The 57,671-nt window shown below is 69.9% G+C and carries 49 protein-coding genes, 1 tRNA gene and 3 pseudogenes (2 of these 53 cut by a window edge); 28 read left to right on the forward strand and 25 right to left on the reverse strand.

Going from position 1 to position 57,671, the window contains the following annotated elements; translation table 11 throughout:
• Window positions 1-966 carry the 3' end of a transglycosylase domain-containing protein gene (locus O7595_RS16705; RefSeq protein ID WP_269729472.1) on the forward strand. The gene continues 1,761 nt to the left of window position 1, outside the view, so 966 of the gene's 2,727 nt are visible here — the last part of the coding sequence; its start codon lies off the left edge, out of view; its stop codon occupies window positions 964-966.
• Between the two features lie 135 nt (window positions 967-1,101).
• On the forward strand, window positions 1,102-2,595 hold the full coding sequence (locus tag O7595_RS16710) for a glycosyltransferase family 87 protein (RefSeq protein WP_269729473.1): 1,494 nt from the start codon (window positions 1,102-1,104) through the stop codon (window positions 2,593-2,595).
• Between the two features lie 65 nt (window positions 2,596-2,660).
• Here the strand turns inward: O7595_RS16710 and O7595_RS16715 are convergent, their stop codons facing one another.
• From O7595_RS16715 to O7595_RS16725, 3 genes are all read right to left on the reverse strand, one after another.
• Complete coding sequence (locus O7595_RS16715) at window positions 2,661-3,692, reverse strand: alanine racemase (RefSeq protein ID WP_269729474.1); 1,032 nt, start codon at window positions 3,690-3,692, stop codon at window positions 2,661-2,663.
• 64 nt (window positions 3,693-3,756) lie between these two features.
• Window positions 3,757-4,875 (reverse strand): lipid II:glycine glycyltransferase FemX, encoded by a 1,119-nt coding sequence (locus tag O7595_RS16720; RefSeq protein WP_269729475.1) that lies wholly within the window; start codon window positions 4,873-4,875, stop codon window positions 3,757-3,759.
• A 106-nt stretch (window positions 4,876-4,981) separates the two neighbouring features.
• On the reverse strand, window positions 4,982-5,296 hold the full coding sequence (locus O7595_RS16725; RefSeq protein WP_269729476.1) for a hypothetical protein: 315 nt from the start codon (window positions 5,294-5,296) through the stop codon (window positions 4,982-4,984).
• A gap of 297 nt (window positions 5,297-5,593) precedes the next feature.
• Between O7595_RS16725 and rpsF the strand changes: the two genes are divergently transcribed.
• From rpsF to rplI, 4 genes are all read left to right on the forward strand, one after another.
• Window positions 5,594-5,884, forward strand: a complete 291-nt coding sequence (rpsF, locus tag O7595_RS16730) for a 30S ribosomal protein S6 (protein ID WP_004950685.1) — start codon at window positions 5,594-5,596, stop codon at window positions 5,882-5,884.
• A 73-nt stretch (window positions 5,885-5,957) separates the two neighbouring features.
• On the forward strand, window positions 5,958-6,536 hold the full coding sequence (locus O7595_RS16735) for a single-stranded DNA-binding protein (RefSeq protein WP_269729477.1): 579 nt from the start codon (window positions 5,958-5,960) through the stop codon (window positions 6,534-6,536).
• Window positions 6,537-6,608: 72 nt separating this feature from the next.
• Window positions 6,609-6,845: a 30S ribosomal protein S18 gene (gene rpsR / locus O7595_RS16740; protein WP_003949403.1), complete on the forward strand. Its 237-nt coding sequence runs from the start codon at window positions 6,609-6,611 to the stop codon at window positions 6,843-6,845.
• Between the two features lie 18 nt (window positions 6,846-6,863).
• A complete protein-coding gene (gene rplI, locus O7595_RS16745) occupies window positions 6,864-7,310 on the forward strand; it encodes a 50S ribosomal protein L9 (RefSeq protein ID WP_138054220.1) in 447 nt (148 codons plus the stop codon).
• Between the two features lie 169 nt (window positions 7,311-7,479).
• Here rplI and O7595_RS16750 read toward each other — a convergent pair.
• Window positions 7,480-8,818 (reverse strand): annotated as a pseudogene (locus O7595_RS16750) (MATE family efflux transporter).
• A gap of 424 nt (window positions 8,819-9,242) precedes the next feature.
• Between O7595_RS16750 and dnaB the strand changes: the two are divergent.
• Together dnaB and O7595_RS16760 are read left to right on the forward strand one after the other, a co-directional pair.
• Window positions 9,243-10,730: a replicative DNA helicase gene (gene dnaB, locus O7595_RS16755; RefSeq protein WP_269729478.1), complete on the forward strand. Its 1,488-nt coding sequence runs from the start codon at window positions 9,243-9,245 to the stop codon at window positions 10,728-10,730.
• A gap of 1,037 nt (window positions 10,731-11,767) precedes the next feature.
• Complete coding sequence (locus O7595_RS16760; RefSeq protein ID WP_269729479.1) at window positions 11,768-13,150, forward strand: serine hydrolase domain-containing protein; 1,383 nt, start codon at window positions 11,768-11,770, stop codon at window positions 13,148-13,150.
• A 249-nt stretch (window positions 13,151-13,399) separates the two neighbouring features.
• Here O7595_RS16760 and O7595_RS16765 read toward each other — a convergent pair whose 3' ends face one another.
• Window positions 13,400-13,852: a GNAT family N-acetyltransferase gene (locus O7595_RS16765; RefSeq protein ID WP_269729480.1), complete on the reverse strand. Its 453-nt coding sequence runs from the start codon at window positions 13,850-13,852 to the stop codon at window positions 13,400-13,402.
• A 44-nt stretch (window positions 13,853-13,896) separates the two neighbouring features.
• The gene (locus O7595_RS16770) at window positions 13,897-14,388 is read right to left on the reverse strand and encodes a MarR family winged helix-turn-helix transcriptional regulator (protein ID WP_269729481.1); all 492 of its coding nucleotides are present in this window, start codon (window positions 14,386-14,388) and stop codon (window positions 13,897-13,899) included.
• A 176-nt stretch (window positions 14,389-14,564) separates the two neighbouring features.
• On the opposite strand from O7595_RS16770, the gene O7595_RS16775 reads away from it, so the two are divergent.
• Complete coding sequence (locus O7595_RS16775) at window positions 14,565-15,782, forward strand: MFS transporter (protein ID WP_269729482.1); 1,218 nt, start codon at window positions 14,565-14,567, stop codon at window positions 15,780-15,782.
• Between the two features lie 109 nt (window positions 15,783-15,891).
• Here the strand turns inward: O7595_RS16775 and O7595_RS16780 are convergent, their stop codons facing one another.
• Window positions 15,892-16,746 (reverse strand): GNAT family N-acetyltransferase, encoded by an 855-nt coding sequence (locus O7595_RS16780; protein WP_269729483.1) that lies wholly within the window; start codon window positions 16,744-16,746, stop codon window positions 15,892-15,894.
• A 1,103-nt stretch (window positions 16,747-17,849) separates the two neighbouring features.
• Between O7595_RS16780 and O7595_RS16785 the strand changes: the two genes are divergently transcribed.
• A complete protein-coding gene (locus O7595_RS16785) occupies window positions 17,850-19,547 on the forward strand; it encodes a globin domain-containing protein (protein ID WP_269729484.1) in 1,698 nt (565 codons plus the stop codon).
• 181 nt (window positions 19,548-19,728) lie between these two features.
• On the opposite strand, the gene O7595_RS16790 is transcribed toward O7595_RS16785, so the two are convergent.
• The 5 genes from O7595_RS16790 to O7595_RS16810 all read right to left on the reverse strand — a co-directional run bounded on the left by O7595_RS16790 (window position 19,729) and on the right by O7595_RS16810 (window position 23,445).
• Entirely contained in the window at window positions 19,729-20,208 is a 480-nt protein-coding gene (locus O7595_RS16790) for an NUDIX domain-containing protein (protein ID WP_269729485.1), read from the reverse strand.
• A gap of 62 nt (window positions 20,209-20,270) precedes the next feature.
• Window positions 20,271-21,167 (reverse strand): LysR family transcriptional regulator, encoded by an 897-nt coding sequence (locus O7595_RS16795; protein WP_269729486.1) that lies wholly within the window; start codon window positions 21,165-21,167, stop codon window positions 20,271-20,273.
• Between the two features lie 277 nt (window positions 21,168-21,444).
• Entirely contained in the window at window positions 21,445-22,569 is a 1,125-nt protein-coding gene (locus O7595_RS16800; protein ID WP_269729487.1) for a cystathionine gamma-lyase, read from the reverse strand.
• The gene (locus tag O7595_RS16805) at window positions 22,566-23,057 is read right to left on the reverse strand and encodes a low molecular weight protein-tyrosine-phosphatase (protein ID WP_269729488.1); all 492 of its coding nucleotides are present in this window, start codon (window positions 23,055-23,057) and stop codon (window positions 22,566-22,568) included. The genes O7595_RS16800 and O7595_RS16805 overlap by 4 nt, the downstream gene beginning before the upstream one ends.
• Window positions 23,058-23,064: 7 nt before the next feature.
• The gene (locus O7595_RS16810) at window positions 23,065-23,445 is read right to left on the reverse strand and encodes a phage holin family protein (protein ID WP_138054233.1); all 381 of its coding nucleotides are present in this window, start codon (window positions 23,443-23,445) and stop codon (window positions 23,065-23,067) included.
• A 51-nt stretch (window positions 23,446-23,496) separates the two neighbouring features.
• Between O7595_RS16810 and O7595_RS16815 the strand changes: the two genes are divergently transcribed.
• From O7595_RS16815 to O7595_RS16830, 4 genes are all read left to right on the forward strand, one after another.
• Window positions 23,497-23,814: a cupin domain-containing protein gene (locus O7595_RS16815; protein ID WP_269729489.1), complete on the forward strand. Its 318-nt coding sequence runs from the start codon at window positions 23,497-23,499 to the stop codon at window positions 23,812-23,814.
• Window positions 23,815-23,942: 128 nt separating this feature from the next.
• Window positions 23,943-24,155: a DUF5326 family protein gene (locus tag O7595_RS16820; RefSeq protein ID WP_269729490.1), complete on the forward strand. Its 213-nt coding sequence runs from the start codon at window positions 23,943-23,945 to the stop codon at window positions 24,153-24,155.
• A 417-nt stretch (window positions 24,156-24,572) separates the two neighbouring features.
• Window positions 24,573-25,310 carry an IclR family transcriptional regulator gene (locus O7595_RS16825; RefSeq protein WP_332328353.1) on the forward strand — a complete coding sequence of 246 codons (738 nt, stop codon included), beginning with the start codon at window positions 24,573-24,575 and terminating at the stop codon, window positions 25,308-25,310.
• A gap of 113 nt (window positions 25,311-25,423) precedes the next feature.
• On the forward strand, window positions 25,424-25,858 hold the full coding sequence (locus tag O7595_RS16830) for an SsgA family sporulation/cell division regulator (RefSeq protein WP_269729491.1): 435 nt from the start codon (window positions 25,424-25,426) through the stop codon (window positions 25,856-25,858).
• Window positions 25,859-25,924: 66 nt separating this feature from the next.
• Here the strand turns inward: O7595_RS16830 and O7595_RS16835 are convergent, their stop codons facing one another.
• Window positions 25,925-27,280: a YibE/F family protein gene (locus tag O7595_RS16835; RefSeq protein WP_269729492.1), complete on the reverse strand. Its 1,356-nt coding sequence runs from the start codon at window positions 27,278-27,280 to the stop codon at window positions 25,925-25,927.
• A 197-nt stretch (window positions 27,281-27,477) separates the two neighbouring features.
• Here O7595_RS16835 and thiC point away from each other — a divergent pair, with 197 nt between their 5' ends.
• The gene (gene thiC / locus O7595_RS16840) at window positions 27,478-29,265 is read left to right on the forward strand and encodes a phosphomethylpyrimidine synthase ThiC (RefSeq protein WP_269729493.1); all 1,788 of its coding nucleotides are present in this window, start codon (window positions 27,478-27,480) and stop codon (window positions 29,263-29,265) included.
• Window positions 29,266-29,561: 296 nt separating this feature from the next.
• Window positions 29,562-29,918, forward strand: a complete 357-nt coding sequence (locus O7595_RS16845; protein WP_269729494.1) for a DUF805 domain-containing protein — start codon at window positions 29,562-29,564, stop codon at window positions 29,916-29,918.
• Window positions 29,919-30,031: 113 nt separating this feature from the next.
• Here the strand turns inward: O7595_RS16845 and O7595_RS16850 are convergent, their stop codons facing one another.
• From O7595_RS16850 to O7595_RS16860, 3 genes are all read right to left on the reverse strand, one after another.
• A complete protein-coding gene (locus tag O7595_RS16850) occupies window positions 30,032-30,859 on the reverse strand; it encodes a hypothetical protein (RefSeq protein WP_269729495.1) in 828 nt (275 codons plus the stop codon).
• Between the two features lie 148 nt (window positions 30,860-31,007).
• Entirely contained in the window at window positions 31,008-32,288 is a 1,281-nt protein-coding gene (locus tag O7595_RS16855) for a metallophosphoesterase (RefSeq protein ID WP_269729496.1), read from the reverse strand.
• A 158-nt stretch (window positions 32,289-32,446) separates the two neighbouring features.
• A complete protein-coding gene (locus tag O7595_RS16860; RefSeq protein WP_269729497.1) occupies window positions 32,447-33,559 on the reverse strand; it encodes a LacI family DNA-binding transcriptional regulator in 1,113 nt (370 codons plus the stop codon).
• 386 nt (window positions 33,560-33,945) lie between these two features.
• On the opposite strand from O7595_RS16860, the gene hisC reads away from it, so the two are divergent.
• The 6 genes and pseudogenes from hisC (at window position 33,946) to O7595_RS16890 (ending at window position 44,081) form a co-directional block, all read left to right on the forward strand.
• Window positions 33,946-35,025: a histidinol-phosphate transaminase gene (hisC, locus tag O7595_RS16865; protein WP_269729498.1), complete on the forward strand. Its 1,080-nt coding sequence runs from the start codon at window positions 33,946-33,948 to the stop codon at window positions 35,023-35,025.
• A gap of 310 nt (window positions 35,026-35,335) precedes the next feature.
• Complete coding sequence (locus O7595_RS16870; RefSeq protein ID WP_269729499.1) at window positions 35,336-36,841, forward strand: cytochrome ubiquinol oxidase subunit I; 1,506 nt, start codon at window positions 35,336-35,338, stop codon at window positions 36,839-36,841.
• 23 nt (window positions 36,842-36,864) lie between these two features.
• Window positions 36,865-37,866: a cytochrome d ubiquinol oxidase subunit II gene (gene cydB / locus O7595_RS16875; protein ID WP_269729500.1), complete on the forward strand. Its 1,002-nt coding sequence runs from the start codon at window positions 36,865-36,867 to the stop codon at window positions 37,864-37,866.
• 51 nt (window positions 37,867-37,917) lie between these two features.
• Entirely contained in the window at window positions 37,918-41,529 is a 3,612-nt protein-coding gene (gene cydD / locus O7595_RS16880; protein ID WP_269729501.1) for a thiol reductant ABC exporter subunit CydD, read from the forward strand.
• A 45-nt stretch (window positions 41,530-41,574) separates the two neighbouring features.
• Window positions 41,575-42,780, forward strand: a pseudogene (locus O7595_RS16885) (GAF domain-containing sensor histidine kinase); the annotation flags it as partial.
• 248 nt (window positions 42,781-43,028) lie between these two features.
• Window positions 43,029-44,081, forward strand: coding sequence for a M23 family metallopeptidase (locus O7595_RS16890; protein WP_269729502.1), 1,053 nt, complete (start codon window positions 43,029-43,031; stop codon window positions 44,079-44,081).
• Between the two features lie 46 nt (window positions 44,082-44,127).
• Here the strand turns inward: O7595_RS16890 and O7595_RS16895 are convergent, their stop codons facing one another.
• The 6 genes and pseudogenes from O7595_RS16895 to O7595_RS16920 all read right to left on the reverse strand — a co-directional run.
• On the reverse strand, window positions 44,128-44,997 hold the full coding sequence (locus O7595_RS16895) for an HAD family hydrolase (protein WP_269729503.1): 870 nt from the start codon (window positions 44,995-44,997) through the stop codon (window positions 44,128-44,130).
• A gap of 103 nt (window positions 44,998-45,100) precedes the next feature.
• Entirely contained in the window at window positions 45,101-46,045 is a 945-nt protein-coding gene (locus O7595_RS16900; protein ID WP_443071836.1) for an LLM class flavin-dependent oxidoreductase, read from the reverse strand.
• 39 nt (window positions 46,046-46,084) lie between these two features.
• Window positions 46,085-46,627, reverse strand: a complete 543-nt coding sequence (locus O7595_RS16905) for an RNA 2'-phosphotransferase (protein ID WP_269729505.1) — start codon at window positions 46,625-46,627, stop codon at window positions 46,085-46,087.
• A 138-nt stretch (window positions 46,628-46,765) separates the two neighbouring features.
• On the reverse strand, window positions 46,766-47,707 hold the full coding sequence (locus tag O7595_RS16910; protein ID WP_269729506.1) for a MerR family transcriptional regulator: 942 nt from the start codon (window positions 47,705-47,707) through the stop codon (window positions 46,766-46,768).
• 116 nt (window positions 47,708-47,823) lie between these two features.
• A complete protein-coding gene (locus tag O7595_RS16915; RefSeq protein WP_269729507.1) occupies window positions 47,824-49,608 on the reverse strand; it encodes an SDR family oxidoreductase in 1,785 nt (594 codons plus the stop codon).
• A gap of 11 nt (window positions 49,609-49,619) precedes the next feature.
• A pseudogene (locus tag O7595_RS16920) lies at window positions 49,620-49,886 on the reverse strand (M24 family metallopeptidase); the annotation flags it as partial.
• Window positions 49,887-50,146: 260 nt separating this feature from the next.
• On the opposite strand from O7595_RS16920, the gene O7595_RS16925 reads away from it, so the two are divergent.
• The 6 genes from O7595_RS16925 (at window position 50,147) to O7595_RS16945 (ending at window position 54,577) form a co-directional block, all read left to right on the forward strand.
• Window positions 50,147-51,112 (forward strand): ABC transporter ATP-binding protein, encoded by a 966-nt coding sequence (locus O7595_RS16925; RefSeq protein ID WP_269732520.1) that lies wholly within the window; start codon window positions 50,147-50,149, stop codon window positions 51,110-51,112.
• Entirely contained in the window at window positions 51,109-52,020 is a 912-nt protein-coding gene (locus O7595_RS16930; RefSeq protein WP_269729508.1) for an ABC transporter permease, read from the forward strand. Before O7595_RS16925 ends, O7595_RS16930 begins: the two co-directional genes overlap by 4 nt.
• 2 nt (window positions 52,021-52,022) lie before the next feature.
• Window positions 52,023-52,934 carry an ABC transporter ATP-binding protein gene (locus tag O7595_RS16935; protein WP_269729509.1) on the forward strand — a complete coding sequence of 304 codons (912 nt, stop codon included), beginning with the start codon at window positions 52,023-52,025 and terminating at the stop codon, window positions 52,932-52,934.
• 14 nt (window positions 52,935-52,948) lie between these two features.
• Window positions 52,949-53,668 (forward strand): ABC transporter permease subunit, encoded by a 720-nt coding sequence (locus O7595_RS16940; protein WP_269729510.1) that lies wholly within the window; start codon window positions 52,949-52,951, stop codon window positions 53,666-53,668.
• A 104-nt stretch (window positions 53,669-53,772) separates the two neighbouring features.
• Entirely contained in the window at window positions 53,773-54,225 is a 453-nt protein-coding gene (locus tag O7595_RS33875) for an SGM_3592 family protein (protein ID WP_443071641.1), read from the forward strand.
• Window positions 54,226-54,488: 263 nt separating this feature from the next.
• A tRNA-Ser gene (locus tag O7595_RS16945) sits at window positions 54,489-54,577 on the forward strand.
• A 143-nt stretch (window positions 54,578-54,720) separates the two neighbouring features.
• Here O7595_RS16945 and O7595_RS16950 read toward each other — a convergent pair.
• From O7595_RS16950 to pheA, 3 genes are all read right to left on the reverse strand, one after another.
• Window positions 54,721-55,524, reverse strand: coding sequence for an HAD family hydrolase (locus O7595_RS16950; RefSeq protein ID WP_269729511.1), 804 nt, complete (start codon window positions 55,522-55,524; stop codon window positions 54,721-54,723).
• The gene (gene serS / locus O7595_RS16955) at window positions 55,521-56,798 is read right to left on the reverse strand and encodes a serine--tRNA ligase (protein ID WP_269729512.1); all 1,278 of its coding nucleotides are present in this window, start codon (window positions 56,796-56,798) and stop codon (window positions 55,521-55,523) included. The genes O7595_RS16950 and serS overlap by 4 nt, the downstream gene beginning before the upstream one ends.
• Before the next feature lie 573 nt (window positions 56,799-57,371).
• Window positions 57,372-57,671, reverse strand: the 3' end of a protein-coding gene (pheA, locus tag O7595_RS16960; protein ID WP_269729513.1) for a prephenate dehydratase. Its footprint extends 642 nt past the window's final position; only the last 300 of its 942 coding nucleotides appear in the window; its start codon lies beyond the right edge, outside the window — the gene reads right to left on this strand; its stop codon occupies window positions 57,372-57,374.

Below are 57,671 nucleotides of genomic sequence, written 5' to 3' on the forward strand. Positions count from 1 at the left end.
TCGCCCTTCGTCCAGCTGGGCATGGACGTGGGCATCGACAAGGTGCGCGAGGCGGCGATGGACGCCGGGCTGCGCGAGGACTCGCTGGTCGAGTCCGACGTCCCCTCCTTCTCGATCGGCATCTCCGACCCCAGCGCGATCCGCATGGCCGGCGCGTACGCCACCTTCGCCGCCGACGGCGAGCAGCGCGAGCCGTACTCGGTGAAGGAGGTGGAGCACCGCGGCAAGGTGATCTTCAAGCACGAGGACAAGTCGGAGCGGAAGTTCTCCTCGGCCGTCGCCAGCAACGTCACCGACGTGCTGCGGGACGTCGTAGAGGACCCCGACGGCACGGGCCGCAACGCCCGTCTCCCGGGTCGTGACGTCGCCGGCAAGACCGGTACCACCGACGGCAACAAGTCGGCGTGGTTCGTCGGCTACACGCCGCAGCTGGCGACCGCCATCGACATGTACCGGATGGACGACAACGCGGAGAACAAGAACCGCAAGTTCCTGGAGATGTTCGGAACGGGCGGTCAGCAGAAGATCCACGGTTCGTCGTTCCCGTCCGAGATCTGGCACGACTACATGGAGGACGCGCTCAAGGGCACCGAGGTCGAGCGGTTCTCCGAGCCCGAGCCCCTCGACGCCGACGCCGTCTACGGCGGCGGGCTCACCAGCCCCGAGCCGACCCCGTCCGAGACCCCGTCCCAGACGCCCTCCGAGACGCCGTCGGAGACGCCCTCCGAGACCCCGTCCAAGTCCCCGAAGCCCTCGAAGTCCTGCGACCGGTTCGACTGGACCTGTGACCCGACCGCCGGGCAGGACGGTGATCCGAGCAACGGCGGGACCGACACGGGCACCACGGACGGCGGCGTGACGGACGGTGGTGTGACCACCAGCCCGTCACCGTCGGACGGCGGCAACGGCAACGGCACGCAAGGCAACGGGAGCGACGGCGGCTGGCTGGGAGGGCCGGAGGGCTGACGACGCGCTGGTGAACACGCCGAGAGGGCCGTGGCACCCGGAGGACGACTTCCGGTGCCACGGCCCTCGCCGTTGTCCACAGACCGTTGTCCACAGGCGTACGCGCTGGCGGCCTCGTACGGCAGGATGTGCTCCATGGCGAGCCCGGAGAAGACGATGCCGCAGCACGACGAGGCGCGGGTCAGTCCCACGCGGAGGGACGAGATCGCGGCCGCCGGCAGTGAGCTGATCGGGGGCCCTCTCGGCCGCTGGGCGCGGGTCGGCGGCAGTCGGCTGACACCAGTGAAGGTCGTCGCCCTGGTCGCGATCGGGATGTTCGCGCTCGGCATGGTGCAGAAGATCCCCTGCTACGACTGGGCGTGGTTCCGGGGCACCAGCTCGCAGTACACGCACGCCTGTTACTCCGACATCCCGCATCTGTTCCTCGGACGAGGCTTCTCCGAGGGCCTGGTGCCGTACTTCGACCGGCTGGACGGCGACATGGAGTACCTCGAGTACCCCGTGCTGACCGGCTTGTTCATGCAGGTCGCCGCCTGGCTCACCCCGTCCGGCGGCTCCATCCAGCACCGCGAGCAGATCTACTGGATGGTCAACGCGGGCATGCTGATGATCTGCGCCGCGATCATCGCCGTGTGCGTCGCGCGGACCCATCGCCGCAGGCCGTGGGACGGACTGCTGGTGGCCCTGGCACCCGCGTTCGCCCTGACCGCCACCATCAACTGGGACCTGCTGGCGGTCGCCCTCACCGCGGCGGCGATGCTCATGTGGTCGCGCGGGCGGGCTCTGGCCTTCGGCATCCTCATCGGGCTCGCCACGGCCGCCAAGCTGTACCCGGTGCTCCTCCTGGGCCCCCTGCTGGTCCTGTGCTGGCGGGCCGGCAGGTACCGGGAGTACGGGACGGCGCTCCTCGGCGCTGCGGGGGCCTGGCTGGTGGTGAATCTGCCGGTGATGCTGGCGGCGCCCGAGGGGTGGAAGAAGTTCTACACGTTCAGTCAGGAGCGGCAGGTCGACTTCGGGTCCTTCTGGCTGATCATCACGCAGCGCACGGGCGAGTCGATCGAGGTCGACACGGTCAACACCTATGCCACGGCGCTCATGCTGCTGGCGTGCGCCGGGATCGCCGGGCTGGCCCTCACGGCTCCGCGCAGACCCCGGTTCGCGCAGCTCGCCTTCCTGGTCGTGGCGGCTTTCGTCCTGACCAACAAGGTCTACTCACCGCAGTACGTGCTCTGGCTGATCCCCCTCGCCGCGCTGGCCAGGCCGCGCTGGCGGGACTTCCTGATCTGGCAGGCCTGCGAGGTCATGTACTTCCTGGGCATCTGGATGTACCTCGCGTACACGACGAGCGGGGACAAGCACCAGGGTCTGCCACCGGAGGGCTACCAGCTGGCGATCGCCCTGCACCTGCTGGGAACGCTCTACCTGTGCGCCGTGGTCGTGCGGGACGTCCTCATGCCCGAGCGTGACGTGGTGCGGCAGGACGGTTCGGACGATCCGTCCGGTGGTGTCCTGGACAGGGCGACGGACGTCTTCGTGCTCGGCCAGGCAGCCCATCCGCCGCGGCATGCGGCACACGCGGTGGAGGGCCCGCGGGTGGAATGGGGCAGGACCGGCCCGGCGGCCCGCTGAGGGGCCAGGCGCCCGCTCGCGGGTCCCTTCCGGTCCCCGATGCCTTGCCGGGGCCGCAACACGCTCTAGCGGTCGACCAGACGGTCGAACTGGGTGGTCGTATGGCGCAAGTGTGCGACCAGCTCGTCCCCGACCTTCGGCTCCGTCGAGTCGGCCGGGACGAAGAGGATCGAGACCTGCATGTGCGGCGGTTCCGCGAACCACCGCTGCTTGCCCGCCCAGACGAACGGCGACAGATTGCGGTTGACGGTGGCCAGACCGGCCCGTGCGACGCCCTTGGCGCGCGGCATGACGCCGTGGAGGGCCTTGGGAGCTTCCAGACCCACTCCGTGTGACGTGCCGCCGGCGACGACCACCAGCCAGCCGTCCGAGGCGGCCTTCTGCTGGCGGTACCCGAAGCGGTCGCCCCTGGCGACGCGGGTCACGTCGAGGACGGCCCCCCGGTACTCGGTGGCCTCGTGGTCGCCGAGCCACAGTCGTGTGCCGATCCGCGCACGGAATCGGGTCTGCGGGAACTGCTGCTGAAGCCGGGCGAGTTCGTCGGCCCGCAGGTGGCTCACGAACATGGTGTGCAACGGCAGCCGCGCGCTCCGCAGCCGGTCCATCCAGGCGATGACTTCCTCCACCGCGTCGGAGCCGTCCGTGCGGTCCAGGGGCAGATGGAGGGCGAAGCCCTCCAGCCGCACGTCCTCGATCGCCGCGTGCAGCTGGTGCAGGTCGTTCTCGGAGACGCCGTGCCGCTTCATCGAGCTCATGCACTCGATGACGACCCGCGCGCCGACCAAGGCGTGCACCCCGTCGACGGACGAGACAGAGCGGATGACCCGGTCGGGCAGCGGCACGGGTTCCTCACCGCGGCGGAAGGGCGTGAGCACGAGGAGGTCGCCGCCGAACCAGTCCTTGATCCGCGCCGCCTCGTAGGTGGTGCCCACGGCGAGCATGTCGGCCCCGAAGCGGGTCACTTCCTCGGCGAGGCGCTCGTGACCGAACCCGTACCCGTTGCCCTTGCAGACCGGGACGAGTCCCGGGAACTGGTCGATCACGGACTTCTGGTGCGCCCGCCAGCGCGCGGTGTCGACGTAGAGGGAGAGCGCCATGGCCGGGTCCGAAGCCTTTCTGGTGCAGCGGTGTGGGAGAGGTGTGAGCGAGGTTACGGAACGATCAGCGGCGCGACATGTAGATGTCGAGAGCCTTGTGCAGGAGCTTGTTGAGCGGGAAGTCCCACTCGCCGATGTACTCGACGGCCTCGCCGCCGGTGCCGACCTTGAACTGGATCAGCCCGAAGAGGTGGTCCGACTCGTCGAGCGAGTCGCTGATGCCGCGCAGGTCGTAGACGGTGGCGCCCATGGCGTAGGCGTCCCGCAGCATCCGCCACTGCATCGCGTTCGACGGCCGGACCTCGCGGCCGATGTTGTCGGAGGCGCCGTACGAGTACCAGACGTGGCCGCCGACGACGAGCATCGTCGCCGCCGACAGATTCACCCCGTTGTGCCGTGCGAAGTACAGCCGCATGCGATTGGGGTCCTCGGAGTTCAGGACCGTCCACATGCGCTGGAAGTACGAGAGCGGGCGGGGGCGGAATCGGTCGCGCTCGGCCGTGATCTCGTAGAGCCGCTGCCATTCCGCCAGGTCCTCGTAGCCGCCCTGGACGACCTCGACGCCGGCCTTCTCGGCCTTCTTGATGTTCCGGCGCCACAGCTGGTTGAAGCCCTTGAGCACGTCGTCGAGGGAACGGTTGGCCAGCGGGACCTGGTAGACGTACCGCGGCTGCACGTCGCCGAAGCCCGCGCCGCCGTCCTCGCCCTGCTGCCAGCCCATCTTGCGGAGCCGGTCCGCGACCTCGAAGGCCCGGGGCTCGATGTGCGTCGCCTCCACGTCGCGCAGGCGCTTCACGTCCGGGTCCTGGATACCCGCCTTGATCGCCGGGGCCTCCCAGCGGCGGATCACGACCGGCGGACCCATTTTCACCGAGAAGGCGCCCTGGTCCTTGAGGTGCGCCAGCATCGGCTGCAGCCAGTCGTCCAGATTGGGCGCGTACCAGTTGATCACCGGACCCTCGGGCAGATAGGCCAGGTAGCGCTTGATCTTGGGAAGCTGGCGGTACAGCACGAGGCCGGCGCCGACGAGCTGTCCGTTCTTGTCGAACCATCCGAGGTTCTCGGAGCGCCACTCGGTCTTGACGTCCGCCCATGCCGGGACCTGGCAGTGACTCGCCGAAGGCAGGCTCTGGACGTACGCCAGGTGCTGCTCTCGGCTGATGGTCCTCAAGGTCAGGCTCATGCGGGGCGCTCCTCGGCTGGTGTGTCCCCATGGGTCAGGGGCTCCGGCTCTCGCGCCGAAGCCTACTGGGCCCGGGAAGCGCCCCGCGTGGGCGCGGGGGCGAGGGCTAGTAGCCGATCAGGCCGCCGAAGAGCCCGCCCTGCGCCATTCCGAGGAAGAAGCCGACGGCCGAGGCCCCCAGCCCGATGACCAGAAGGAAGCGTTCCCGGGTGGTGGCCGAGATGAACTGGCCGTACGCGCCCGCGAGGATCCCGATGAGTCCGGACCAGGAACTGAGCAGGTGGAGGTTGTGGAACTGTGCCGTCACGAAGGCCACCACGCCCAGGACCAGGGTCACGACCATCAGGGCGTCCTGGAGTGGGTGGGGCTTTCCGTCCGTGGCGAGGAGAGAGCCGGTCGGATTTGGTTGCGACTGCGCCATGAAGCACCTCCTGGCATTCCCGGAGGGCGGCGTACTGTGACGCCGCCCACACCCGATGCGTACAGGGTGCGGTGGGTGGACGCCGGATTTCAACCGGAAGCGGGTGTGCGGGTACTGTGTAGCGTCCGCACCGGTGTCTGCCCAGGTCGGCACTCGATACCTCGCCCTCCCGTACCGAAGGCGAGGGCCATTGTCAGAGCCGCCTGATTTACTGCGTAGGCATCGATGCTCAACGCATCACGACCCTCCTGCCACGGAACGACCGTGGCCGCTGAGTCCAAAGGAGGTGGGTTCCACATGCGTCACTACGAGGTGATGGTCATCCTCGACCCCGATCTCGAGGAGCGCGCTGTCTCCCCGCTGATCGAGAACTTCCTCTCCGTCGTCCGTGAGGGCAACGGAAAGGTCGAGAAGGTCGACACCTGGGGCCGTCGTCGTCTCGCTTACGAGATCAAGAAGAAGCCCGAGGGCATCTACTCGGTCATCGACCTGCAGGCCGAGCCTGCGGTCGTCAAGGAGCTCGACCGCCAGATGAACCTGAACGAGTCGGTCCTCCGGACCAAGGTCCTCCGTCCCGAGACCCACTGAGCACCTAGCTCAGAGGTCATCGGGTTCGAGTAGCAGCAAGCAGCCAGAAGCAATCCCGCCGAGAGGTTCACCCATGGCAGGCGAGACCGTCATCACGGTCGTCGGCAATCTCGTCGACGACCCCGAGCTGCGCTTCACCCCGTCCGGTGCGGCGGTCGCGAAGTTCCGTGTCGCGTCCACCCCCCGCACCTTCGACCGCCAGACCAACGAGTGGAAGGACGGCGAGAGCCTCTTCCTCACTTGCTCGGTCTGGCGTCAGGCGGCGGAGAACGTCGCCGAGTCGCTCCAGCGAGGCATGCGCGTGGTCGTGCAGGGCCGGCTGAAGCAGCGGTCCTACGAGGACCGTGAGGGAGTCAAGCGCACGGTCTTCGAGCTGGATGTCGAGGAAGTCGGCCCCAGTCTCAAGAACGCCACGGCCAAGGTCACCAAGACCACCGGCCGCGGTGGCCAGGGCGGCTACGGCGGTGGCCAGCAGCAGGGCGGCGGCTGGGGCGGCGGCCCCGGCGGTGGCCAGCAGCAGGGCGGCGGCGGTACTCCCGCCGACGACCCCTGGGTCAGCAGCGCGCCGGCCGGCGGTCAGCAGCAGCAGGGCGGCGGTGGCGGCTGGGGCGGAGGCTCCGGCGGCGGCTACTCGGACGAGCCTCCTTTCTAGGGATCGGTCCCCCAGGGGGCGGTTCCGGGGAGAGCTCGTACTCCCACTTCTTGATCACACAGGAGAAACACCATGGCGAAGCCGCCTGTGCGCAAGCCGAAGAAGAAGGTCTGCGCTTTCTGCAAGGACAAGGTCACGTACGTGGACTACAAGGACACGAACATGCTGCGGAAGTTCATTTCCGACCGCGGCAAGATCCGTGCCCGCCGCGTGACCGGCAACTGCACGCAGCACCAGCGTGACGTCGCCACGGCCGTCAAGAACAGCCGTGAGATGGCGCTGCTGCCCTACACGTCCACCGCGCGCTAAGGGAAGGGTGAGCGAAACATGAAGATCATCCTTACCCACGAGGTGTCCGGTCTCGGCGCTGCCGGCGACGTCGTCGACGTCAAGGACGGCTACGCTCGCAACTACCTGGTCCCGCGCGGTTTCGCGATCCGCTGGACCAAGGGTGGCGAGAAGGACGTCGAGCAGATCCGCCGCGCCCGCAAGATCCACGAGATCGCGACCATCGAGCAGGCCAACGAGATCAAGGCCCGTCTCGAGGGCGTGAAGGTGCGTCTGGCCGTTCGGTCCGGCGACGCCGGCCGCCTGTTCGGCTCCGTCACCCCGGCTGACATCGCTTCGGCGATCAAGTCCGCCGGTGGTCCGGAGGTCGACAAGCGCCGTGTCGAGCTCGGTTCGCCGATCAAGACCCTGGGCTCGCACCAGGTGTCCGTGCGTCTGCACCCCGAGGTCGCCGCGAAGCTCGGCGTCGAGGTCGTCGCCGCCTGAGCGACTGCCCGCAGAGCAGCATGAGAGGGCCGCACCCATCCGGGTGCGGCCCTCTCTCGGTTCCGGTACGAGGCCGCTGCCGTGTTGTGCTGTCGGCGGGTCATCTGCCCTGCGCGCGCGGGCGTTCGAAAGGCGCGGCGAAGGGGCGTTTCACGTGAAACGCCGTTTGTCAGCGCGTCGCGCCCGTCACGATCCAGCGGCCGGATCGGGTCCGCAGCCACAAAGTGGCCATGCGGACCGTCATCATCAGGGCCATGGCCCACCAGAGCGCGGTGAGCCCGCCTCCGAACACCGGCACCAGGAGCGCGATCGGTGCGAACACCGCGAGGGTGATCAGCATGGCCCCGGCCAGATAGGGACCGTCTCCGGCGCCCATCAGCACCCCGTCGAGAACGAACACCACGCCTGCGATGGGCTGGGAGAGGGCCACCACGAGCAGTGCCGGTAGCAGGGTGTCCTTGACCGCGGGGTCGTTGGTGAAGAGGGGGATGAACAGCGGACGTGCCAGCACGATCAGAAGTCCGAGAACCACGCCCGAGGCGATTCCCCACTCCACCATGCGCCGGCACGCGGCACGCGCCCCTACGGGGTCGTCGGCGCCGAGACAGCGGCCGATGATGGCCTGGCCGGCTATGGCGATCGCGTCCAGGGCGAAGGCCGTCAGGCTCCAGAGGGAGAGGATGATCTGGTGTGCCGCGATGCTGGTGTCACTCAGCCGGGCGGCCACGGCGGTGGCGATCAGCAGTACGGCTCGCAGGGAGAGCGTACGGATCAGTAGCGGCACACCTGCCTGGGCGCTCGCCCGTATGCCCTCGGTGTCCGGCCGCAGGGAGGCACCATGGCGACGAGCCCCGCGGATGACCACCACGAGATAGGCGGCGGCCATTCCGCACTGGGCGATGACCGTGCCCCAGGCGGAGCCGGCGATGCCGAGCCCGGCGCCGTAGACAAGGCCGAGGTTGAGGGGCCGCGTTGGCGGCGAAGCCGCCGATCGCCACATAGAGGGGAGTGCGGGTGTCCTGCAGGCCGCGCAGTACGCCGGTGGCGGCCATGACCACGAGCATGGCCGGGATACCGAAGCTCGAGATGCGCAAATAGGTGATGGCGTACGGGGCGGCCGTGTCGGAGGCTCCGAAGGCGTCGACCAGCCATGGTGCCGCGGGCAGAACGACCGCGACGACCGCGACACCGAGCAGCAGCGCAAGCCAGATACCGTCCATGCCCTGGCGGATCGCGGCGCTCAGGTCCCCCGCGCCCACTCGGCGCGCGACTGCGGCGGTGGTGGCGTAGGCGAGGAAGACGAAGACGCTCACTGCCGTCATCAGCAGCGCGGCTGCGATCCCCAGTCCGGCGAGCTGTGGCGTGCCGAGGTGGCCCACGATCGCGCTGTCGACCATCACGAACAAGGGCTCTGCGACGAGCGCTCCGAAGGCGGGGACGGCGAGCGCGATGATCTCGCGATCGTGTCGACGGCGGCTGGATCTGGTCGCCGCAGGGGCCTGTGTCATGGGTGCCAATCTAATCTTCCACAGGTAAGAGATCCAATGAGTTATTGATCCTTACCAAATAGTGGGACGAGGCTTCTGCTGTGCGCCGTTTGTTCTGATCTTGATCCGGCTGGGGAAGTTTTTCTCCCCCACAGCCGGTGGACGGAAAAAGTGCAGGTCAGCGGTGGAGTGGAGGAAGCGCTATGACTTTGTCCACAGTGCTGTCCCCCGCTCCGTGCACAGGTTCCGCAGGGTTCTCCACAGCATCTGCTCCGTCGTCCACACGGCCTGTGGATAACCAGATTGGCTGACGGTGCCGCCGGCCCTACCGTGGACCGGCGCCCGATGTGCCGCCAAGCGGAATCGGGCCTCTCGTGTTGTCAGTGCCGTGTCCTAAAAAGAGTGCCACGCAGAGGTCCGCGGAGCGGACAGGAGGAGGCGGCCGGTGAGCGTTCCCGAGCCCCTGGACGAGCCCTGGACCGACATCGGTCCGGGTGACCGTCTGCCCGTCTCCCGCCCCCGTCGAGGAGAGGGCCGGGGCCGCGGCGCCCGTGAGGAGCAGCACGAGCGCGGCAGGGAGAGCGTCGCCTGGGACGACGGCTCACCGGGCTTCGAGCGGGTTCCTCCGCAGGATCTCGATGCCGAGCAGTCCGTCCTCGGCGGCATGCTGCTGTCCAAGGACGCCATCGCGGACGTCGTCGAGATCATCAAGGGCCATGACTTCTACCGACCGGCGCACGAGACCGTCTACCAGGCGATCCTCGATCTCTACGCCAAGGGTGAGCCTGCCGACCCCATCACCGTCGCGGCCGAGCTGACCAAGCGCGGAGAGATCACTCGTGTCGGCGGGGCCTCCTATCTGCACACGCTCGTCCAGTCGGTGCCGACGGCCGCGAACGCCTCGTACTACGCGGAGATCGTGCACGAGCGTGCCGTGCTGCGGCGCCTGGTCGAGGCGGGTACGCGCATCACGCAGATGGGATACGCGGCCGACGGCGACGTCGACGAGATCGTGAACTCGGCGCAGGCGGAGATCTACGCGGTCACCGAGCAGCGCACCAGCGAGGACTACCTTCCGCTCGGCGAGATCATGGAGGGTGCGCTCGACGAGATCGAGGCGATCGGCTCGCGCAGCGGCGAGATGACGGGTGTCCCGACCGGGTTCACCGACTTCGACTCACTCACCAATGGTCTGCACCCCGGGCAGATGATCGTCATCGCCGCCCGTCCCGCGATGGGCAAGTCGACTCTCGCGCTCGATTTCGCACGAGCGGCATCGATCAAGAACAATCTACCCAGCGTGATCTTTTCCCTCGAGATGGGGCGGAACGAGATCGCGATGCGTCTGTTGTCCGCCGAGGCCCGCGTCGCCCTGCACCACATGCGCTCCGGCACGATGACGGACGAGGACTGGACCAGGCTCGCCCGCCGGATGCCCGATGTCTCCCAGGCGCCGCTCTACATCGACGACTCCCCGAATCTGTCGATGATGGAGATCCGCGCGAAGTGTCGGCGTCTCAAGCAGCGCAACGATCTGAAGCTCGTCATCATCGACTATCTGCAGCTGATGCAGTCAGGTGGCTCCAAACGGGCCGAGAGCCGTCAGCAAGAGGTCTCGGACATGTCCCGAAACCTCAAGCTGCTGGCCAAGGAGCTGGAGATCCCGGTGATCGCCCTCTCACAGCTGAACCGTGGTCCCGAGCAGCGTACGGACAAGAAGCCGATGGTCTCGGACCTGCGTGAGTCCGGCTCCATCGAGCAGGACGCGGACATGGTCATCCTGCTCCACCGCGAGGACGCGTACGAGAAGGAGTCGCCGCGCGCGGGCGAGGCCGACCTGATCGTGGCCAAGCACCGAAACGGTCCGACGGCGACCATCACGGTCGCCTTCCAGGGCCACTACTCGCGTTTCGTGGACATGGCCCAGACCTGAGCCCTTGGTCCGTAGGTTGCGCGAAGCCGTCGTCGCCTGAGATCTGTCGGGCCATCAACGACCAGGCGAATTGCCGCCTTCGGGGAGCTGTCTGTCCGGGTATTCGATCAACCTGGTCTCGCTCCGCTCCAGACGCTCCCGCTGATCACGTGGCAGCGACACCAGGGCATCCACGAGGGCGCGTCTCCGCGGAACATGAACCATTGAGCCGGAGTAGACCCTGCAGCCGGAACACCATGCGAACCCGATACACCGCTCGAACAGGAGGACTCGGGCGGGTAGAAGCGGTACTGGTACGAGCGGACAGGCGTCCCACAGGCCGCGCAGACCCGCCCGTCCCCATCGGAGACCGTCTCCCAGGTCCGACCCTGAGCCAGCGTCCCCGCTCGTCAGGTGCTCTTCAAATCGTCACGCCGAGCATTCGATCAGCCCGTCAGAGCACCAGAAGCACCGACCACCTGCCGCTTCTCCTGTCTCCTCCCACTGGATCTCGCGGATCCGGGCTTTCGCCAACCTGCTGCGGCTCGGGCCGGCTGATTCAGATCGGAGGTCGAGCCCGAAAGCAGTCGAACGCCTTGATGCAGGCCATGGATGTTGAACCGGCGGCTCTCCGACCCGATCAAGATCCAGCAGCTCTCCCGGTCAGGAGCAGTGCTGGCCACGCCGGCTGTCCGCAGCGGGTCCGAATCGTCGCTCAGCACCGCACCCAGATCGAGCCCCCTGCCGCGCAGCAGCCAAGGCCACGGCCAGACTGCCGGCGGCCTCAAGGACCGGGTAGAGAACAGGGTCGGCGCGAGTTGGTTCGTGTCGAGCGGCGGGCGGGGAGTTCGACGTCACCACCGGAGTCTGCCGTCTGCGCTGAGGAAATGGCCACCTCGCGAGACGGTCACCCATGCCACGCGGTGAGACTGGTCGCAGAGCATCAGGTCAGCGGGCTGCCTCATGCCATGAGCCGAGAGACGCTACATGGTCTTGCAGGACCTCATTCTCCGTATCGTGCGGTCGACTCCGGGCGTGCGGTCGGATAGATCTGGTCCATGACCTCACCTTTCGAAGCGCTCCTGCGCAGCACGGAACGCGCACTGCTGCACCGTGTTGCCGTCGCCCAGTCCGAGGGACGCGCGCCCTCCCTCGTCGGGGCGGTGGCCAGGGACGGGCGTCTTGTCTGGAGCGGCGCCCGAGGCTGCGCCGAGGCGGACATGCCGGGCGCGGACACCCAGTACCGCATCGGTTCGCTCACCAAGACGTTCACCGCCGTGCTCGTGCTGAGGCTGCGGGACGAAGGGTTGCTCGACCTGAACGATCCCCTGGACAAGTACCTTCCGGGAACAGGCGTGGGCGAGGTGACCATCGCCCAACTTCTCTCTCACAGCGCGGGACTTACGGCCGAGAGTCCCGCCCCATGGTGGGAGCGCACCCCGGGAGCGCTGCGCCCGGAGTTGGCCGATGTGCTCGGTGAGCAGCCCGTGCTCCATCCCGCCGGTCGTCGCCATCACTACTCCAACACTGGTTACACGCTGCTGGGTTCGCTGATCGAGGCGGTGCGGCGCAAGCCGTGGGAGGAGGTGCTGCGGAGCGAAGTCCTGGATCCGCTGGGCATGCGCCGCACGAGCTGTGACTCCCAGGCCCCTTGTGCGAGCGGTTGGGCGGTGCATCCGTGGGCTGATGTGGTGATGCCCGAACCGGCCGAGGACCTGGGTCTGATGGCCCCGGCCGGTCAGCTCTGGTCGACCGCGGCCGACCTCTGCCGCTTCGCCGGATTTCTCGTCCAAGGCGATGAACGGGTGCTGAGCGCGGACTCCGTGCGCGAGATGCGAACCTCGTCGGCCCCCTCCGAGCCCGGGGACTGGGAGAGCACGTATGGGCTCGGTCTGCAGATCGTCCGGAGGAACGGGCGCACGCTCATCGGCCATACCGGATCGCTGCCGGGATTCGTCGCCTGCCTCTGGGCGGACGCGGAGGAAGGCGTGGGGGCCGTGGTGCTCGCCAATGCGACGTCGGGGCCGCTGCTGGCCGCCGTGGCCGCGGATCTCGTCCACATCGTGGTGGAGGCCGAGCCTCGCTTCCCGGAGCCCTGGCGTCCGATGCCGGAGGTGGACGAGGTGCTGCTGGAACTGACGGGCGCCTGGTACTGGGGCACCGCCGCCTTCGGGCTGAAGCTCGTCGCGGACCGGGGCGTCGAGCTGTACCCGCTGTCTGGCAACGGCCGGGGCTCGCGGTTCCGCGTTCGCCCCGACGGGACGTGGGCCGGGCTGGACGGCTACTTCGCGGGCGAAACCCTTCGCATGGTGCGCGGGTCGGACGGGCAGTTGGTCCATCTCGACCTGGGATCCTTCGTCTTCACTCGGCAACCGTACGATCCGGCTGCCGAGGTGCCCGGTGGTGTGGACGAGGAGGGCTGGCGGGGCCTGCTGCCGTGATCAGCGGATCGTGTGCGTCTCGGTGGGGCGGGTGGTCCCGGGCCGGCGCCCGGTGGCGGTTTCACGTGAAACGCCGCCGGCTGCTCGGACGGGCGGCCTGTTCGACGGCGGGGAAGCGCGGAGCGCTTCCTTCCCGATGGACCCCGACAGTCTGGAGGTCTCCAACGTCACGGTTGAGGCCCCTGCCGGGAGCGGGTCGCAAGGTCGTCGTGAAGGTGTGCGCACGTCGGCAGGGGCCGGCGGGAGGCGTCAGAGCACTCGCTTGAAGCCCACATGCGATGCCTCGAAGCCCAGGCGCTCGTAGAAGCGATGAGCGTCGGCGCGGGAGGCGTCGGACGTCAGCTGGACGAGGCGGCAGCCGTGGTGGCGTGATTCCTCGACCGCCCACTCGATGAGCTGGGTGCCCAGCCCGCTGCCCCGCTCGTCGGCATGGATCCGTACCGCCTCGATGATCGCGCGAGTGGCTCCGCGGCGGGACAGCCCGGGGATGATGGTGAGCTGCAGGGTGCCGACGGTCAGGCCGTCGCGCTCGGCGACCATGAGGCGCTGGTTCGGGTCTGTTGCAAGGCGTTCGAACGCGGCCAGGTAGGGGGCCGGGTCGTCGAGCGACTCGCGCTGCGCGCCCAGTGGATCGTCGGCGAGCATCGCCACGATCGCGGGGACGTCGGCGGGGGAGGCGGGCCGTATCTGTAGATCGCTCATGATCCGCACCCTATGCGCCTCTCATGGCGCAGCGATCGGCGGTCTCACATGGAGGCGGCGGTCGGTGCGGGAACCGTGGATACGGGAATCTTCAGCTCTTCGACCGCCCGGACCAGCGGAGCGAGTTCGGGGTCCTTGGCCGCCTCGTCGAGAGCCTCGCGCAGTGCATGGTCGTTCGTCGGCCGGGCAGCGGCCAGTAGTTCGAGGCCGGCTTCCGTGACATCGGTGTAGATGCCGCGCCGGTCGGTGTCGCACAGATAGCGACTCAGCAGCCCGCGGTCCTCGAGCCGGGTGACGAGGCGGGTAGTGGCGCTCTGGCTGAGGACGACGGCGTCGGCCACCTGCTTCATCTGGAGGTGGCCGCCCGGGCCGCCGTGTTGGCGGCTGAGCACGTCCAGCAGTGAGTACTCCCGCACGCTCAGATCGTGATGCGTCTGGAGGGCCCGCTCGATATGGCCCTCGATCCTGCCGTGCAGCAGGGAGAGAGCGCACCAGCTCTGGGCGAGTGCGGTGAGTGCCGGGTCCGTCGCTGTCATCGATCTCTCCTCCGTCCAGGAGCGTCCGTGCGGGCCGGGCCTCGGCCCCTGCGGAGTGGCGTGACTCCAAGAGTAGACGACTGATGCAATAGCCCGCGCTTGCAATTAAATGTGTATGCAATTATTGTGGACGCCTGTAAAGAGCAAGTGCAATTTTCTCGGGAAGGTGATCCCCCATGCCGCTCGCCCTCCTCGCCCTCGCCATCGGGGCATTCGGTATCGGAACCACCGAGTTCGTGATCATGGGCCTGCTGCCCGAGGTCGCGAACGACTACCGGGTCTCGATCCCCACCGCCGGTTTCCTCGTGACCGGGTATGCCCTCGGCGTGGTGCTGGGCGCGCCCCTGATGACCGTGCTCGGCACCAAGGTGTCCCGCAAGCGGATGTTGATGTTGCTGATGGGGCTCTTCGTCGTGGGCAACGTGCTCTCGGCCCTGGCTCCCGTCTTCGGCGTCATGCTCACCGGCCGTGTGGTGGCCTCACTCGCCCACGGAGCCTTCTTCGGTATCGGCTCGGTCGTCGCGGCCGACCTGGTGGCCCCGGAGAAGAAGGCCGGAGCGATCGCGATGATGTTCACCGGCCTGACCGTCGCCAACGTCGTCGGCGTCCCGCTGGGCACCTTCATCGGGCAGGGCATCGGCTGGCGAGCCACGTTCCTGATCGTGGCCGGGCTCGGTGTGCTGGGGCTCGCCGGCGTCGCCGGGCTGGTTCCGGAGCAGCCCACGCCCGAAGGCATACGGCTGCGCGACGAGTTGGCGGCCTTCCGCAATGTCCAGGTGCTGCTGGCGATGGCCATGACCGTGCTCGGTTTCGGGGGCGTGTTCGCCGCGATCACCTACATCACGCCGATGATGACCGAGGTCGCCGGGTTCGCCGATGCCTCCGTGACCTGGCTGCTCGTTCTCTTCGGCCTGGGCATGGTCGGCGGCAATCTGATCGGGGGCAAGTTCGCCGACCGGGCGCTGATGCCGCTGCTGTTCGTCTCGCTCGGCGCCCTCGCCCTGGTACTGGCCCTGTTCACCTTCACCGCCCAGGACAAGACGGCGGCGGCCGTCACCATCGTTCTCGTCGGCGGGCTTGGTTTCGCCACCGTACCGCCGCTTCAGAAGCGGGTCCTCGACCAGGCGTCGGGTGCGCCCACACTGGCGTCGGCCGTCAATATCGGCGCCTTCAACCTCGGTAACGCCCTTGCCGCCTGGCTCGGTGGCATCGTCATCGCGGCCGGTCACGGGTTCACCGCCCCCAACTGGGTGGGTGCGCTGCTCGCCGGATCGGCTCTGGTGCTGGCGATGCTCTCCAGTGCCCTCGAGCGCCGGGACGTCCACCGGGAGAGCCGCTTGGTCGCGCCTGCGGCGGCCTCCGAGCCGGCCCCGTTTGCCGCGGCCCGTCACTGACCCGGCAGAGGCGCCCCCGAGCAGGACCACGGCTCTGCGGCCTCGGCGCCGGAGGTTCTGGCCAGCTGAGCCTCGTCCTCGGCGGAATAGCGAGCCGGTCCGCCCGGGCTCAACCCGCCGCGACGGTCAGCGGCGCGAATCTGCGGGTCCAGTCACCCGGGAGAGCGGGAGCGCCGCGGAGCATCACGGCGTTGAAGGCGATCGGCTCGAGGCCGCTCGCCTTCAGCCAGGTGAGCAGGCCCTCGTGCCGCACATCGATGTCCGTGCGGAGCGGACGCTCCGTCTCCGCGGCGAGCGACGTGATCAGGGCCTTGGCGGTGTCCGTGTCCCGTGCGATCAGCGGGCCGACGACCTGGGTCTCCATGTTCGGCCATGCGGCCGCGTAGCCCGTGAGGACTCCGTCGGCTTCGGCAAGCCTCAACCGGTCGGCGAAGGCAGGCAGCCGGGCGAGCATATGTGTCCGGTCCACGCCGAACACCTCGGCGTCCAGACGGAGGATCGCCGGGAGGTCCTCCGCCGTGGCCGGCCGGGTCACGGCCCGGGGCGCCGGACCGGAGAGGCGGAAGCGGCCACGGACCATCTCGGCGCGGCCGGCATGGGTGAAGCCCAGTTCCTCGTAGAGAGGCTGCCCGTTCGGCGTGGCATGCAGCGTCAGGGGCGTCTTACCGGTCTCGGCGAGTACGTGCCTCATCAGGCGTCGCCCGACACCCTGCCGGGCGTATCGCTCGGCCACGAGCACCATGCCGAGGGCGGAGAGTCCCGGACCGTACGACGTCACCACGCACCCCGCCATGAGCCCTCCGGCTTCGGTGTCGTCGATGCCGTACCCCGTGCCGGCCGCCAGCAGGAGACCCCATTTGCGCTCCTCGCGCGGCCATCCCCGGTCCTCCGAGAGGTCCGCACAGGAGTGCAGGTCCGCAGTGGTCAGACGCCGGATGGGGTGCTCGGGGAAGGGAGTTGGCATGAGGTCAGGCTGTCTGACGCGGTGATCTTTCGTCCACCTCTTTCGAGGAAGTGGCCCGGCTCCGTGGGAAGTGGTGAGCGCGGTCATCGCCCGGGCCAGCCGGAACTTGGTCCAGACCCAGCGGCAGCGGGCCCGGGGTGTCGCAGGGGAGAGGGCCGATCCGCTGCCGAGGCGAGCGGAGCGACGGGAGCATCGGCGAGTTCGCGAAGACGGCCGTCGAACGGTACGAGGCCCCGGCGGCCGGTGATCCGGAGAACACCGCGGCGACGCTCGGCCCCAGCGGACCGAGTGGCAGTCCGAGCCGGCGCGGATGCCGACACATGGACGACGAGGAGGGCGCGCCGAGTCGGGCGCTCGAGTGGTTTCACGTGAAACACCGCCGGGCCGGGCCGGTCTTCGCGTCCTACGAGGGAGTGGCCGGACTGGCCTCGGCGCACCTCGCGAGCATGATTCCTTCGCCCGGAGATCGGCCAACCGGAGAGCGTGCGTCGCCGGGGGTTCATGTCTGTCGGCCATTCCGTTCATGGAGCCGGTCGAACCGTCTGTATTCTCGCGCCACTAAGTGGTGAAGGTCGCGAAGGGGCTCTGTGCAGAGATCGGGATGATGGCTGAACGGCCCTGCCGTCCCCGCGGATTCGCTGACCGATGCGCAGATCTTTGCCGTGGCGACCGTTGCGGACGAGGTGAATGCGGACCATCATCTGTCCGGGCGGCTCGCCACACCGCGCCGGACGGGATGCGAACGGCTGGAGGCGCGCGAACTGGAGCGATTCCCTTGCTGGTTTCGGGTGCAAGGGCATACCCAACGAGACCCGAATCGTGGCCGCGAAAACGGACATGGGTGCGATGCAGCCTAACGGGAAAGCGGGTGGGGATACCCGGACTTTCCGCTCTTTGTCCGCTGCCGGGCGGGAGCTGGCATGCTGCGACGACGAGCGCTGCGGGCAACGTCACCATCCGGTCCCACTCGCCCGAATCCCATAATCGCGAAGGCTAATGTGGGCGGGCACGAGTCATTGAGAGCAGAGCGGGGAAATCGAGGCACCTTCCGGACCAGCGGAAGTGCGCAGACCGACCGAGAGATGTTCGAGGCGAGGCACACAATGGACGCTCCGACCACTACGTCGGCCGACAACGGGACCTCCGGTGAGAACGGCGCGAGGGGCGGGGGAGGCTGGTTCACCCCCCGGAGGCAGCCTACCGAAGGCCGTCCGGCTCCTGGCGGCGATGAGGGCCCTGCCCGCGAGGGAGCCGAATCGGCGGACGAGGGGCGAATAGCCACCCCCAGCCGGCCGGTCGCCTCCATCCGCCCCGTCGGCACGGGAGCCGAGCGGGCTGCCGGGTCCCCGCCGCGTGGAGTCGCCGTTCCGCAGACACGCACCGCACCCGAGTCCCGGCGCACACCGGGCGCGGCGCCGCGGGAGACGCCTGCGCCGCCGGTCCCCCCGTACGGCGCGGGTGCCCCGCACGGCGCCTCGTCGCCCCGCGGAAACACCGACCCCCGTCACGGAGGTCCTCCGCAGTACGGCGCCCCGTCCCACGGCGGCGCATCGCCTCACGAGGGCCCCGCGCCCTACCCGCACCAGGGAGTCCCCTCCCTCGGCGGCGGCGCACCCCACTTCGGCCCGGCCCCCGACACCGGAGCCGGCGGCCCCCGCTCCGGTCTGTTCTCCGGGGTCTCCGACGAGAAGTCGTCCCCCGACGCGATCCTCATCCGGGGGACCATGGAGGAGATCGCCCCGGTCGCCGACAAGGTCACGTCCTACTTCTACGCCCTGCTGTTCGTCCGCCACCCCGATCTGCGGTCCCTCTTCCCGGCCGCCATGGACACCCAGCGCGACCGGCTCCTCAAGGCGCTGCTCACCGCCGCGGAGCACATGGACAACACGCCCGTACTGGTCGACTACCTCGAGCACCTCGGCCGCGGCCACCGCAAGTACGGCACCCAACCCGCGCACTACCCCGCCGTCGGCGAGGCGCTCATCGGAGCGCTGACCCGCTACGCGACGACGACCTGGAACGAGGAGACCGAAGCCGCGTGGGTCAGGACCTACACGACCATCTCCCAGATCATGATCGACTCTGCTGCCGAGAACGAACGGCACGCGCCGGCCTGGTGGCACGCCGAAGTGGTGTCCCACGATCTCAGAACACCGGACATCGCGGTCGTCACCGTGCGCCCCGACCAGCCGTATCCGTTCCTGGCCGGTCAGTACACGAGTCTCGAGACGCCGTGGTGGCCGAGGATCTGGCGGCACTACTCCTTCGCGGGTGCGCCCCGTTCCGACGGACTGCTCTCGTTCCATGTGAAGGCCGTCCCGGCGGGCTGGGTCTCCAACGCCCTGGTCCATCACGCCCGGCCCGGCGATGTGCTCCGGCTGGGCCCGCCGGCGGGATCGATGGTCGTCGACCACACCACCGACAACGGGATGCTCTGCCTGGGCGGCGGTACCGGCATCGCGCCCATCAAGGCGCTGGTCGAAGACGTCGCCGAACACGGTGAGCGCCGTCCGGTGGAGGTGTTCTACGGGGCGCGCAGCGATCACGACCTCTACGACATCGACACGATGCTGCGGCTCCAGCAGAGCCATCCGTGGCTCCAGGTGCGCCCCGTCGTGGACGGCAGGACGCAGCTGCCCGACGCCGTGCTCGAGTACGGGCCGTGGAACGAGTACGACGCGTTCCTCTCCGGCCCGGTCGGGATGATCCGCAGCGGAGTGGACACGCTCAGGGGCGTCGGCATCCCGTCGGAGCGGATCCGTCACGACTCGCTCGAGGAGCTCGTCGCCGCCGCCGACTAGGCATGTCGCGAATGTCACTCCGTCCGTCCGCGGGGTGTCGTGGGCGGGAGGAACTTTCGCAACGCGCCCGCCCCGTTGCCGCGTCGGGCGGAGTCTGCGCCTCGCGTCGGGGCGAACGTTGCCCAAGGCGGTACCAGGGCCGCCGGGCAAGGCCGCCGGGCCGTACCGAGGGATTCCGTGCTCAGCCCAGGTCGGGTGCGTGCATCGCCCGGACCCCCTCGATGTTGCCGTCCAGGTAGTGCCGCAGGGACAGTGGGACGAGGTGCACGGCGGCGATCCCGACGCGGCTGAAGGGCACCCGGACGATCTCGTACTCGCCGCAGGGGTCCTCCACCTCGGGGCCGTGCCGCCGGGACTCGTCCATGGCCACCAGACGGCAGACGAAGAAGTGCTGCACCTTCACGCCCGAGACGCCGCCGTCCACGATGTGCTCGACGGTGTCCACGAAGCAGGGCACCACATCGACGATCTTGGCGCCGAGTTCCTCGTCCACCTCGCGGTGGAGGGCTTCGACGACGGTCGCGTCCTCGGGCTCGACCCCGCCGCCCGGAGTGACCCAGTACGGGTCCATGCCCGGCTTGGTGCGTTTGATCAGTACGAGGTCGTCGCCGTCGAGCAGGATGGCGCGTGCGGTGCGCTTGACCACTGGCCGTTCGGTCATGGTCAGAGAGTGGCCCACGGCATCCGTTCTGAAACTCCCGTCTCCTCCGCTGTCGCCGGCCGTCACCAGGCGGTCGCGGCACGCAACAGACCCTCGTGCGCACGTGCGATGTGCGGCAGTGCGAGCGTTCCGGTCCGGACGACGAGGAAGTACGTGCGCAGTGGTGGAACGGGAGGCTCCAGCAGGGCCACCAGCCGGCCGCTGTCGAGGTCGCCCCGACACAGGTAGCGGGGCAGCACGGCGAGCCCGGCCCCGGCGGCGGCCGATTCCCGCGCGGCCCGCAGATCGGGTGCGATGACGGCGGCCACGGCGGGTGGCCGGCTGTCGAAGACCGAGGACCAGTAGCGGGAGACGAACGGCAGGGACTCGTGGACCTCGACCACCGGCAGTTGCTCCAGCACGACGGCGCCCTTGCGCAGCAGCATTCCGTCGCCCAGCCGCGCCGCCCAGCGCGGGGAGGCGACCAGGACGTGTTCCTCGTCGCAGAGCGGGGTCGACGCGAGCAGCCCGCCGCGAGGCCGGGCCGTGGTCACGGCGAGCTCGTGGTGCCCGGCCGCCAGCCCCTCGAGTGCCTCCTCGGCGTTGCCCGTGAAGGACGTCCGCAGCGCCAGTCCCTGCGAGACCAGCGGGGCCAGTGCGGGCAGCACCCGCGCGGAGGTGAACTCGGGCGGTCCGGCGAGGTGGAGGGTGCGTACGCCGGACTCGTCGTCCAGGCCCGCCTCCACGATCTCGACGAGCGCGTCCAGATGAGGGGCGGTCCGGTGGGCCAGCTCGTCGCCGACGGTCGTGGGCGTGACCCCGCGCGCCTGGCGGAGGAAGAGCGGCCGCCCCAGCTGCCGTTCCAGGGTCCTTATCTGGCTGGTCACCGCGGGCTGGGAGAGCCCGAGCAGAGCGGCGGCGCGGGTGAACGACCCGGCCCGGTGCACCGTGACGAATGTGCGCAGCAGGGCCAGATCCATCGTCCAACTATAAATAAGTCGATAGGTCTCTGTCGCTCCTGTGATTGGACACTGACGTAGAGTCAACTAGCCTTGCTGGAGCGGTTTCTGATTCAGGGTGACACACGTCGCACCACGCGCGGAGTGTGCGCGGTGCCACGTGCACCGGCCCGGGAACCGCATGCGGAAGAGGACGGTCCGAGCCATGAGGGGGGAGGTTCGGACCGTCCTTCGCGCCCGCCGGGAAGCGCTCCGGCCGGCGCCCGCGGCGGCTGACGCGCCGCCGCGTGCGCGTGCCTCAGCCCTCCGCCGCGTCCAGCGCCCGGAGCACGTCCGCGACGAGGTCGTCCGTGTCCTCCGCGCCCGCCGAGAAGCGGATGAAGCCCTCCGCCACGGCGTCGCCGCCCCACCGCCCCCTGCGTTCGGCGCTGGAGCGGACACCGCCGAAGCTGGTGGCGTCGTCGACGAGCCGTGTCTCCGCGAGGAAGCGCTCCGCGTGGTCACGGTCGGGCAGTTCGAAGGAGACCACCGAGCCGAAGCGGCGCATCTGCTTCGCGGCGATCTCGTGCGAGGGGTCCTCGGGCAGTCCGGGGTAGCGCAGTCCGGTGACCTCCGCCCGCCCGGCCAGCGCCCGCGCGAGGGCGAGCGCATTCGCACACTGACGGTCGGACCGGAGCTGGAGCGTGGCCAGCGAGCGATGCGCCAGCCACGCCTCCATGGGGCCCGGGATCGCGCCCACGACCTTGCGCCAGTGCCGTACCCGAGCGGCCGATGCGGAGTTCCGGCAGACCACGTAACCGAGCAGCAGGTCGCCATGGCCCGTCAGGCCCTTGGTGCCGCTGGCGACCGCGAAGTCGGCGCCGAGGGCCAGCGGGCGCTGGCCGAGCGGGGTCGCGAGTGTGTTGTCGACCGCGACCAGGGCTCCGCCTGCGTGCGCGGCGTCCGCGAGCCGCCGTACGTCGCACACGTCGAGCCCCGGGTTGGAGGGGGTCTCGATCCACAGCAGCTTCGCCCCGTCCAGTGCGGTGAGCTGGGCGTCGCCGCCGGTGGGCGCGGTCCGGACCTCGACCCCGTACTCCTCCAGCTGCTCCCGCACCAGCGGGAGGGCCTGGTAGCCGTCGTCCGGGAGCACCACCACGTCGCCCGCGCGGACCTGGGACAGCAGCACCGCCGAGACGGCGGCCATGCCCGAGGCGAAGACGACGGTCTCGACCCCGGTCTCCCCCGGCGCCTCCAGCTCCCCGATCGCCTGCTCCAGCAGCGTCCAGGTGGGATTGGAGTCCCGCCCGTAGGTGTACGGGCCCGTCGGTTCACCGGGCAGGTGGTAGTGGGCGGCGAAGACCGGTCCCGGCAGCGTCGGTTCGTACTTCCGCGCCTCCGGCAGACCGGCCCGCACGGCCCTCGTGCCCTCACCCGTGCTCATGCCGCCGCCTCCTCCACCGCCTCGCGCACCGCGGTGAGCAGTCCCTCGCTCGCGGCCTCCACCATGTCCAGACATTCCTCGAAGCCGTCCGTTCCGCCGTAGTAGGGGTCGGGGACGTCGAGGTCGCCACCGGCGGCCGGGTCGTACGAGCGCAGCAGCCGGACCTTCGCGGCGTCCGCCGCGGTCGGTGCCAGCCGGCGCAGCTCCCGCAGATGACCCCGGTCGAGGGCGATCACCAGGTCCAGCCGGGAGAACCACGAGGGACGGAACTGCCGGGCGACATGACCGGACGCGTAGCCGTTGCCCCGCAGGACGTCGACGGTGCGGGCATCGGCGGCGTCTCCCTCGTGCCAGCCTCCCGTGCCGGCGCTGTCCACGACGACGAGGCCGCCGAGTCCGGCGTCCTCCACGCGGGCCCGGAACACGGACTCGGCCATCGGCGACCGGCAGATGTTGCCGGTGCAGACGAAACAGACGGAGAAGGGCATGGCGCGGTCAGTCCTTGCCGTCGGGGAGCACCACGTTCAGCGCCCACGACACGATCGAGATGATCAGGCCGCCGAGCACGGCCGTCCAGAAGCCCTCCACGTGGAAGTTCAGGTCCAGGACGTCGGCGAGCCACGAGGTCAGCAACAGCATCAGGGCGTTGACGACCAGCGTGATCAGGCCGAGCGTGAGGATGAACAGCGGAAGCGTCAGCAGCCTGACTATCGGCTTCACGAAGAAGTTCACCAGGCCGAAGAGCAGGGCCACGATGATCAGGGTGACGGTCTTCTTCGCGGTGCTGTCGCCGGTGAGCGTGATGTCCTGGACCAGCCAGATGGCCACGGCGAGTGCCCCGGCGTTCGCGATCGTCTTGACGAGGAAATTCTTCATGTGTCTGATCGTGGCAGACGTGATCGGACCGATGGCAGGGGCGGACGGACGATGAAGGCATTCCGGCTGGACGAGCTCGAGGCGGAGCGTGCCGCCAATGAGGGGGCGTATCTGCAGTTCCTGCGCGAGCGGAACATGTCGGTCGGGCTGTACGCGCTGGACGCGGGGGAGCTGGACCCGCAGCAGCCGCACCGGCAGGACGAGGTCTACTTCGTCGTCAGCGGCCGTGCCTCGATCACGGTCGGTACGGAGACGACCCAGGTGGGGCGGGGCAGCGTCGTCTACGTCCCGGCGGGGGTGGCCCACAGGTTCCACCACATCAGCGAGGATCTCCGGGTGCTCGTCGTCTTCTCTCCGCCCGAGAGCTGACCGGCCCGCCGGATTTCCCTAGGGGAAGGCTCAGGGGACTTCGGGGGGCGCGGGCGCCCCCCGACCACCGTCCCGCCTCTAGCATCGACAGCAGGAGAACCCACAGAAGCGAGGTAGGGACGATGGCGGTGCGGGAGATACTGACGGGGATGCCCTGGTGGGTGAAGTGGGTCGCCATCCCTCTGATCGCCCTTGTCGTCTTCGGCGGGATGATCGCGAGTTTCGTCGGCTTTGTGATCTGGCTGCTCTTCAAGGTCCTGCTCTTCGTGGCGATCGTGGGCGGACTGATCTACGTCGTGCGGAAGTTCATGAGCTCGTCGTCCTCGAAGGGCGACCGGTAGGCGACCGGGACAGGTACGGTCATCGGCCGGGGGAGAGTGCGCCGGAGGCGCGAGGGGAGCGCGGGCCTGGGTTTCGCGGGGCGGAAAACGGCAGGTGCGTACGCCCGTTAGCCCGCGCGGGGGAATGCCGCGGACGATCCCCGCGGCCCGTCGGGGGCTGCCATTAGAGTGGCAATCCTCCGCCGTCCCCGGGAATCCCCGGTCGATGATCACCGTGAACAGCGGTTCTTGCGACTTCCTGGACAGTTCCCGAATTCGGTCTCAGGAGCAGCCCAGGCCCTCGGGGAGCGCGGCGGGCGTGCGGGGGCGGCCCCTGCACGCGGGCGGTCCGCCCGTCACCATGCCTGGGGGTGACCTTTGGCCACGGCATTGGCTACCAGTTCTGCGCCCACCACCACTTCGCCCGCCGCTCCGACGCTGATCGGGTCGGTGCAGCGGGCTCTGAGGCTCATGGAGGCCGTGGCCTCCCACGCCGACGGAGCCCCGGCCAAGCAACTCGCACGTGAGGCGGGCCTGCCCCTCCCCACCGCCTACCACCTGCTGCGGACCCTGGCCCACGAGGGCTATCTGCGGCGCGAGAAGGGCGTGTTCGTCTTCGGTGAGGCCGCGGTGCGGCTGGCGATGGGAGGTGCGATGCAGAATCGTCGCACCAAGATCGAGGAATCCCTGGCGCACTGGCGGGACTCCATCGGCGTACCGGTTTATTTCGCCCTCTACCGGGAGGAAGAGATCGAACTCGTCGCCGTGGCCGACACCCCGTACGCGCCCGCGGTGGAGGAATGGGCGGACTTCCGGGAGACGGGCCATGCGCACGCCCTCGGTCAGTGCCTGCTCGGCCAGCTCGACGAACGGGCCCGCAAGGATCATCTCGACCGGCATCCGGTGGACCGGATCACGCCCTATACGGTGCGCAATCGGGGAAGTCTGCTGGAACGGCTCGGGGCGATGGGGCAGATGCAACCGGTGATCGAGCGTCAGGAATATGCCCTGGGTACGGTCTGTGCGGCTATTCCGGTCACCGTGGGCTCCACGGCCGGCGCTATGGCGATTTCCCTTCCGCTGCACCAAGAAGATCGTTTGATCCCGGCCGTCGAACAACTACGCAGCGGTGTGGGCAGCCTGCTCAGTTCATTCGCCTTCTCTATCAGTATCTGAAAAATTACTCCTTGTGATCTATCGGTCACTTACAGCACGATGGCGGGGCGGACCCAGGGGGAACCTTCCCGGCCGTTTTCACGAGGTGCTTCACTCACTGCGGGGTTGACACGATGCGCGAATCGGTTCAGGCGGAGGTCCTGATGAGCTTCCTGGTCTCCGAGGAGCTCTCCTTCCGGATCCCCGTGGAGCTCACGTACGAGACGAGAGACCCCTATGCGGTGCGCATGACATTCCACCTGCCCGGGGACGCCCCCGTGACCTGGGCGTTCGGCCGGGAGCTGCTGCTGGACGGGATCAACGGCCCCAGCGGGGACGGTGATGTGCACATCGCCCCGACCGAGCCGGAGGAGCTGTCCGACGTCCACATCCGGCTCCAGGTCGGCGCCGACCGGGCGCTTTTCCGGGCCGGAGCCGCACCCCTGGTGGCCTTCCTCGACCGAACCGACAAACTGGTTCCGCTGGGACAGGAGCGCACGCTCGGGGACTTCGAGGACAACCTGGAAGCCGCCCTGGGCCGGATCCTCGCCGAGGAAGCCGCCGGCTGACGGCCTGCCGACCACGAGCGCCCGCCTGCCGACCACGAGCGCCCGTCGCGGCCGTGCGCGACGGAGCTACTTCGCCCGCCGGCGGCGGCCCTTGCTGCGCATCGCTCCCGCGGCCACACCGGTCACCGTGCCGCCGGGCCGGTCGGCGGAGACCACCAGAGCGGCCAGTGCCGTGGTCACCGGCACCGATGCCACCAGACCGATCGAGCCGATGAGGGTCCGGACGATCTCCTCCGCCACCAGCTCACTGGTCGCCACCGCGCCCACCCCCGACTGCGCGATCGAGAACAGCAGAAGAAGGGGCAACGAGGCGCCGGCATAGGCCAGTACGAGCGTGTTGACCACCGAGGCGATGTGGTCGCGGCCGATCCGGATGCCCGCCTTGTACAGGCCGCGCGGCCCCATGGCCGGATCCGCCTGGTGCAGCTCCCAGACTGCCGAGGTCTGGGTCACCGTGACGTCGTCGAGCACACCGAGCGAACCGATGATGACTCCCGCCAGCAGCAGACCGGACATGTCGATGTTCGGATACAGACCGTGGATCAGGCCGGTGTTGTCATCGGTGTTTCCGGACAGGGACGCCCAGCCGATGAACACCGAGCCGAGCAGCCCGATCAGCAGCAGTGAGATCAGCGTCCCCAGCACCGCGACCGATGTGCGGGCGTTCAGGCCGTGGCAGAGGTACAGCGCCATCAGCATGATCGCGCTGGCCCCGACCACGGCCACGATCAGCGGATTCGAGCCCTGAAGGATCGCCGGCAGGATGAACAGGGTCAGTACCGCGAAGCTCAGCACCAGCGCGATCAGCGCCATCACCCCGCGCAACCGGCCGACCAGTACGACGACGACCGCGAAGATCCCGGCGAGCAGCATCATCGGGAAGTCCCGGTTCACATCGCTCACCGAGTACTGGAGATCACGCGGCGCGTCGGGTGCGTACGCCACGACCACGCCCTGGCCCTGCTTCAGCTGGCGCGAGGCGTCCGGCTGGACGATCTCGATGAACGTACGACCCTTGTCCTTTCCGGACGTGATCTCGACCGTCGCCTTCTTGCACTTTCCCTGCTGGGAGTTGACCGCCTCGCGGCCCTCGGGGGTCGTGGTGTCACCCGTCGGCGGCACCTGTCCGGCGTTCACCTCGGAGCAGTCGACCTCCTGCACCCGGACCACCCGGGCCTGTTCCGTCTGCCGGTCGAAGCCGACACCCGTGCGCTCGTGCTCCGGCGCGCCGCCCGGCCAGAGGGCGACGAGGCCGACCACCACCGCGGCGGCGAACGGGATGAGGACCGCGGCGATGACCCGCCGCAGATGCCGCGAAACGGGGGCGGCCGGCCCATGGCCGTGGGCATGGGCGTGGCCGTGGGAGTGCGGCTGACCGCCCGTGCGGTGGTCCGGTTGTGGCGTCTGCTGGGAGGAAGTCACCGACAGATCATCGCAAGAACGAACGGGGCCCACTGTTCAGCACGCCCGATGGGGCGCTAGCGTGGTGACACCTTTGCACACGCGGGAGCTCGGAGCACCGGGCTGAGAGGGCGCTGACCCGCCGTACGACCGTACGGGACAGCTGCGCCGACCGCCGAACCTGTTACCGGGTAATGCCGGCGTAGGGAGTAGGTCTCATGACCACATCGGACACGCGCACGCCTGCCTCCGGATCGTCCGGGGCGGGGAAGTCCATTGGCTGGCACAAGGGATACGTCGAGGGCTCGCGCCCCGACATCCGGGTGCCGGTCCGCCAGGTGCACCTGACCAACGGCAAGGACGTGACCCTGTACGACACGTCCGGTCCGTACACCGATCCGCACGCCGACACGGATGTGCGCCGCGGTCTGGCGCCGCTCCGCGAGAACTGGATCGTCGGCCGCGGCGACACCGAGGAGTACGCCGGCCGTCCCCTACGGCCCGAGGACGACGGAATCAAGCACACGTCCCCGCGCGGCGGTCTGCGCAATCTCGACGCGGTCTTCCCCGGCCGCCCGCGCCAGCCCCGCCGGGGACGCGGCGGGCAGGCGGTGACGCAGCTCGCCTACGCCCGGCGCGGCGAGGTCACGCCGGAGATGGAGTTCGTGGCGATCCGGGAGAACGTCTCCCCGGAGGTCGTACGCGAGGAGATCGCCGCGGGCCGGGCCGTGCTGCCCGCCAACGTCAACCACCCCGAGACCGAACCGATGATCATCGGCAAGCGGTTCCTCGTGAAGGTCAACGCCAACATCGGGAACTCGGCGGTGACCTCCTCCATCGAGGAGGAGGTGGAGAAGATGACCTGGGCCACCCGGTGGGGCGCGGACACGGTCATGGATCTCTCCACCGGCCGCAACATCCACACCACGCGTGAGTGGGTGCTACGCAACTCCCCCGTGCCGATCGGCACCGTGCCGCTCTACCAGGCGCTCGAGAAGGTCGACGGCCGGGCCGAGGAGCTGACCTGGGAGATCTACAAGGACACCGTGATCGAGCAGGCGGAGCAGGGCGTCGACTACATGACGGTCCACGCCGGCGTGCTGCTCCGGTACGTGCCGCTCACGGCCCGGCGCAAGACCGGCATCGTCTCCCGTGGCGGCTCGATCATGGCCGCCTGGTGCCTCGCGCACCACAAGGAGTCCTTCCTGTACGAGAACTTCGAGGAGCTCTGCGAGATCCTCGCCGCGTACGACGTCACCTATTCTCTCGGCGACGGACTGCGGCCCGGCTCCATCGCGGACGCCAACGACGAGGCGCAGTTCGCCGAGTTGAGGACGCTCGGGGAACTCAACTCGATCGCCAAGCGCCACAACGTGCAGACCATGATCGAGGGACCGGGACACGTCCCGATGCACAAGATCAAGGAGAACATCGACCTCCAGCAGGAGATCTGCGAGGAGGCTCCGTTCTACACGCTCGGCCCGCTGACGACCGATGTGGCGCCCGCCTACGACCACATCACCTCCGGCATCGGTGCCGCGATGATCGCCTGGTGGGGCACCGCGATGCTCTGCTACGTCACGCCCAAGGAGCACCTGGGCCTGCCGAACCGGGACGACGTCAAGACGGGCGTCATCACCTACAAGATCGCGGCACACGCGGCGGACCTCGCCAAGGGGCACCAGGGCGCGCAGGAGTGGGACGACGCGCTGTCGGACGCGCGCTTCGAGTTCCGCTGGGAGGACCAGTTCAACCTGGCCCTGGACCCGGACACGGCACGGGAGTTCCACGACGAGACGCTGCCGGCCGAGCCGGCGAAGACCGCGCACTTCTGTTCGATGTGCGGTCCGAAGTTCTGCTCTATGAAGATCAGCAGGAGTATCACCGAGCGGTTCGGCGGCGACGAGCCGGCGGCGTCGGAGACGGAGATCGCCGAGGGCATGCTCCAGAAGTCCAAGGAATTCGCCGCCTCGGGGAACCGGGTGTACCTGCCGCTGGCGGACTGACCGGATGGCGGAACCGGCCGCGACCTCGTGCGGTCGTGGGCCGGTTCCGTCGCTGCGGCGCGATCGGGCGGATCGCGGTCATGCGGGCGTACGTGCTCGGTGCACCGAGGCGAGGGCCGGTAGGACCCGGATGTTCCGGTTTGCGGCACTCCGTTGATCACGGAAGTGCGGCAGGTTGATTGCTGTCTCAACGAGGCGCTGAATTCCCTTGACCCCATGGGGACACATGGATAACTTTCGGCCGCTTGACCGAAATTCTATGTGTCCCTGACAAGGGGCCAGGGGAGGGAATCGCAGTGAACTGGTACCTGGCGGTACTCAAGAACTACGTCGGCTTCGGGGGGCGTGCGCGCCGCAAGGAGTACTGGATGTTCACCCTGGTGAACATCGCCGTCCTCGCCGTGCTGATGGGCATCGGCTACGCCGTCGACACGATGATCCCGTACTACGTCTACTACGCGGCGATCCTCATCCCGGCGCTCGCCGTCACGTTCCGCCGGCTGCACGACACGGGTCGGTCGGCCTGGTGGCTGCTGATCTCCCTCGTGCCGCTCGTCGGTGGAATCGTTCTCGTGGTCTTCCTGGCCACGGAGGGCGAGGCGGCGCCGAACAAGTACGGCGCGAACCCCAAGTCCGTTCCGGCCGCGGCCTGAAGCCACGACTGCGAGGGCACAACCGGCGAGGCCGGGTGCAGCCGCGGGCTGCCCCGGCCTTCGCCGTGCCCGGCGGAGGCGTGGGGCGGGGCGTGAATCCTCCGCGGGGACCGCTACTCGGGCTGGTGCTCCGGCGGCCCGAACTCGGGGCTGGTGAAGTCCGGGCTCGTGAACGTCGGGCGGGAGCCGGCCGAGGTGCCGTCGCTCGGGCTCGAGAAGTCGGGGCCGCTGTAGCCGACCTTGGGGAAGCGGCCGATCCGGCGGGGCGGGGCGGGGGAGGTCGGATCGGCGCTGGGGTCGGCCAGTGCGGCGCGCAGGAAGGGGAGGACGCCGCGTTCCAGGAGGGCGTGCCGCCAGGCTTCCTTGGCGCGTGCCATCTCGTCGGGCAGTTCGCCGGTCGCCGTGTCCTCGGCGGGCACCTGGGTGGCCCCGTTCCGGATCGCCGTGATCAGCAGCCCGATCGCGGCGGCCAGGAGTCCGGCCGCCGTCAGGGCGCCGAAGAACCAGCCCGCCGTCAGGAGGGTCTCCGCGAAATCGGTGTCGGGGCTGACGGCCTTCAGGATGTAGCCGACGAGCAGGAAGATGAGCGCGGCGGTGCCGGCGAGGACCGGTGCCAGGACGGTGAGCACCGCGGCGAATCCGGCGCCCGTCTCCGAGGACGCCCCGACAGCGGGCCCGAGGACCGAGTGGCCGACGGGCGCTCCCGCGGATGTGCGTGCCTCCTCGCGGACCTTCACGAAGTGGTCGTACTCGGCGGCCGCGGCGCTGGTGATGAGCGCGGTGGCGTTCAGCGCCATCGTGCGCAGCTGTTCGGCGTTGAGCCGTCTGCCCATGCCGTCGAGATCTGGACGGTCGTGCGCTGTGCGCAGCGCGTCGTCGAGGATGCGCTCGTATTCGGCGCGGTCCTCGGCCAGCAGGTGCGGAGCGCTGTTCATGTGCATCCCCCGATGCTCCGTAGGGCCGGTTTGCCCATGTGGGTCGGGCAGTTGGGCGGAAACGGAGGAGAGCCTGCTACGGATACGCCGATGGTAGAGCGGTTACGGCAGGGGGTGACAGGGGGTTTCCGGAAATCGCTTGCGCGGGATTGCCTCAAGCCTGCAGCGGGAGCTGGGCCACCAGCAGCTTTCCGGCCATGGTCACTCCGCCGTCCATGGCGATGGCGAGCCCGCCCGCGTACACGTGCGGCCCTTCCACCAGGGGCTCCGAGGTCCCCTCGCCGTCGGCGTCCTCCGTGCCGACCTCGCCCAGCAGGTACGGAATGGGGCTGTGTCCGTGGACGACCCGGCCACCGCCGTAGGCGGTGAGCAGTTCCCGGACGGCTTGCGGGCCGTCGTCGTCCCGGAAGGCGAAGCGCTTGGTGAACTTGCGGAAGAGGTCCCAGCACTCGTCCGCGTCATTGCGGTTGATGATCTCGTGGACGTTGTCGTTGACGTCCTCGATCGTGGTGCCGTAGTCGAGGTAGGCGGTCGTGTCGGAGTGCATCAGCAGATGCCCGTCCTCCTCCACCACCGCGTCGAGCCGGGACATCCACTGCAGATGGACGTCCTGGAGGCGGTCCATGTCGCTCTTCTGGCCGCCGTTGAGGAGCCATGCCGCCTGGAAGGTGGCGGTGCCCGCGCCGGAGTTGACGGGCGTGTCGCCGAAGCGCTTGGCACCGATGAGCAGCAGCTCGTGATTGCCCATCAGGGCCTTGCAGTAGCCACCGGCCGCCGCGGCCTCGGCCGAGAGCCGCATGACGAGGTCGATGACGCCGATGCCGTCCGGGCCGCGGTCGGTGAAGTCGCCCAGGAACCACAGCCGGGTGTTGCCCGCGGACCAGCGGCCTTCGGCGTCGACCAGGCCCTGCGCGGTGAGCGCGGCGACGAGTTCGTCCAGATAGCCGTGGACGTCCCCGACCACGTACAGCGGGCCGGGGCCCTCGGCGGCGGGGGCCGGCTGCTCGGCGGGGGCGACGGCCACCTGCACGGTGTCGCCGCGGTTGATCACCGGCAGGTCGCGCTCGGTGGGGGTGTAGCCCTCGGGCGGCTCGTCGTCCGGGAACGCGTCGCCGGGGTGGACCGGCGGTGCCTGGGGGACGGAGTCCTCGGGGCGGACCGGGGCCGCCCGGGGGCCGTCGTGCTCCGTCCCGGGGGCCGGGGCCGTCCGGTGCGAGGCCTCGGCGGCGGGCGACTGCGGCGGAGCGGGCTCCCCGGTTTCGTGAGGAACCGCTCGTGGGACTGAGTCCTCGGGGTGCGCGAGCACGTATTCAAGGCCGGCGGACTCCGACTGCACCGGAACCTGTGCGTACGGTGGGACGCGGAAGTCGCGCAACGTCGCCGTACGCACCACGGGTCCTTGACCGGCCCCCTGAGTCATCGACCCCTCCACCACCGTCGCGCCGCCCTCACCGCCGGACCGGCCTGGTCGGGGACGGTCCGCGGTGTCGTGCGCCCATCATAGGAACGCGGATCGTGCTGTGTGACGCACCAGGGGTGCTGAATCCGGGTACGCCACCGGTTCACCGACCGTTTCGCCCTGATTGCGTTGGTCTAGTCCTGGGAAGGCGAGCGCGGGGCGCTCACCGTCGTACGGGGGGAGCGCCGTTGTGAAGAGGTCCGGACGATGAGTTCGGTCGGTATCACCTGCTCGACCGGGCGGCCGCCGTCCACTCCCTCGATCGCGTCGATCAGCAACTGGACCACGGCGGTGCCGATGCGCCGGGGCTTCAGGGAGAGCGTGGTGATCGACGGCTCCGTGTTGGCGTACACGGTGGACTCGCTGCAGCAGACCAGCAGCAGGTCGTCCGGGACGCGCAGTCCGTACCGGCGGGCGGCGGCGAGCAGGTCCGTGCCGTTGGGGTCGAAGAGCCCGTACACGGCGTCGGGCCGGTCCGGTCGGGCGAGCAGCCGGTCGGCGGCGACCGCTCCGGCGCACGGGTCGTGTGCGGGGTAGGCCTCGTAGACCGGATCCTGGCCGACGCGTTCGCACCAGTTCAGATAGGCCGTGGTGGAGAGTCGGGTGTATGTGTCCGTGGTGGTCCCGGTGAGCAGGCCGATCCGGCGCGCGCCCCCTGCCGCCAGATGGTCGAGCAGGTCGAGGACGGCGGCCTCGTGGTCGTTGTCGACCCAGGCGGTGACGGGGAGGGTGCCCGCGGGGCGCCCGTCGGAGACGACCGGGAGGCCCTGGCGGACGAGCTCCGTGACCACGGGATCGTGGTCGGAGGGGTCGATCACGACGGTGCCGTCGAGCGCGACGTTGGACCAGACGTCGTGGCGTGAGGTGGCGGGGAGGATGACCAGGGCGTAGCCGCGGGCGAGCGCGGCGGAGGTGGCGGCTCGCGCCATCTCCGCGAAGTACGCGAACTCCGTGAAGGTGAACGGTTCGTCGCCGTACGTCGTCACCGTGAGGCCGATGAGTCCCGACTTGCCGGTGCGGAGCGTGCGGGCCGCGGCCGACGGGCGGTAGCCCAGCCGGTCGGCGACCTCGCGGACATGGCGGCGGGTGGCGTCCGGGAGCCGGCCCTTTCCGTTCAACGCGTCCGAGACAGTCGTGATGGAGACACCGGCTGCGGCGGCTACGTCCCGGATGCCCGCCCGGCCTTGCCGGCTGCCCCGGCGTGATGTCTCCGTCCGGCTCACCTGGTGCTTCCCTGCTGCTGTCATGGCAGGCCGATAGTAGGGCGAGGCGGGGAGGTGGAGTCGGTCGCATATGCAGGCGTTGACAGGCACGTTTCTGCATGGCCATGAGTCGTCAATTGCCATGGAATGCAAGGTAGTTGAGGTCTCGTACGCGTGTCTCATGGTTGCCGACCGGCGCGGACCTGCCAAATGGTTGAGGTATCGAAGAGGTCTCAACTCACTACTACGAGGGATGCGCGCCACGGCGCGAGCCACCGGCGCGCGATGATCCGAAGAGCGCCCCTCTCCTCGCTGCCGCTCCCGGTCCGTACCCCGGTTGTTCCTGGCTCGCCCATTCGCAGCGGCCGGGAATCCTCATAGGGTGAGCAGTATTGGTGAGCACGATGCACGACGGTCGAGGAGGACCTGCGGTGAGCGAGACGAGCCCCAAGCTGCGCGCCGAGCTGGACGGCATCCCCACATACAAGCCCGGCAAGCCGGCCGCGGCCGGCGGCCCGGTCGCGTTCAAGCTTTCCTCCAACGAGAACCCCTACCCGCCGTTGCCGGGTGTGATGGAGACCGCCGTCGCCGCCGCGGGCGATTTCAACCGGTACCCGGACATGGCCTGCACCGGTCTGATGAACGAGCTCGCCGACCGCTTCGCGGTCCCGGTCTCGCACCTGGCGACGGGCACGGGCTCGGTGGGCGTCGCGCAGCAACTGATCCAGGCCACCTCGGGCCCGGGCGACGAGGTCGTCTATGCGTGGCGGTCCTTCGAGGCCTACCCGATCATCACCCAGATCAGCGGAGCCACATCCGTTCCGGTGCCGCTGACCGCGGACGACGTGCACGATCTCGACGCGATGGCGGACGCCGTCACCGACCGGACCCGGCTGATCTTCGTCTGCAACCCGAACAACCCGACGGGCACGGTGGTGCACCGCGCCGAGCTGGAGCGCTTCCTCGACCGGATCCCGTCCGACGTGCTGGTGGTCCTGGACGAGGCGTACCGGGAGTTCATCCGGGACGCCGAGGTGCCGGACGGTCTGGAGATCTACCGCGCGCGGCCGAACGTGGCGGTGCTGCGCACCTTCTCCAAGGCCTACGGACTGGCGGGGCTGCGGGTCGGCTTCGCCGTCGCCCACGAGCCGGTGGCGGCCGCGCTGCGCAAGACGGCCGTGCCGTTCGGCGTCAGCCAGCTCGCCCAGGACGCGGCGGTCGCCTCGCTGCAGGCGGAGGACGAACTCCTGGGCCGGGTCGGCGCCTTGGTGGCGGAGCGGACGCGGGTGTACGAGGGCCTGGTGAAACAGGGCTGGACGGTGCCGCCGACGCAGGCGAACTTCGTCTGGCTGCGGCTCGGCGAGCGTACGACCGAGTTCGCCGCGGCCTGCCAGGCGGCCGGTGTCGTGGTGCGGCCGTTCCCGGGCGAGGGGGTGCGGGTCACCATCGGCGAGTCCGAGGCGAACGACATCTTCCTGCACGCCGCGGACGCTTTCCGTAACAGGACGTAGCCGTCGCCCGCCGTTCCGCGATCGCCCGCACCCGCTTCGGGGCGGGCGATTCTCTTTCCCGGAATTCAACGGTCTGTCGAATAACCGGAGAGGTGCCCTCCGGGCTCGCGCATACCGACCGGTCGGCGGGTCGCTCGAGGACCCCCGCTCGCAAGTTCGGATTCGGTATGGGTCATAATTGCTTGTGAATGTGAACGCGTTCACAAGCGTGTACGGAAGCTCTCGCTATGTCACGGATGTCCTGCACAAAATGCCGTGACGTACCCGAGGAGCACGCCGATGCGACCACGCCGACGTAAGGAGAGACGACGTGGACCTCGCTCTGGCGCCGGAGACTCTGGCGCGCTGGCAGTTCGGCATCACCACCGTCTACCACTTCCTCTTCGTTCCTCTGACGATCTCGCTGGCCGCTCTGACGGCCGGCCTGCAGACGGCGTGGGTGCGCACGAGCAAGGAGAAGTACCTCCGGGCGACCAAGTTCTGGGGCAAGCTCTTCCTGATCAACATCGCCATGGGCGTCGTCACCGGCATCGTGCAGGAGTTCCAGTTCGGTATGAACTGGTCCGACTACTCGCGCTTCGTCGGCGACGTCTTCGGCGCCCCGCTCGCCTTCGAGGCGCTGATCGCCTTCTTCTTCGAGTCCACCTTCATCGGGCTGTGGATCTTCGGCTGGGACAAGCTCCCGAAGAAGATCCATCTGGCCTGCATCTGGATGGTCTCCATCGGCACGATCCTCTCCGCGTACTTCATCCTGGCCGCCAACTCCTGGATGCAGCACCCGGTCGGCTACCGGATCAACGAGGAGAACGGGCGGGCGGAACTCACCGACATCTGGTTGGTGCTGACCCAGAACACCACCCTCACGCAGGTCTTCCACACACTCTCCGCCGCCTTCCTCACCGGCGGTGCGTTCATGGTCGGCATCGCCGCCTTCCATCTGCTGCGCAGGAAGCACGTCCCGGTGATGAAGAGCTCGCTGCGGCTCGGCCTGGTCACCGTGGTCATCGCGGGTCTGCTGACGGCGATCAGCGGCGACTTCCTCGGCAAGGTCATGTTCAAGCAGCAGCCGATGAAGATGGCGGCCGCCGAGGCGCTGTGGGACGGCGAGGGCCCCGCACCCTTCTCCGTCTTCGCCTACGGCGACGTGGACAAGGGCCACAACAAGGTCGCCATAGAGATTCCGGGTCTGCTGTCGTTCCTTGCGAACGACGACTTCACGTCGTACGTGCCCGGCATCAACGACACCAACAAGGCGGAGCAGGAGAAGTACGGGCCCGGCGACTACCGGCCCAACATCCCCGTCACCTACTGGGGCTTCCGCTGGATGATCGGCTTCGGCATGACGTCGCTCTCCATCGGCCTGGCCGGGCTCTGGCTGACCCGGAAGAAGTTCATGCTGCCGCCGGCGTCGAGGGTCGGCGAGGACGACGTGCCCCATGTGGTGCTGTTCCGGAAGCCGCTCGGACCGAAGCTCACACGGCTGTACTGGCTCGCCGCGATCTGGACGCTCGGCTTCCCGTTGATCGCCAACTCCTGGGGCTGGATCTTCACGGAGATGGGGCGGCAGCCCTGGGTCGTGTACGGCGTCCTGCGCACCCGTGACGCCGTCTCCCCCGGCGTCTCCCAGGGCGAGGTGCTCACATCGATGATCGTGTTCACGCTCATCTACGCGATCCTCGCCGTCATCGAGGTCAAGCTGCTGGTCAAGTACGTCAAGGCCGGGCCTCCCGAGCTGACCGTAGCCGACCTCAACCCGCCCACCAAGATCGGCGGCGACGACCGCGACGCCGATCGGCCGATGGCCTTCTCGTACTGAGACCGAGGACTGGGATCTGAGGCATGGAACTCCACGACGTCTGGTTCGTACTCATCGCCGTCCTGTGGACCGGCTACTTCTTCCTCGAGGGTTTCGACTTCGGGGTCGGCGTCCTGACGAAGCTGCTCGCCCGCAACCGGGTCGAGAAGCGCGTCCTCATCAACACGATCGGACCGGTCTGGGACGGCAACGAGGTGTGGCTGCTCACGGCGGGCGGTGCGACCTTCGCCGCCTTCCCCGAGTGGTACGCCACGCTCTTCTCCGGCTTCTATCTGCCGCTGCTGCTCATCCTGGTCTGCCTGATCGTGCGCGGTGTCGCGTTCGAGTACCGGGCCAAGCGGCCGGAGGAGCGCTGGCAGCGCAACTGGGAGGAGGCCATCTTCTGGACCTCGCTCATCCCGGCGTTCCTGTGGGGTGTGGCCTTCGGGAACATCGTGCGCGGTGTCAAGATCGACCAGGAGATGGAGTACGTCGGCACCTTCTGGGACCTGCTGAACCCGTACGCGGTCCTGGGCGGACTCGTGACCCTGACGCTGTTCACCTTCCACGGGTCGGTGTTCACGGCGCTGAAGACCGTCGGGGACATCAGGGAGCGGGCCCGGAAGCTCGCCCGCAACCTGGGACTGGTCACGGCCGTGCTGGCGCTCGGGTTCCTGGGCTGGACGCAGGCGGACAAGGGCGGCGGCGCGAGCCTGGTCGCCATGGTCATCGCCGTGGCGGCGCTGGTCGCCGCGCTCGGAGCGAACCAGGCAGGGCGCGAGGGGTGGTCGTTCGCCCTCTCGGGCGTCACGATCGTGGCCGCGGTCGCGATGCTCTTCCTGACCCTCTTCCCGAATGTGATGCCCTCGTCGCTCAATGAGGCGTGGAGCCTGACGGTCACCAACGCGTCCTCGAGCCCCTACACCCTGAAGATCATGACCTGGTGCGCCGGGATCGCCACCCCCGTGGTGCTGCTGTACCAGGGCTGGACCTACTGGGTGTTCCGGAAGCGGATCGGTACACAGCACATCGCCGATCCGCACTGAGGCCGGAGATCCACAGGGACCACCCGGTCCCCTGACCAAGGGATGTTTCACGTGAAACCCGTCGACCCGCGACTGCTCCGGTACGCCCGTGCCACCCGCCTCTTCATGGCGGCCGTGGTGGCGCTGGGCCTTGCCGGGGCGGCGCTGGTCGTCGCCCAGGCGATGCTCATCGCCGACGTGGTGGTCGGCGCCTTCCAGGGTGGGATGGACGCCGGTGAGCTGCGGAACCCGCTGCTGCTGCTGGCCGCCGTCGCCACCGGCCGTGGACTGGTGTCCTGGCTGACGGAGCTGGCGGCCCACCGGGCGAGCGCGGCGGTCAAGTCCGAGCTGCGGCTGCGGTTGCTCGAGCGGGCCGTGCAGCTGGGGCCGGGGTGGCTGAGCGGACAGCGGAGCGGTTCGCTGGCCGCCCTGGCCACCAGGGGGGTGGACGCGCTCGACGACTACTTCGCGCGCTATCTGCCGCAGTTGGGGCTGGCAGTGGTGGTTCCGGTCGCGGTGCTGGCACGGATCGTCACCGAGGACTGGGTCTCGGCGGCGGTCATCGTGATCACCCTGCCGCTGATCCCGATCTTCATGGTGCTGATCGGCTGGGCGACCGAAGCGCGGATGAACCGTCAGTGGGCGCTGCTGTCACGGCTGTCCGGGCACTTCCTCGACGTGGTCGCGGGACTGCCGACACTGAAGGTCTTCGGGCGGGCGAAGGCCCAGGCCGAGGCGATCCGGAAGATCACCTCGGAGTATCGGCGGGCGACGCTGAGGACCCTGAGGATCGCCTTCCTCTCCTCGTTCGCCCTGGAGCTGCTGTCCACCCTCTCGGTGGCACTGGTGGCGGTCGGCATCGGCATGCGGCTCGTCCACGGCGATCTGGATCTCCACACCGGACTCGTCGTGCTGATCCTCGCCCCCGAGGCATATCTGCCTCTGCGGCAGGTCGGGGCGCAGTACCACGCCGCGGCGGAGGGACTGTCGGCGGCGGAGGAGATCTTCAGGGTGCTGGAGACCCCGGTCCGTGCCGGCGGCGCGGCGCCGGTGCCCGGTGCCCGGGGAGTTCGGTTGGAGCTGGACTCCGTGACGGTACGCCACGAGGGCCGTGCCGTCCCCTCGCCGGCCGGCGCGTCCCTGACGGTCGAGGACGGCGAGACCGTCGCGCTGGTCGGTCCGAGCGGGGTCGGCAAGTCGACGCTGCTCGATGTGGTGCTCGGCTTCGTGGCTCCGGACGAGGGCACGGTCCGGGTGGGTGTCCCCGGCAAGAGCCCGGTGGACCTGGCCTCGCTGGACCGGGTGGCCTGGCACCGGCAGATCGCCTGGGTGCCGCAGCGGCCGTACCTCTTCGCGGGGACGATCGCGGAGAACGTACGGCTGGCGCGTCATGAAGCGGACGACGCGGAGGTCCTGGCGGCACTCCGGGAGGCCGGCGCGGCGGACTTCGTGGCCGCGCTGCCGGAGGGCATGGAGACGGCCCTCGGCGAGGACGGCGCGGGCCTGTCCGCGGGGCAGCGCCAGCGGATCGCGCTCGCCCGGGCCTTCCTCGCCGACCGTCCGCTGCTGCTGCTCGACGAGCCCACGGCGGCGCTCGACGGGGAGACCGAGGCGGGCATCGTGGACGCGGTGCGGAGGCTGGCACGGGGCCGGACGGTGCTGCTCGTCGTCCACCGGCCCGCTCTGCTGTCCGTGGCCGACCGGGTGGTCGAACTGCGCCCCGCCCAGCGGGTTTCCGCCGGCGAGGAGGCTCGGGGGCAGCTCGGTCCCTCCCGGGTTCCCCGCCCTTCGCCCTCGGCCGACGGCATGGCGGCGGAGGCCACGCTGCCCATCGCACCCACGGAACGGCCGACCCCCACCATCGAGGACCTCGCGCACGGGGCCGCCCGAGGAGCGTCCGGGCCCGTGGGCGGCGGGGTGCTCGCACGGGTGCGCGGGTCGGCCGGGGCACTGCGCGGCCGGCTGGTGCTGGCGCTGGTGCTCGGAAGCCTTGCGCTGGGCTCGGCCGTGGGCCTCATGGCGGTGTCGGGATGGCTGATCTCGCGGGCATCGGAGCAGCCGCCCGTGCTCTATCTGATGGTGGCCGTCACGGCGACGAGGGCGTTCGGGATCGGGCGGGCGGTGTTCCGGTACACCGAGCGGCTCGTCTCTCACGACGCCGTGCTGAGGATGCTGGCCGATCTCCGGGTCGGGGTGTTCCGCAGGCTGGAGCGGATCGCGCCCGCCGGGCTGCGCCGCACCCGCCGGGGCGATCTGCTCTCCCGGCTCGTCGCGGATGTGGACGCCCTCCAGGACTACTGGCTGCGCTGGATGCTGCCGGCCGGCGCGGCGCTCGTCGTCGGGGCCGGATCCGTCGGGTTCACCGCATGGCTGCTTCCCGAGGCCGGTGCCGTGCTGGCCGTTGGCCTGCTCGTGGCCGGGGTGGCCGTACCGGCGCTGAGCGGGGTGTTCGCACGCCGGGCGGAGCGGCGGCTCGCACCGGCCCGTGGAGTGCTCGCCACCCAGGTCGTGGATCTGCTGAAGGGCGTCGCCGAGCTGACCGTGACCGGGGCTCTGGCACGACGGACTGCCGGGGCACGGCAAGCCGACCGCGTCCTGACGCGGATCGCCTCGCGCGCCGCGGCCGCCACCGCTCTGGGCGGCGGGCTGTCGGCCGTGGCCTGCGGACTGACCGTCGCCTTCGCGGCATACGCCGGTGTCACGGCCGTGCACTCCGGCCGGATCGAAGGGGTCGAACTCGCGGTCGTCGTGCTCACTCCGCTCGCCGCCTTCGAGGCGGTCGTGGGGCTTCCGCTGGCGGTGCAGTACCGGCAGCGCGTGAAGCGCAGCGCTCAGCGGGTCTTCGAGGTGCTCGACGCCCCGGTGCCGGTGAGCGAGCCCGCGGAGCCGTCCCCCGCGCCCGCCTCCGCGTTCCCCCTGGAGGTCCGGGGGCTCACCGTCCGCCATGCCGGCGGGCGGCAGGACGCGCTGTCCGGCTTCGACCTGACGCTCACCGCCGGCCGGCGCGTCGCCGTCGTCGGTGCCTCCGGCTCCGGCAAGACGACCCTCGCGCAGGCACTGCTGCGCTTCCTGGACGTACGAGCCGGGACGTACACGATCGGCGGGACGGACGCGACGGCGCTCGACGGGGACACCGTCCGCCGCCGCGTCGGCCTCTGCGCCCAGGACGCCCATCTCTTCGACAGCTCCATCCGCGAGAATCTGAGGCTCGCCCGAACCGGTGCCTCCGTGGAGGAGCTGCGCGCGGCACTCGCGGCCGCCCGGCTGCTGGACTGGGCCGAGGGGCTTCCGGACGGGCTCGACACCCTGGTGGGCGAGCACGGGGCCCAGCTCTCGGGCGGTCAGCGCCAGCGGCTGGCCCTGGCGCGTGCCCTGCTCGCCGACTTCCCCGTACTGCTGCTCGACGAGCCGGCCGAACATCTGGATCTCGCCACGGCGGACGCCCTGACCGCGGATCTGCTGGCCGCCACGGAGGGCCGCACGACGGTGCTGATCACCCATCGGCTCCGCGGTCTCGACGCGGTCGACGAGGTGCTGGTGCTGGACGGGGGCCGCACCGTGCAGCGCGGGCCCTATGCGGAGCTGGTGGCAACGGACGGACCGCTGCGCCGCATGCTCGAGCGGGAGCACGCAGGTGATCTCCTCAACGAGCGACTCAGGGATCCAGCTTTTCCCGGCAAATAGGACTAACTATCCTCAGGGGCATGGCAGCGCCGGAACAACCGGACTCTGGTCCGCGTCCTGGCGACCGAGGCGGGCATCGCGATCGGCAACGCCAGACTGTACGAGGCGGCACGGCAGCGGGAGCGCTGGATCGACGGCTCGGTCGCCGTCACGACGGTGCTGCTGTCCGGTGGTGACGCGGAGGACGCACTGACCGTCGTCGCCGAACAGGCTCGAAGGCTCGCCGAATCCGCGGCCGGGATCGTGCTGCTGCCGATGGGCGACGGCGGACTGGAGGTGGCCGCCGTCGCCGCGGCGGAGTCAGCCGTGCCGTTGGGCGCGGTCGCCCCGGCGGACAGCCCGGTGGTCGCCTCGCTGCTCGCGGGGGAGGCGGTGTTCACCGCGGACGCCTCCACCGATCCGCGCATGGTCAGGGAGCCGGCGGGCCGGTACGGGCCGTGCATGCTGCTGCCGTTGCAGAGCGGCGGACGGACCCTCGGCGCACTGGTCACCCCGCGGCTCCGCGGAGCACGGCGGTTCACCGAGGCCGAGCGCACCCTGGGCGCCCAGTTCGCCGCACAGGCCGCACTCGCGCTGATGATGGCCGAGGCCCAGCGGGACCGCGAGCGGCTCGCCGTGTACGAGGACCGGGACCGTATCGCGCGCGACCTCCACGATCTGGTGATCCAGCGGCTGTTCGCCACGGGGATGATGCTGGAGAGCGCCTCGCGGAAGTCCGTCGCGCAGGACGTGCGGGAGGGCGTCGGCAAGGCGGTCGACGAACTGGACGTGACGATCCAGGAGATCCGGACCGCGATCTTCGCGCTGCAGCAGGGGCCGGCCGAGGCGTCGTCGGGTCTGCGCGCACGGGTGCTGAGGGAGATCAACACGGCGGCCGTGCCGCTCGGATTCAAACCCTCGCACCGCTTCGTCGGCCCGGTCGACTCGGTGGTCGGTGAAGTCACCGGGAAGAACCTCGTCGCCGCACTGCGGGAAGCGCTCTCGAACGCCTTCCGGCATGCCGGCGCGTCCCGTATCGAGGTGGTCGTCGACGCGACCGTACGGCTCGGCGGTGGGGGTGACACGGTTTCAGGGGCGGACGGGGTGCGACTGACGGTCGCGGACGACGGGGTCGGTATCCAGGCGGGCGGTCGCCGGAGCGGGCTGCGCAATCTGCGCCGGCGTGCCGAGTCGCTCGGCGGGTCGAGTCGTCGCGAACCGGGGCTCGCGGAGGGCGGTGGCGGCACGACGGTCGTCTGGGAGGCCCCGCTCCAGGCGAAGACCGCCCCCGCCGCGCCACCGGCCGACGCGGCGGGGGCCGGGCCACCGGGGCCGCCGCGGACGTGACACCTCGTCCCGACGCCTCGTCAGCAGCCGCTCCACCACCCCTTCGGCGGTCCCGACGCACCGTCACGTCGCGTCGTGCGGTGTCGCCGAGGGGCCGGGACGGCTGGGCCGAATGGCCGTACGAACCGGGATAAATGTGGCAAACCCTCCGGGTCTGATGTGACGATCCGAGCATGGGACACCGACAACGCGACTGCCACCGGCGGCTGTTCAGGCCATTGCTGTGCGCGCTGCTGGTCGCCTTCCCGCTGCTGCCCGCATCCGCCGCGTCCGCCAATGACGGTCCCGACGTCAGCGTGCAGGTCGCCCAGCTGCTCGAGGAGGTGTCCAAGGCCACCGCCACGTACGAGCGGGGACTGCAGGCCTCCGTCGCCGAGCGCGCCCGGCTCGACCAGCTGCAGTGGCAGCTCGCCGACAGACGGCGCGAGATGCGGAAGATGCACGACAAGCTCGGCGCGGTGGCCAGGGCGCAGTACCGCAGCGGTGGCAATCTCGCGCCCACGCTGGAGCTGATGTTCGCCTCCGACCCCGATGAGCTGCTGCGCGGGCAGCGGATGTACGCCAAGGCCACGACGACGGTGAACCTGCTGCTGGAGGAGGCCCGGGAGGCCGAGCGCCTGACGGCCGTGGCGGAGAAGAAGGCCCGTGAGGCCTGGTACCGCCTGGACGCCCGTACGGCGGAGCTGGCGAGGATCAAACGCGGCATCGAGACCAAGCTCGACGCGGCGCGATGGTCCCTTCAGGCACAGGCGGACCGGAGCGCGGCCTCCGGACAGTGCTCCGGCTCGGTCCCGCTGCCGCAGACGGACTTTCCCGAGGGTTCGGCCTGGGTGACGCCCGTCCAGCGCTACACCCTGTCGGCCGGCTTCGACAGCGCCGGGACACGCTGGGCGAACCGTCACACCGGGCAGGACTTCGCCGTAGGGATCGGCAGCCCCGTGCGCTCGATCGGCGCCGGCCGGGTGGTGTCCGTCTCCTGCGGCGGAGGCTTCGGCATGCAGATCGTCGTCCAGCACAACGACGGCTGGTACTCGCAGTACGCGCACCTCGCGTCCGTCACGGTGGACCAGGGCGACCGGGTCCGCACCGGCCAATGGCTCGGCCAGGCCGGGACCACGGGCAACTCGACCGGGCCCCACCTCCACTTCGAGGTGCGACTCACCCCTGACTTCGGATCCGCGGTGGATCCGGTGACCTGGCTGCGGAACCGCGGAGTCTGGCTGTGACCCGTCGGCGTCCGGCCGAGGCGGGTCGCCGACGCCGCCCGGGGCGCTACGCCCGCGGCCGGACGCCGTGCGACGCGGCGAGAAGCCGCTCGATGACGACCGCGACACCGTCGTCGTTGTTCGCCACGGTCCGGCCGGACGCGGCGGCGACCACGTCGGGGTGGGCGTTGCCCATGGCGAACGACGTGCCCGCCCAGGTCAGCATCTCCACGTCGTTCGGCATGTCGCCGAAGGCCACGACCTCGTCCGACGATATGCCGCGCTCCGCGCAGCACAGGGCGAGCGTGGAGGCCTTTGACACCCCGAGACCGCTCACCTCCAGCAGCGAGGTCGGGCTGGAGCGGGTGATGGTGGCCAGATCCCCGGCGGCCGTGCGGGCCAGGGTGAGGAAGCCGTCGGGGGGCAGCTCGCCGTGCTGGGCGAGCAGCTTGAGCACCGGGGCCGCGGACCCCGGCTCCTCTTCGTGCAGCAGCTTCTCGGCGACGGCCACCGTGGCGCCGGGGTCGAGGTGGAACGGCGGGTAGCCGGGTTCGTAGTGGATCCCGGTGGCGGTCTCGACCGCGAACGAGGTCCCCGGTGCCGCGTCGCGCAGCTTCCGTACGACGTCGAGCGCGTTCCCGCGCTCCAGCGGACGGACCTCCAGCAGTTTCCCACCGGCGTGCAGATCGACCACCGCTGCGCCGTTGGCGCAGATCGCCAGCCCGTGGCCGTGCACATGGTCGCTGACGACGTCCATCCAGCGCGCCGGGCGGCCCGTGACGAAGAAGACCTCGATGCCCGCCTTCTCCGCCGCCGCGAGTGCGGCGATGGTGCGCTCCGAGACGGACTTGTCGTCACGCAGCAGGGTGCCGTCGAGATCGGTGGCGATCAGCCGGACGGTCGGGGGCAGCGGCAGAGGATCGGTAGCTGGGGTCACCTGTGCATTCTCGCGTACCCCCTGCACGGCCGTGCAGGGGGGCGCACATCTGAGTGGTCGTCCGCTGGCTCCCCGTAATCGGGACGCCGTCGGCCGTGCGGGATCAGCCCAGTCGGGAGACGGCCTCGGTGGCGATGCGCTCGAAGACGGCCTGGTCGGCGGCGAAGACGGAGTCGTCGATGGGCCAGTGGACGACGATCTCGGTGAAACCGAGCTCCGCGTACCGTCCGGCGAAGTCCACGAACGCCTCCAGGGAGTCCAGCGGACGGCCCCGCCGGGGGGCGGGGAGGGCGGGGTTGAAGTCCGGGGTGAAACCGGTGAGCAGGATCCTGTCCAGCTCGGAGGCGTCCCGGCCTGCCTCGGCGCAGGCCTTGCCGAGCTTGGTCAGCTGGCCCGCCACGGCCTCGACGGACTGCTCGGGGGTGCCCGTCTCGAAGAGCTTCGGATCGCCCGTCGTCACCCAGGCCTGCCCGTACTGGGCGGCGAGCCTCAGTCCGCGGGGGCCCGTGGCGGCGACGGCGAACGGCAGGCGGGGCCGCTGTACACAGCCGGGCACGTTCCGTGCCTCCCGGGCCGTGTAGAAGCGGCCTTCGTACGTCGTGCCGGCGGGTTCGCGCAGCAGTCTGTCGAGCAGGGGCACGAACTCGCCGAAGCGGTCGGCACGCTCCCGGGGCGTCCACGGCTCCTCGTCGCCCTTCAGCAGCGTGGTCGCGTCGAAGCCGTTGCCCCCGGCCCCGATGCCCAGCGTGACGCGGCCGTCGGAGACGTCGTCGAGAGTGATCAATTCCTTGGCGAGGGTGACCGGGTGCCGGAAGTTCGGCGAGGTCACCAGGGTGCCCAGACGGATACGCCGCGTCACCGTCGCCGCGGCCGTGAGCGTGGGGACGGCGCCGAACCAGGGCCCGTCGCGGAAGGACCGCCAGGAGAGGTGGTCGTACGTGTACGCGGCGTGGAAGCCGAGGTCCTCGGCCCGCCGCCAGATCTTCTGTCCTTCGGCCCACCGGTGGATGGGGAGGATCACCGTGCTCAGACGCATGACCTCGACCATACGCGGGGTTCTCGCCGCCACGATGTGCTGCCGCCCTCCTCAGCGGGGAAAGCGCAGGAAACGCGGCGGGACGCCGTCCGTGAGCCATACGCCGTTGGCGCTGACGTGGAACACATGGCCGGCGCGGTGCATCGCTCCCGCGTCCACGGCGAGGACGACGGGGCGGCCCCTGCGGGCGCCGACCCGGGTCGCCGTCTCCCGGTCCGGGGAGAGGTGCACATGGTGGCGGGCCATCGGGCGCAGCCCCTCGGCCCGGATCGCGTCCAGGCTGCGGGCGACCGTGCCGTGGTAGAGGTACGCGGGCGGCTCGGCGGCCGGCAGATCCAGGTCCACCTCCACGGTGTGGCCCTGATTCGCCCGGATCCGCAGGCCGTCGATCACGAAGCGCCGTTTGTCGTTCGTCTCCACCACGTGGTCCAGCTCGTCCCGGGTGAGGGGGAAACCGTTCGCAGCCGCGGCGCGCAGCAGCTCCTCGATCGCGATCCAGCCGTTCGCGTCCAGGGTGATCCCGATGCGCTCCGGTTGGTGCCGCAGGTGTTTCGCGAGGTACTTCGACACCTTCACGGTGCGTTGTTCGTCCATGTCCTCAGAGTGCCGCCGGAGGTCGACGCGCCGCCACGAGATTTTCATCCGGACGACAGTGGTCGAAATGTTTGGTCCACAGCCAACTTGGTTTATCCACAGCGAAATTGGCGTCGCTGTGGACAACTGCGCGTACTGTCAGGCGTTTTGATCAACATCGCTCTTCTCACGTCCTTTTGCCGTGAGCGCGTCCAATGTCCTTGCGTGCAGCTCCCTTTCCGCGGCTGCGGCGATGAAGTCCGCTGTGTGCTCCCGCCCAACAAGCCGTTCCACAGCCAGAATCGTCTCTGCGGGAAGAGTCACCTGGCGTGGATCGTCGCCGCTCTCCAGGGAACCCTCGGTGTCGAGGTGGTACTGCAGATGACGCGTGGCGAACAGCCGCATGGCACGGGCCAGTTCGGCGTCGACGGTCTGCTGGGCGAGGGGCCGCAGTCGCCGCACCATCGACGCCGCCTCCGCCGCGTCGTCGTCCGTCGGAGGTCGATGGCCCAGGTAGCGGGCGAAGACGTGCTCGGTGGTGAACTCCAGGAAGCGTGAGGCGATGTGCTCCACCTGTCCTCGAAGTTCCCTCAGATGGCCGGAGATTGCGTCCAGCGGGACGCCGGCCGCGTGCAACTCGGCAGCCACCGCCAGCTCCTGGGGGCTCGGCACCAGGAACTCGTCGTCCCTGCCCGGGATGCGTTCCAGTACGCCGAGGTCCACCGCCTCGGCGATCGCCCCGTCGTCCGGCTCTCCTCCGAAGGCCGCTGCCAGCTCGATCCGGCTCATCCGGTCGGCCTTCTCGTCGGTCCAGGGGCCGTGGACCTCCGCGACGAGCCCCAGCACGCCGCCCAGTCCACGCCCCGCGTCCCAGGCGTCCAGGAGCTCCTTGATCGAGGCAAGGGTGTACCCGCGGTCGAGGAGGTCGGCGATCTGGCGCAGCCGTGCCAGATGGGAGTCCCCGTACACGTTCGACCGGCCGCGACGCTCCGGTTTGGGCAGCAGTCCGCGGTCCTGGTAGGCGCGAATCGTCCGGACCGTCGCCCCGCTCCGGTGGGCGAGGTCCTCGATCCGGTACTCCACCGCATGCTCCCCGGACACGACCACTCCTCACTGCTCCACGACGGCCGGCAGGCGCCGCCTCTCGCGGGCGCCTCCAGGCCGGGACGCCGCCGCCCGGCCGGAGGGCCGGTGCGGCGCGACCACATCATGACCGCTCACAGCGGAGGCTCCAACCGGGCTATCGCCCGCAGAACCCCGGGTGTGAACCGGGACAGCAGCCGGGCTCCCCGGGCCTCCGGGGTCACCGGCACCACCGCCTGGTCGTCCAGGACGGCGCGGAGGATCGCCGCGGCCACCTTCTCCGGGGGGTAGTTGCGCCTCCCGTAGAGCTTCGAGCTCTTCTTCCGCAGCCGATTCTCCTCCTCCTCGGAGACTCCGGCGAAGCGCGCCGTTGCCGTGATGTTCGTGTTCACGATGCCGGGGCAGATCGCCGAGACCCCGATGCCCCGGCCGGCCAGCTCCGCCCGCAGGCACTCGCTCAGCATCAGGACCGCGGCCTTCGACGTGGCGTACGCGGGCAGGGCCCTGGAGGGCTGAAAGGCCGCTGCCGATGCCGTGTTGACGATGTGGCCGCCCTGGCCCCGCTCGGCCATCTGTCCGCCGAAGAGCCGACAGCCGTGGATGACGCCCCACAGGTTGACGTCGAGCACCCTGCGCCAGTCGTCGGTGGTGGTGTCCAGGAACGAGCCGGAGAGCCCGATCCCGGCGTTGTTCACGAGCACGTCCACGACGCCGTACTCGCCGGCGACCTTCTCGGCGAGCTTCTCCATCGCCGCCTCGTCGGAGACGTCGACCGTCTCGGGCCATGCCTCCGGCGCTCCGATCAGCCGGGCCGTCTCCGCCGTCCTGGCGGCCCCTTCGCCGTCCCGGTCCACCGCGACCACGCGCGCTCCGGCCTCGGCGAACGCGAACGCCGTCGCCCGTCCGATGCCGCTGGCCGCGCCCGTGACCAGCACCAACTGCCCGCCGAATCGCTCCGCGTACTTCACCGGAGACCCCGTCGCGGGAGCGAGCCGGGAGTTGTCCGAGCCGCCCCCCTCCTCGTGGGCGGTCACGAACTCGGCGATCCAGCGGGCCAGTTGATCCGGACGGGTGCGGGGCACCCAGTGCTTGGCCGGCAGTGTGCGACGCACGAGCCGCGGGGTCCACAGGGCGAGGTCGTCGTAGAGCCGCTCGGAGAGGAACGCGTCACCGGTAGGGGTGATCAGCTGTACCGGCACGTGCGCGTACGCGTCGGCGCGGGGGTGGCGCAGCCGGTAGCGGACGTTGTCGCGGTAGAGCCAGGCCCCGTGCGCCGCGTCCGACGGCAGGGAGGCGGTGGGGTAGTCACCGCCCGGTACCTTCTCCAACCGCTCCAGGATCCTCGGCCATCGCCGGCCCAGCGGCCCGCGCCAGGCCATCTCGGGCAGGACCGGGGTGTGCAGCATGTACACGTACCAGGACTTGGCGCCCTGGCCGAGCAGCTGTGCCACCCGGCGCGGAGTGGGCCGGATGGCACGCTTCTTGATCCAGTGGCCGAAGTGGTCGAGCGACGGCCCGGACACGGACGTGAACGAGGCGATCCTCCCCTCGGTCCGCTTCACCGTGACGAACTCCCAGGACTGCACCGAGCCCCAGTCGTGGCCCACCAGATGCACCGGCCGGTCCGGGCTGACCGCGTCCGCCACCGCCAGGAAGTCGTCCGTCAGCTTCTCCAGGGTGAAGCCCCCACGCAGCGGCATCGGAGCCGTGGAGCGCCCGTGGCCCCGGACGTCGTACAGCACCACGTGGAACCGGGCCGCCAGCCGGGACGCGACCTCGGACCACACTTCCTTGCTGTCCGGATAGCCGTGCACCAGCACGACGGTCGGCTGCCGTTCGTCACCGAGCTCGGCCACGCACAGCTCGATCCCGCCCGTACGCACCCGGCGCTCGCGCGCTCCGTCGATCCCCGTGCTCACGCCGCCTCCTCCTCGAGCCTCCGGTCGGTCGGGAAGAACGGCAGCGGTATCCGGAACCCCGCGAACGCCGTCCGGTCGCGGAACCAGGCGGAGAGAAGATGGAACCGGTCCCGCACCCCGCGCCCGTGCGGCCGGCGGCGCCGCATGTGCGCCGCCTCCCGCTCGGTCACCCCGGGTCTCAGCTGCGCCGCGACCGCCACGCAGTCATGGGCCAGGCGCTGCGCTTCCCGGAGCCCCCGCAGCTCCGGGGTTCGTTCGCTCATCACTGCCGAGGTCATGCCACCGTCCCGTCCGGATCCGACGCGTAGCGTCCGTGTGCCTGTGCGGTACGTGCTCGTAATGTGACACTGATGACTGTGACAATGTCCCACGGCTGCGTCAAGGGCCTGTGGACGCCTGTGGACGACCGCCGGCGCACCGCGCCGTCTCCTCCTCCGGCGTTGCCCCCTACGGGTCCGTACGCCTGGAGGCGGATGCGGAACCAGCCGCCAGGGCTGACGCCGGGTGTGGTGTGCACCACTACCGTCGAAGCGTGACTGTGATCGTGACCGAAAGCCTGAGCAAGCGGTTCCCCCGGGTGACCGCGCTTGACCGGCTCTCCCTGGACATCGGGCCCGGCGTGACCGGACTCGTGGGCGCCAACGGGGCCGGCAAGTCCACACTGATCAAGATCCTGCTGGGTCTGTCCCCCGCCACGGAGGGCCGCGCCGAGGTGCTCGGCCTCGACGTCGCCACCTCCGGTGCCGCCATCCGTGAGCGCGTCGGCTACATGCCCGAGCACGACTGCCTGCCGCCGGACGTCTCGGCCACCGAGTTCGTCGTCCACATGGCGCGCATGTCCGGACTCCCTCCGACCGCGGCACGCGAGCGCACCGCGGACACCCTGCGCCACGTCGGCCTCTACGAGGAGCGCTACCGGCCCATCGGCGGCTACTCGACCGGCATGAAGCAGCGTGTGAAGCTCGCCCAGGCCCTGGTCCACGACCCGCGGCTGGTACTGCTGGACGAGCCGACCAACGGCCTCGACCCGGTCGGCCGGGACGAGATGCTCGGCCTGATCCGCCGTGTCCACACCGACTTCGGCATCTCGGTCCTGGTCACCTCGCACCTCCTCGGCGAGCTCGAGCGCACCTGCGACCACGTCGTCGTCGTCGACGGCGGCCGGCTGCTGCGCTCCAGCTCCACCAGCGACTTCACCAAGACCACGACGAGCCTCGCGGTCGAGGTCACCGACTCCGACACCCACCCCGACGGGACCGCGGCTCTGCGCGAGGCGCTGACGGCCGCCGGGGTCACCCTGCACGCCGGGGTCGAGGACGGTCTGCCGGGCGCCGGCCACATCCTCCTGTTGGAGGCCACCGGCGAGGAGACCTACGACACCGTCCGGGACACCGTCGCCGCCCTCGGCCTCGGCCTCGTACGGATGGAACAGCGCCGCCACCACATCGCGGAGGTCTTCCGCCCCGAGGCGGCGGCCCAGCCCATGGAGGTGCCGGCGCGATGAGCAACGGGACGACCCGCACGGGGACGGCGCTCACCGAGACCACCCGTATCCACAACATCGGGTACCGCAACTACGACGGCGCGCGGCTCGGCCGCGCCTACGCCCGCCGTTCGCTCTTCGCGCAGTCGCTTCGGGGGGCGTACGGGCTCGGCCGCTCCGCCCGGTCGAAGGTGCTGCCCATGATCCTCTTCGCGGTCATGTGCGTGCCCGCGGCGATCGTGGTCGCCGTGGCGGTGACCACCAAGATGAAGGAACTGCCCCTCGACTACACGCGCTACGCGATCGTCACGCAGGCGGTCATCGCCCTCTTCCTCGCCGCTCAGGCCCCGCAGTCCGTGTCGCGGGACCTGCGCTTCAAGACCGTGCCGCTGTACTTCTCGCGGCCCATCGAACGCGTCGACTACGTCCTGGCCAAGTTCGGCGCGATGGCCTCGGCGCTCTTCGTCCTCACCGCCGCACCCCTCCTGATCCTCTGGATCGGCTCGCTGCTGGCGAAGATGGACTTCGCCGACCAGACGAAGGGCTTCGCACAGGGACTGGTCTCCGTGGCGCTCCTCTCGCTCCTCTTCGGCGGTCTCGGTCTCGTCCTGGCCGCGCTGACCCCGCGCCGCGGCTTCGGCGTCGCGGCGGTCATCGCCACGCTCACCATCACCTACGGGGCGGTGTCCACGGTCCAGGCCATCGCCTACGAGACCGGGTCCGAAGGCGCGGTGGAGTGGCTCGGGCTCTTCTCGCCCGTCACCCTCATCGACGGTGTGCAGACCGCCTTCCTCGGCGCGTCCTCCTCCTTCCCCGGCGGACAGGGGCCCGGCACGGGCACCGGAGTGGTCTATCTGCTGGCCGTCCTCGCGCTCGTCGCCGGTTCGTACGGCGTCCTGATGCGCCGCTACCGAAAGGTCGGGCTCTGATCATGACCACTGTCCACATCGACCACGCCTCGCGCTGGTTCGGCAACGTGGTGGCCGTCAACGACGTGACCATGACCATCGGGCCCGGCGTCACCGGACTCCTCGGCCCCAACGGGGCCGGCAAATCCACGCTCATCAACATGATGGGCGGCTTCCTCGCCCCCTCGACGGGCACCGTCACCCTCGACGGTGAAGCGATCTGGCGCAACGAATCGGTCTACCGGCAGATCGGCGTCGTGCCCGAGCGGGAGGCGATGTACGACTTCCTCACGGGACGGGAGTTCGTCCTCGCCAACGCCGAACTGCACGGCCTCGGGGCCAAGGAGGCCCAGCGCGCCCTGGCCACGGTGGAGATGGAGCCCGCGCAGGACCGCAAGATCGCCACGTACAGCAAGGGCATGCGCCAGCGGGTCAAGATGGCCTCCGCCCTGGTGCACGAGCCGAGCGTGCTGCTCCTCGACGAGCCGTTCAACGGTATGGACCCGCGCCAGCGCATGCAGCTCATGGACCTGCTCCGGCGCATGGGGGGCGAGGGACGCACGGTCCTGTTCTCCTCCCACATCCTGGAGGAGGTCGAGCAACTCGCCTCCCACATCGAGGTGATCGTGGCGGGACGGCACGCGGCGAGCGGTGACTTCCGCAGGATCCGACGGCTGATGACGGACCGGCCGCACCGCTATCTGGTGCGGTCCAGCGACGACCGGGCGCTCGCCGCCGCGCTGATCGCGGACCCGTCGACCGCCGGCATCGAAGTGGACGTCCAGGAAGGCGCGTTGCGCATCCAGGCGGTCGACTTCGGTCGCTTCACGGAGCTGCTGCCGAGGGTGGCCCGTGAGCACTCCATCCGGCTGCTCACCGTCTCGCCCTCCGACGAGTCCCTCGAATCGGTCTTCTCCTACCTCGTAGCGGCCTGAAAGGAGCCAACGACATGTACAACCCGACAGTCGCCCGGCTCACCTACCGGGCCCTCCTCGGCAGGCGCCGTGCGGCGATCCTCTTCGTCCTCCCCGCCCTGCTGCTGCTCATCGCCGCCGCCGTACGTGCGTTCAACGGCGTCGACGACCAGGTCGCCTCCGACGTGCTGGGCGGTTTCGCCCTCGCCACGATGGTGCCCCTGATCGGCGTGATCGCCGGAACGGGGGCGATCGGGCCCGAGATCGACGACGGCTCGATCGTCTATCTGCTGGCCAAGCCGGTGAAGCGGCCGACGATCATCGTCACCAAGCTGACCGTGGCGATCGCCGTGACCATGGTGTTCTCCGCGGTCCCCACGTTCGTCGCGGGATACATCCTCAACGGCAACGGACAGCAGATCGCCGTGGCCTACACGGTCGCGGCGCTGGTCGCGTCCATCGCGTACGCCGCGCTGTTCCTGCTGCTCGGCACGGTCAGCCGGCACGCGGTCGTGATCGGTCTGGTCTACGCGCTGGTGTGGGAGACGCTCTTCGGCAGCCTGGTGCCCGGGGCGCGGACGCTCAGCGTGCAGCAGTGGTCGCTGGCCCTGGCCGAACGGATCGGCGGGGAAGGGATGATCACCTCCGACGTGGGCCTGCCGCTCGCGACGGCGCTGCTCGTCGGGGTCACGCTGCTGGCGACGGGATACGCCGGGCAGAAGCTGAGGACGCTGACGCTGGCCGGTGAGGAGTAGGGAGGCGCGGCGCGAGACGCCCCGGGGCCTGCTCCCCGGGGCGTTCCCGTCCTCACACGGGCCTGACGGGGCCGTGGGGACACTGGGGGTGAGAGGAGACGGTCATGCAGGAGCAGCCGGACCCCCGACCGGATCCGGGACCGGACGCGGAGGAGCACGGAGCGGGACCTGGCCCGGGCCCGGAGGAGCACGGAGCGGGACCGGCGTCCCGCGCGCCCCACAGCGGCCCCGGCGGCGGACTGCCGGGCCCGGCCGACGTGGGCGGAGGTGCGGGCGGTCGTCCCCGGGGTGGTGCCGGCGGCGGAGCTTCCGGAGCCGGCGGGGGCGCTCGGGGGGACGCCTGGGACGAGGTGGTTCTCGACGAGGACTTCGTGCGTGCCGCGGGAACCTCCGAGCCGTCGGCCCGGGCGCGGATGCTCACCGCTCGGTGGCGCGGCTCCGCGCCCGAACGGCAGCCCTGGCGCTCGGACGGGCCGCCCGCGGGCTGGTTCTGGAGCCGGGCCCGAGCACGGCGCCGCGGCGGCCGACGCTGGTGGCGCCGGTGGCGCAGGTCCTGAGGCGGTGCGCACGGATATTCGGTGGCACCGGACCGTTCGCACCGGGCAGAGTGGTCGATGCCGCCGCCGGAGTGCGGCGGGGACACCAGGGACACGATGTCCGAGACCGGGGAGGGGCGCGGCGATGACCGAGAGTACGAGTCCGTCGAGCTCCCTGCAGGGCAGCGCACGGCAGGCTTCGGAGTAATCATCGGACTCCGTGGAGCCGCCGGAGACTGCCCGGGCGGCCGCTTCGAGCGCGCATCCGCGCGGGCCGCCCTCCCGGAGGATTGGCCGAGTGGTAAGGCACCGGCTTGCTAAGCCGTGGTCGGGGTCGACCCCCGCGCGCGTTCGATCCGCGCATCCTCCGCCATGCGTACGCGTGCAGGGACGCGTACGCCGCGTCCCGTGACGGGGGCCACGGCCCGGCGGTCCGACGTCGCACGCTTCCGTACGGCCGGGACGCCCGGTCCGTACGCCGCTCCGCACCGTCCGGGCGGTCCGCCCGCAGGCCCCCTAGCGCCCCAGCAGCTCCTCCAGCACCAGGGCGATGCCGTCGTGCTCGTTCGACGCCGTGATCTCGTGTGCCACGGCCTTCAGTTCGTCGTGGGCGTTGGCCATCGCGACACCGTGTGCGGCCCAGCCGAACATGGGGATGTCGTTGGGCATGTCGCCGAAGGCGATCGTCTGGGTGGACTTCACCCCCAGCCGGCGGGCGGCCAGCGACAGGCCGGTGGCCTTGCTCAGGCCGAGGGGGAGGATCTCGACGATGCCCTCGCCGGCCATCACCACGTCCACCAGACCGCCGACCGTCGACCGCGCGACGCGGGTCAGCTCGTCGTCGCCGAGGGCCGGATGCTGGATGTAGAGCTTGTTCAGCGGAGCAGCCCACAGCTCGGCCGGGTCGTCGGAGACCAGGACCCGGAGCGGACCCTCCTGGACCCGGTAGCCGGGGCTGACGACCACCTTCCCGTCCAGGCCGTCGCGGCTCGCCGCCAGGTCGAGCGGGCCGACCTCCGCCTCCAGCTTGGCGAGGGCGAGGCCGGCCAGCCGGCGGTCCAGCGTCACCGAGGTGAGCAGCTTGTTCTCACCCGCGTGGTACACCTGTGCGCCCTGTCCGCAGACCGCGAGGCCCTGGTAGCCCAGGTCGTCGAGGATGTGCCGGGTCCAGGGGACGGCTCGTCCCGTGACGACGATGTGGGCGGCGCCCGCCGCCGTGGCGGCGGCGAGCGCGTCACGCGTGCGCTGCGAGACGGTCTCGTCGGAGCGCAGCAGAGTCCCGTCGAGATCCGTGGCGATCAGGCGGTACGGAAAGCTCACTTGGCGACCGGCTCCAGGACCTCACGGCCGCCGAGGTAGGGCCGCAGGACCTCGGGCACCCGCACCGAGCCGTCGGCCAGCTGGTGGTTCTCCAGGATCGCGACGATCGTGCGCGGCACGGCGCACAGCGTGCCGTTCAGCGTCGCGAGCGGCTTGACCTGCTTGCCGTCGCGCATGCGGACCGACAGCCGGCGGGCCTGGAAACCGTCGCAGTTCGACGCCGACGTGAGCTCGCGGTACTTCCCCTGGGTCGGGATCCACGCCTCGCAGTCGTACTTGCGGGAGGCCGAGGCCCCCAGGTCTCCGGTGGCCACGTCGATCACCTGGAACGGCAGCTCCAGGCCGGTCAGCCACTGCTTCTCCCACTCCAGCAGCCGCTTGTGCTCGTTCTCGGCGTCGTCCGGGTGGACGTAGGAGAACATCTCGACCTTGTCGAACTGGTGGACGCGGAAGATGCCGCGGGTGTCCTTGCCGTAGGTGCCGGCCTCGCGGCGGAAGCACGGCGAGAAGCCCGCGTACCGCAGCGGCAGCTTGTCGGAGTCGAGGATCTCGTCCATGTGGTATGCCGCGAGCGGGACCTCGGACGTGCCGACGAGATAGAAGTCGTCCTTCTCCAGGTGGTAGACGTTCTCCGCGGCCTGGCCGAGGAAGCCCGTACCCTCCATGGCGCGCGGGCGGACCAGCGCCGGGGTCAGCATCGGCGTGAAGCCCGCCTCGGTGGCCTGCGCCATGGCGGCGTTGACGAGGGCGAGCTCCAGCAGGGCGCCGACGCCCGTCAGGTAGTAGAAGCGGGAGCCGGACACCTTCGCGCCGCGCTCGACGTCGATGGCGCCCAGCGCCTCCCCGAGCTCCAGGTGGTCCTTGGGCTCGAAGCCCTCGGCGCCGAAGTCGCGGACGGTGCCGTGCGTCTCCAGGACGACGAAGTCCTCCTCGCCGCCGACCGGGACGTCCGGGTGGACCAGGTTGCCCAGCCCGAGCAGCAGCCGGCGGGTCTCTTCCTCGGCCTCGTTCTGCTCGGCCTCGGCCGCCTTGACGTCGGACTTGAGCTGCTCGGCCTTCTTCAGCAGCTCGGCGCGCTCGTCCGGGGACGCCTTGGGGATGAGCTTGCCGAGCGACTTCTGCTCGGAGCGGAGTTCGTCGAAGCGGACGCCGGACGACCTGCGCCGCTCATCGGCGGAGAGCAGGGCGTCGACGAGTTCGACGTCCTCTCCACGGGCGCGCTGGGAGGCGCGAACACGGTCGGGGTCCTCACGGAGCAGGCGAAGGTCAATCACCCCACCAGGCTACCGGTGCGTGCTTCCGGCACCCCAGTTGATATTGGTTGCGTGTCAGTTTGACCGAATTGCCGGAATTAGGGAAAGGCGCGGTGAATCCCGCGCACGGTCCGTGGGCGTCCCGGCGCCGGCCACCGAAAGCGGTGAACGCCGATTCGCCGCGGCCCCGGTCCGCCGTGGACCGTGGAACTCCGGGCCGTTGTCCACAGGGGGAACGGGGGGCGCGCAAGTTATCCACAGGCTGTGGGAGGGGTCTGTGGATTGCGGAATTGATCATTCCGAAAGTCGGCGGAAGGTCCGGGGATTGCGTCTCCGAACATGGCTCACGCGCTCGTTCGAGTGGGAATTCCCCGCACTTCTTCGCTCCAAAGAGTTGATCAAAGGAATTGGGCTGACATGGGCTTTCGATGCGTGCTGTGGAAGCAACCGGGGGTGAGTGAGGTGATTTGTCGACTGTGTCGGATTGTGTTGTCGACTTGTCCCCAGATCGAGAAGCCGCCCTGTGGATAACTCTGTGGGCAACGGGGAGGGACGAGGAGGACGGGGTGGCGCCGGGGCGCGATGAACCCCGGGTTACGCGCGGCCGTCCTGACAGCGCGCCAGCCACTCCGCCGCGTCCACGAACTCCGCGTCCGAGGTCCCGGGGCGCGGCGTGCGCCCGCCCCGCGCCGGAGCCGCCAACCCCGCCTGCGGGTAGGACCCGAGGAACCGCACCTTCGGGCAGATGCGCTTCAGTCCCATCAGCGCCTCCCCCACCCGCCGGTCCGAGACATGGCCTTCCGCGTCGATCGCGAAGCAGTAGTTCCCGATGCCCGCGCCCGTGGGCCGCGACTGGAGCAGCATCAGGTTGACGCCGCGCACCGCGAATTCCTG

It is taken from the genome of Streptomyces sp. WMMC940 (assembly GCF_027460265.1).
Taxonomy (GTDB): domain Bacteria; phylum Actinomycetota; class Actinomycetes; order Streptomycetales; family Streptomycetaceae; genus Streptomyces.

Bases quoted from the DNA above. Each gene is read 5' to 3' on its own strand.
- O7595_RS16710 (WP_269729473.1), top strand. From the start codon at position 1,102: ATGGCGAGCCCGGAGAAGACGATGCCGCAGCACGACGAGGCGCGGGTC.
- O7595_RS16715 (WP_269729474.1), bottom strand. From the start codon at position 3,692: ATGGCGCTCTCCCTCTACGTCGACACCGCGCGCTGGCGGGCGCACCAG.
- O7595_RS16720 (WP_269729475.1), bottom strand. From the start codon at position 4,875: ATGAGCCTGACCTTGAGGACCATCAGCCGAGAGCAGCACCTGGCGTAC.
- O7595_RS16725 (WP_269729476.1), bottom strand. From the start codon at position 5,296: ATGGCGCAGTCGCAACCAAATCCGACCGGCTCTCTCCTCGCCACGGAC.
- rpsF (WP_004950685.1), top strand. From the start codon at position 5,594: ATGCGTCACTACGAGGTGATGGTCATCCTCGACCCCGATCTCGAGGAG.
- O7595_RS16735 (WP_269729477.1), top strand. From the start codon at position 5,958: ATGGCAGGCGAGACCGTCATCACGGTCGTCGGCAATCTCGTCGACGAC.
- rpsR (WP_003949403.1), top strand. From the start codon at position 6,609: ATGGCGAAGCCGCCTGTGCGCAAGCCGAAGAAGAAGGTCTGCGCTTTC.
- rplI (WP_138054220.1), top strand. From the start codon at position 6,864: ATGAAGATCATCCTTACCCACGAGGTGTCCGGTCTCGGCGCTGCCGGC.
- O7595_RS16760 (WP_269729479.1), top strand. From the start codon at position 11,768: ATGACCTCACCTTTCGAAGCGCTCCTGCGCAGCACGGAACGCGCACTG.
- O7595_RS16765 (WP_269729480.1), bottom strand. From the start codon at position 13,852: ATGAGCGATCTACAGATACGGCCCGCCTCCCCCGCCGACGTCCCCGCG.
- O7595_RS16770 (WP_269729481.1), bottom strand. From the start codon at position 14,388: ATGACAGCGACGGACCCGGCACTCACCGCACTCGCCCAGAGCTGGTGC.
- O7595_RS16775 (WP_269729482.1), top strand. From the start codon at position 14,565: ATGCCGCTCGCCCTCCTCGCCCTCGCCATCGGGGCATTCGGTATCGGA.
- O7595_RS16780 (WP_269729483.1), bottom strand. From the start codon at position 16,746: ATGCCAACTCCCTTCCCCGAGCACCCCATCCGGCGTCTGACCACTGCG.
- O7595_RS16785 (WP_269729484.1), top strand. From the start codon at position 17,850: ATGGACGCTCCGACCACTACGTCGGCCGACAACGGGACCTCCGGTGAG.
- O7595_RS16790 (WP_269729485.1), bottom strand. From the start codon at position 20,208: ATGACCGAACGGCCAGTGGTCAAGCGCACCGCACGCGCCATCCTGCTC.
- O7595_RS16795 (WP_269729486.1), bottom strand. From the start codon at position 21,167: ATGGATCTGGCCCTGCTGCGCACATTCGTCACGGTGCACCGGGCCGGG.
- O7595_RS16800 (WP_269729487.1), bottom strand. From the start codon at position 22,569: ATGAGCACGGGTGAGGGCACGAGGGCCGTGCGGGCCGGTCTGCCGGAG.
- O7595_RS16805 (WP_269729488.1), bottom strand. From the start codon at position 23,057: ATGCCCTTCTCCGTCTGTTTCGTCTGCACCGGCAACATCTGCCGGTCG.
- O7595_RS16810 (WP_138054233.1), bottom strand. From the start codon at position 23,445: ATGAAGAATTTCCTCGTCAAGACGATCGCGAACGCCGGGGCACTCGCC.
- O7595_RS16815 (WP_269729489.1), top strand. From the start codon at position 23,497: ATGAAGGCATTCCGGCTGGACGAGCTCGAGGCGGAGCGTGCCGCCAAT.
- O7595_RS16830 (WP_269729491.1), top strand. From the start codon at position 25,424: ATGCGCGAATCGGTTCAGGCGGAGGTCCTGATGAGCTTCCTGGTCTCC.
- thiC (WP_269729493.1), top strand. From the start codon at position 27,478: ATGACCACATCGGACACGCGCACGCCTGCCTCCGGATCGTCCGGGGCG.
- O7595_RS16850 (WP_269729495.1), bottom strand. From the start codon at position 30,859: ATGCACATGAACAGCGCTCCGCACCTGCTGGCCGAGGACCGCGCCGAA.
- O7595_RS16860 (WP_269729497.1), bottom strand. From the start codon at position 33,559: ATGACAGCAGCAGGGAAGCACCAGGTGAGCCGGACGGAGACATCACGC.
- cydB (WP_269729500.1), top strand. From the start codon at position 36,865: ATGGAACTCCACGACGTCTGGTTCGTACTCATCGCCGTCCTGTGGACC.
- O7595_RS16890 (WP_269729502.1), top strand. From the start codon at position 43,029: ATGGGACACCGACAACGCGACTGCCACCGGCGGCTGTTCAGGCCATTG.
- O7595_RS16900 (WP_443071836.1), bottom strand. From the start codon at position 46,045: ATGGTCGAGGTCATGCGTCTGAGCACGGTGATCCTCCCCATCCACCGG.
- O7595_RS16905 (WP_269729505.1), bottom strand. From the start codon at position 46,627: ATGGACGAACAACGCACCGTGAAGGTGTCGAAGTACCTCGCGAAACAC.
- O7595_RS16930 (WP_269729508.1), top strand. From the start codon at position 51,109: ATGAGCAACGGGACGACCCGCACGGGGACGGCGCTCACCGAGACCACC.
- O7595_RS16935 (WP_269729509.1), top strand. From the start codon at position 52,023: ATGACCACTGTCCACATCGACCACGCCTCGCGCTGGTTCGGCAACGTG.
- O7595_RS16940 (WP_269729510.1), top strand. From the start codon at position 52,949: ATGTACAACCCGACAGTCGCCCGGCTCACCTACCGGGCCCTCCTCGGC.
- O7595_RS33875 (WP_443071641.1), top strand. From the start codon at position 53,773: ATGCAGGAGCAGCCGGACCCCCGACCGGATCCGGGACCGGACGCGGAG.